We start from the raw sequence: 56,003 nt of genomic DNA, 5'->3' as shown, positions 1-56,003 counted from the left end.
CGATGGTGATGCCGAACGGCTTCAGCATTAGCCGAACCAAGTGCTCGATGGAGATCGCCGCCGGGCCCATGATGGCGACCGCGAAGGCTACCGGCCGGGCCATCAGCAGGGCCGCCTTGTCGGGCTTGGAGATGGCCAGCGTCTTCGGCAGCACCTCGGCGAAGACGATGACCAGCACCGACATGCCGACGGTCGCGTAGATCACGCCGTTCTTGCCGAACAGGGCGGTGAGCACGCTGGTAGTGAAGGCCGAGGCGCCGATCGCCACGATGTTGTAGCCGATCAGCATCGCGCCGATGAAGCGCTCCCGGATCGCCAGAATGCGGTTGACGATCGCCGCCCGCGGGTCGCCCGACTGTTCGAGGGCGTGCATCCGCGCCCGGGAGGCGGCCGTGAAAGCGGTCTCGGCGCCCGCGAAGAAGGCCGAGAGCAGCAGTGAGATCACCACGATGCTCGCGGCGAACCACAGGTCGATATGGGTGTCCATCGGTTCCAAGAGGCACGACTCGGGCGGCAGGAAGGCCGCCCATATAGCGTCTCGTTCGAGTTATTGCGCGCCGATCCGGCGCACCGTCCACGTCGCCCAGTAGACCGGCCGCCCGTACAGGGTGGAGGCATCGCGCCCTGAGGCCGTCGGTGCCAGCCGGTCGAGCCAAGTCAGGAACCCGGCCTTGCCCGGATAGATCGCCGGGGTGTCGAGATTGCCCTGCGCATCCGTCATCCAGAAATGCGCGCTGCGGTCGTAGCGGCCGGTGCCGTCGCCCCCTGAGCGGAGCCCGAGATAAGCCGGCGAGCGGCCGGCCGCCACCGGGTCAGCGTAGAGGGTGAGTGCCCCGATCCCGTCGAGGTTCATGTCGGGCGTGTATTGCAGGCAGATGTCGGCCACGGGCCCCCCCGGGGCGTTGGCCGGGCGTTGGCAGGTGTAGGACACCGCCCAGCGCTGCATGCCCTTGGCGCGCGCTACCCGGACGATGCTCCCGGGCGGCAGCGGCCCGGCGAGACTTTTCGCCGCCGACCAAACCTTCGCGGCCGAGAGGTCCTTCGAGGTGCGCAGGTAGAGCGCGGTGCGGCGCTTCTCGGGGGCGAGCCCGCAATCCTCGGGCAGTACGTCCGTGTAGACGTAGTGGTAGGTGCGGTCGACCACGCTAATCGAGCCCGCGAGCCCGTGGGTCTCGAAGGCCGGCGCCGGGCAGGACGAGGCGATCGGCTTGCCGGCCTCGTCGGCCACCGGGGCGGGGGTCGGCGGCGTGCCGCGACCGCCGGGGGTGAACGGCGTCCAGGCAAGCCCGTAGCCGTCCGGGCTGCGCGTGCGGATCTCGAAGGTCTGGAAGTCGAGGGTGCGGGCCGCGATCTGCACCCGTCGCCTGATGTCGGCCGGCTGGTCGGCGGCCTCGTCCCGCGCGGACTTGCGGCGCCCGCGCCGCCGGCCCGCCGACTCGGGTTCCGGGTCGCCGCCGACATTCACCCGCTCCTGCCCGAGCAGGAAGACGTAGCTGTAGGCCTCCCCGGCCCAATCGCGGCCCGAGACCGCGATCGGGTCGCGGGGGCCGATACCCTCGGCGGTCGGAAGCGGCTCGGACCAGCCGCGGCCCCGCGCACGCTCCTCGGGGAGATCGACCCAGAACCGGTCGGCCGAGGGCGGCAGCGTCGTGGCCAGCGCCTCCGGGCTGCGCCCGGTGCGAAAGGACCCACCGTCGCGGCTGTCGGTGGCGCGCCGCTCCGGGCAGGGCTCGTCCCGCCGGCGCGACGCCAGCGGGCTCTGGCCCTGAAAGATCATCTGCAGCGGCCCCGGCGTCTCCGCGCGCGGCAGCCGCAGGATCTGGACGCCGCGCACGAATGCGCAGGGCGCCGGCGCGATCAGCACGCCCTCTGCCTCGGTCCCGTCGCGGCAGATCTCCAGGCCGCCGCCCCCGGTTACGTAGCAGCTTGGCGCGCTGGCCTCGGCGGCCCGAGCCTCGGCCGGAGGCGGTGCTGCGACGAAGCCGAGCACCAGGGCACCGAGCAGCGCCGCGGTCCGCGACGGCAAACACCAGGGCTTGTCGTGGTTGTTAGACTGACAATCCACGGTATCGGCAGGCGTCGTCGCGGCGGCGTTCAAAGATGTCACGTCTATCGCCGCTGTCATTCGGGTTGTTGGAAAGGATCGGCAGCCTCTAGCCTATGGTCCGGCAAGCGGAAAGTGGCGTGGACCACGCATGCCGGGGCCGGCGTCGCACCTGTCGCGTTCGGCGAGGCGAACCCGGCGGCCACTCGCCCGTTGTCGCGGCTTGAGGGCGGAAACGTCCGACCCAGTCAGCGTCCGGAGACCAGCGCATGGATATCGCCGTCGAGACCGTCACCGACATCGTTCTGCGGCTGCGCGCCATCGAGGTGAAGGAGGGCAACACCGATCCGGATTCGGGCTCGAACCCGATCGATGACGGCTCCACCGACGTACTCATCTCGGGCACCGACGACGCAACGGAATCCGAGGTCCGCGGCGCCATCGCGGGCCTCGACGACGACGCCCGGGCCGAACTGCTCGCCCTCCTGTATGTCGGCCGCGGCGACATGGAGCCGGAGGAGTGGGGCGAGGCGGTCCGCTTCGCCCGCGAGCGCGAGGCCGCGGGCGAAGGCGCCGTGAAGGAATTGCTGGGAGCGCCCGATGCCGGCGACCTCCTGGAGGAGGGCCTCGACGCGATGGGGCTGACCCCCGAATTGCCGCAAGCCTGAGCCGCTCGACGGAGACTGGCCCCATGGCTTCACGGGTTCGCCGCGGCGCCACCAAGGCGCTGCGGGTCCTCACCCGCCCGGTCCGTCGCGCCCAGGGGCACGGCGGCGCCGGCCTCGGCGGGCTCGTGGTCGAGCCTTATCGCGGCTACGGCTCGCGCGATGAGATCTTCATGATCGGCCGGGTGTTCCGGCAATCGCCCGGCATCCCCGGAGAGGACCCGGATTCCTTCAGGGCCCAGTGGCGCGACCTGCGCCGCCGCATCGCTCGGCGCACGGTGGCGGGCGCTGCGATCACGGCCCGGTTCGGCGGGGACGCGACCCGGGTCGAGACCGACCGCGATGGCTATTTCCGCCTGCGTCTCCAACCGCGCGACCTGCCGGGGCAGCCTGGCGCATGGCATCCGGTGGACCTCGTCCTCGAAGATACGACACCGATCCCCGCCGAGGGCGCGGTGTTCATCCCGCCAGACGGCTGCCGCTGCGTGGTGATCAGCGACATCGACGACACGGTGATGCACACCGGCGTCGCCAACAAGCTGAAGATGCTCTGGCGGCTGTTTGTGGAGGATGCCGACAGCCGGGTTGCGTTCCCGGGTGTCGCCGCCCTGTACCGGGCCCTGCACGCGGGTGCCGGCGGAGCCGAGGGCAACCCGATGCTCTACGTCTCCCGTGCGCCCTGGGGCCTCTACGAGATGCTGTCGGAGTTCTTCCAGCGGCACGGCATCCCGGTTGGCCCGGTGCTGTTCCTGCGGGAATGGGGCCTGTCCTGGACGCACCCGCTGCCGCGCCGGGCCACCGACCACAAACAGGCGCTGATCCGGCACATGCTGTCGCTCTACCGCGACCTGCCTTTCGTGCTGATCGGCGACAGCGGCCAGCACGATCCGGAGGTCTATGCGCAGATCGTCGAGGAGCATCCCGGGCGGGTGCTGGCGGTCTACATCCGCAACGTCTCCAACGGTGCCACCCGGGTCGAGGAGATCGTCAGGCTGGCCGGCGCCGTGGCCCGGGCGGGCTCCAGCCTCGTGCTCGCCGCCGACAGCGTCGCCATGGCGGAGCACGCGGCCGGGATTGGGCTGATCACCGCGGACGCGGTCGCCCGGGTCGCCGACGAGCATGCCGGCGCCGACACCCCACCGCGCCGCGAGACCGCAAGGATCACCGCCGAGCCCGGCGGAACCACCACCGAGGCCGCGATCTCGCCCGACGCCGTGGCGGATGCCCTGGTCGGCGACGGAACCGTGCCGGCCACCGTCGTTGTGGAGCCGGAATGCCCGGCCTCCCTGCCCCGGGCGACGGTGTGATGATTTAGGGGAAGATGAGGGGATTTTTCCGGGCTTGCGGAAGCCTAGGCCGTCACCGCGGAATGCGTGCAGCCGGGATCGAGGCCGGTCTTCAGCGGATCGACGGCACGTTGCAAGCCCAGCACCTCACGGCCCCGGGTGCTCCGGAAGCCAAGACGATGATCGACGCGATGGCCCGGCTCCCGGACGCGCATCTGGCCCGCTGAGAGCCCGGGGCTCGGCACCTTGTGGTGAGCAACGCTCTCCCCATGTTGCAATGCAGCATTTCAGAGAACGCGCTTCTCGTTCCGAGCGGGCCTCCTAGGTTGGAGCGCTCGCGTGCCGGCCCCCACTCGTGTCGATCCCCGGAGCCCCTCCGTGCAAACCTATACCCTCGCGATTGCCGACGGCGTGCTGTTCGCCTGCCTGCCCGACGAGGCCGACATCTCGGCCGCGATCACCGAGGCCGCGGCGACCAATTACGGCTTCGGCCTGAACCTCGACATCGTCCGCGGTGCGACGCTCACGAACGCCAAGGCGCCGGAGGACGAGGTCGTCTGGCAGGAAGGCTCGGACAGCGAACTGCTCGATGAGCAGGGGCGCCGCTACCGCTACGCGGTTCGCCGTCACTCCTGATCGTCACTGCACCAGTACGGCCTGGCTGCAGAGGGTACCGTCCATCTCGACATCCGCGTAGCCGATCCGCACGCCGAGGCTGCGCAGGACCTGATCGAGCACCAGATCGAGGGGCGCAGCGGCGAGGCTGAGCGTCGTGGCCAGCGAGGTCTGGAGCAGCGGGGTCAGGCCGAAGCCGTTCAGGTTCAGGCTGAGATTGCTCAGCAGGCTGCCGGTCAGCGATTGCGCGATATTGCCGGACGACACGGTGCGTACGGTGTTGTTAGCGATATCAGCCTCCGTGAAGGTCAGCGTCTGAGTCGTCGCGCCGATATTGGTGACTGTCCGGCCGCCGATATTGATCAGCGGCAGCCCAATCAGCACGGCCGGCTGCGACAGGTCCGGGCTTGTGGTGCCCCCGTTGATCGAAGCCCGGTTCACCGCCGCGATCGCCAGGGTCGCGACGCCGGTCTGCACCTCGATGGTGGCCTGGCGTCCGCCGTTGGCTCCCGAGCAGGTGAGCGTGCGCAGCGTCCCCTGGGCGGACGCAACCTCGGCATAGACCGGCAGATAGACGGTTCCGAGACCGAGCGGGGCCGAGACCGTGGCCTCGATCAGCAGCCGGGTCTGGGCCGTCTTTACCGTGGCGTTCGGGCTTCCCGGCCGGACCCAGCCGGAGCTGCGGCGGCGTTCGCCGATCGCCAGGGTCAGCCGGGTCGAGAGCAGCCCCGGCACGGTGGCGCCGAGATCGATCGCCACCTGGTTCTGGCCGTTGGCCAGGGACGCGGTGGCGGCCAGGATGTCCATCACCTGCAAGGACGGGCCGGCCAAGCCGCGTCCGGGGGCGAGGGCCGCCACGTCGCCCAGCGCATCGACTTGGCCGAGCGGCACGAGGTTGCCGGCGTTCGGCAGCGCGTTGAGGATGCTCGAGAGGGCCGCAACGGTGGCAGAACTGCCCTGCGCGGCAACCCGGATCGCCATCAGGATCTGCCCGACGCTGGCGTTGGCCTTCACGATATCGGTGTAGTTGGCCGCCTGCAGGTTGAGGCTTGCCGCCAGTGCGTCGAGGACGCGCAGGCCGTCGACCTTGGCGCTGGCCAACGCGTTGTAATCGCTCACGCCCAGCGTCAGCTTGGCCCCGAGCAGGGCTCCGAGGACGGCGTTGGCGATCCCGCCGCTGAGGCCCACGGTGCCCGAGCCAATCGTGAAGGCCGCGAATTGCGCGCTGGCCGCCGTGCCGGTGACCCGGATCGGCACGCTGCCGGGCAGCCCGATCGCCCGGCCGAAGGTCACCGGGACCGTGGTCGCGAGCCCGACCCGCACGGCGTTGGCCGGGCTCACGCCGGGGTTGAACCGGCTGCCGGGAGCGACGTTGGGCGCGCTGGCGTCGTAACCGCCGGTCGCCACCGTCGCCTGCGCGGTGCCGTAGCCGTTATCGCCCAGCGAACGGCGCGCCACGGTGTCCGCCTTGGCCGGGTCCACGGCGGCGAGCATCGCGGCGATGTCGGCCGCGCCCTGCGCCTTGCGGCGGGCCTGGAACACCTGGCCGAGATCGATCCCGACGGCGCCGGCGCCCATCAGCAGGGAACTGCCGAGCGCCACAAGGATCACCACATTGCCACCCCGGGCCCGGCCGAAGCGCCGCGCCTGGTTGGCCACCGGCCATCGGCTCACAGGCCGCCCTTCCGGACGCTGATGCTGCTGCGCAGGACGCTGGGCAGCATCGGGATCAGCTTGGAGAAGACGTTGATCCCCAGTGCGTTGGCGTCCAGCGTGACGGTGACCGTGTAGAGCGTGGCATCGCTCGGATCGGGGCCGACCAGGACCTTGATGGTCTCAGGTCGGAACATCGCGCCGCCGCTGAGGCTGCGGTTCACCATGGTCTGCGCCAGGGTCGCGCGCTCGACGTCTGTGACGCCCGCGATGGAGGCGCGGGCCGCCTCGGCCGCAATCTGGCGCAGGTTGTGGATGGCGCCCAGACAAATGCCGAAGGCGGTAATGCCGGCAAACAGCATCAGCAGCAGCGGCGCGACGAGCGCGAACTCCACCGCCGAACTGCCGCTCCGGCAGGCCAGACCGGGCCGACCGCCACACCGAAGCCTCTGGACCCAGCCCATCGAAACGCCCTCCGGGTGCCGAGCCGCCGCGGCGGCTGCACAACCCATGGTGGCATCGATCCTCTAATCAAAGGTTGTGATCACCATCCGAATTCCAGTGTTTCCAGGCGAATACGGTCGATTAGATTTCTACCGTCGGTCGCAGCGTTCCAATTCCCGACTGGTCGAACGCTGCACTCTTGATCACGACGTGAACGGGGCGTCCGGGGGTTAACCCCAGTTCGCGGTATGCCGCCGCGGTGACCCGCGCGGCCACCAGTGCGCCGTTGCAATCGATCTCCACCGCGACCTCGGCGCCGCTCAGGGTCACGGTCGCGACCTGGCCGGGGAGGATATTGCGGGCGCTCAAGCCCCGGGGCCGCTCGGTCGCCACCAGCACGTCACGGGCCGGGATCCGCACGCGCAGCCGCGTTCCGGGCGGGCGCGGCGCCAGGCCCGGTACCAGCAGCTGACCGGCCGTGCCGGTCAGGCGGGTCAGCCCGGTCTCCGGATCAGTCCCCTCTACGACCATGTCGAGGAGCGCGCCGGCTTCCGCCTCGTGGACAGGCACCAGATCGGCCCGGCGCAGAATCGCCTCGGCGGGACCGGACGCGGCCACGCTCCCCTCCTCCAGCACGATCACCGTGGTCGCGAGCCGTGCCACCTCGGCCACCGCGTGGCTGACGTAGACGACCGGCACGCCGGCCTCGTCACGCAGGCGCTCGATATACGGGAGGATCTCGGCCTTCCGGGCCTCATCGAGGGCCGCCAGTGGTTCGTCCATCAGCAGCAAGCGCGGCTTGGCGAGCAGCGCCCGCCCGATCGCCACCCGCTGGCGCTCGCCCCCCGACAGGCCGGCGGGGCGGCGGTCGAGGAGGTGGCCGATCCCCAGCATCTCGGTCACCGCCGCGAAGCCGGCCGGGTCGGCGGGCCGGCGCCCGAACACGCGACCGTAGCCGAGATTGCTCCGCACGCTGAGATGCGGGAACAGCCGCGCGTCCTGGAACACCACACCGACCCGCCGCCGGTGGGGCGGCAGGAAGATGCCCGCCGCGGTATCGACCAGCGTCGCCCCGCCGGCGTCGATCCGGCCGCGATCCGGCCGGGCCAGCCCGGCGATCAGGTCGATCAGCGTCGTCTTCCCCGATCCCGAGCGCCCGAACAAAGCGGTCAGTCCCGGGCCCGCCGTGAACGCCGCGTCGAGCGCGAAGGCGCCGCGCCGGAGCTGGACGTCGACGGCGATGCTCATGGCGCATACCCCCCGTGGCACGGGCGGCGGCGCGGCGCGTTGGCACCCGCCACGGAGCCTCCACGATGATCACGGTCCACCACCTCGAGAACAGCCGTTCGCAGCGCGTGCTGTGGCTGCTGGAGGAACTCGCCCTCCCCTATACGGTGAAGCGGTACGATCGGGATCCGCAAACCATGCGGGCGCCCCCGGACCTCATCGCTATCCATCCCCTGGGCAAGGCGCCGATCATCACGGAGGACGAAACGGTGGTGGCCGAGACCGGCGCCATCGTCACCTACCTGACCGACCGGGCCGGCGGCGCCCTGGTGCCCGCTCCGGGAACGCCCGAGCGCGCGCGCTACACCTATTGGCTGCACTACGCCGAGGGCTCGGCCATGCCGCCGCTGCTGCTGAAGTTGGTCTTCGGTCGCTTGGCTCCGCAGAGTCCCTGGGCCTTGCGGCCCCTGGTCCGCGGGATCGCCGACACGGTGCTCAAGAGTTTCGTCGATCCGGATCTGCGGCGGCACGCGGCGTTCTGGGAGGGGGAGCTTGCCGACAGGCCGTTCTTCTGCGGCGCGGAGTTCACCGCGGCCGACATCATGATGAGCTTCCCGCTGGAGGCCTTCGCGGCCCGCGGAACCGGGACCGGGCCGCGGGTCACGGCCTGGCTCGCACGCATCCATGCCCGCCCGGCCTATGCCGCGGCGCTGGAGTGGGGCGGTCCCTATGCGTACGCCTGAGCGGCGGTCGCATCGGGCGACGGCGGGGCGTCCCGCCATCAGCCCGCCTGCAACCGGCGCGCGGCGCGGGACGCCAGGAACTCCGAAACCAGCAGGGCCGCCACCGACAGGGCGACCGAGATCAGGGTGAGGCGCAGCGCCGGCCCCTCCCCGCCCGGGACCTGGGTCAGCGTGTAGATCGCCGAGGGCAGGGTCTGGGTTTCCCCGGGGATGTTCGACACGAAGGTGATCGTCGCCCCGAACTCGCCCATCGCCTTGGCGAAGGCCAGCACGGCACCCGCGATGCAGCCCGGGAGGCTGAGGGGCAGCGTGACGGTGAGTAATACCGCGAGCGGGCTCGCCCCGAGGGTGCCGGCCGCCTGCTCGAGCCTGGGATCGACCGCCTCGATCGACAGCCGCATCGCCCGCACCATCAGGGGGAACCCCATCACCGCGCAGGCGAGCGCCGCCCCGGTCCAGCGGAAGGCGAAGACGATGCCGATCTCCGCAAGGGCGCTGCCGAGGAAGCCGCGCCGGCCGAGCGCCAGCAGCAGCAGGTATCCGGTCACCACCGGCGGCAGGATCAGCGGAAGGTGGACCAGACCGTCGAGCAGTGCACGCCCGGGGAACCGGCGTCGCGCCAGCAGCCACGCCACCGCGAGCCCCGGCAGCAGGCTCGCGAGGGTCGCCACGCTGGCCACCCGCAGGCTCAACGTGACGGCGTTCCAGGCGTCGGGGGGGAGGCCGAACACGGCCGCGGGCGCGGACGGCTACCGGCTTGCGCCAGGCTTGCCCACCACCCTGAAGCCCTGGCGCTCGAAGGAGGCCCTTGCCGCCGGGCCGCGCAGATACGCCAGCAGGGTGGCGGCATCGGGGTTGCGCGAATCCTTGATCAGTGCGGCCGGATAGACGATCGGCGGATGGCTGTCGGACGGGAAGGTCGCGACCACGTGGACGCCCGGCTCGGCGGCCGCGTCCGTGGCGTAGACGATGCCCAGCGGCGCCTCGCCGCGGGCCACTAGCAGCAGCGCCGCGCGCACGTTCTCGGCCTGGGCAACCTGCCCCTTCACGGCGTCCCAGGCCCCGAGCTTCTCGAGGGCGGCCTTGCCGTACTTGCCGGCCGGGACGGCGTCGATGGTCGCCATCGCCAGCTTGCCACCGTTGAGGATCCGGGTGAGCGTAGAACCGAGATCCGGCGCCAGGGCGACCTCCGGGTCGGACCCGCCCTCTTTCGGCCCGGACGCGATCAGCACGAGGGCGTTGCGCAGGAGATCGACGCGCGTGTCGGGCTTCAAGCTGCCGGCCTTCTCGGCGTAGTCCATCCAGGCCTGGTCGGCTGAAATGAACAGGTCGGCCGGCGCCCCCGCCTCGATCTGCTTGGCCAGGGCATTCGAGCCGGCATACGAGATCCGGGTGATCGTGCCGGTTTCCTTCGTCCAGCCTGCCGCCGCGTCGTCCAGCGCGTTCTTCAGGCTCGCCGCGGCGAAGACGACCACCGGATCGGCGGCCCTCGCCGTCCCGGCAACCGGGACGACGGCCAGCACGGCGATGAGCGTCAAGATCCGTCTTGTGGGTCGCATCAGCTCGGGAATCCCGTGGCGGGCCCCGTGAACCGGCCGCCTGCGCCCGGGACCTTAAGTGCGGTGCCCCGGCGGGCCAAGCGCCGTTCAGCCGCGCGGTGTGTCCCGGCGCTCCCGTGGCGCCGCCTCGGCCCGGTGCAGCCGGCTCAGCAGGACCAGGAGATGACCTGGAAGCGGGCCGTCCGGCGCCGGCCCGCCGAAGATCCGTTCACGGGGTGAGGGAGGGACAGCCCCATCGTTGACGATGGCGGGGCCGCGCGGTCCGGAACGCCTGGACTTGGTCACGCTGTACGCACCCTGCTTGGTCACGCGTCTGGCGAAAGCTGGCAAAAACGTCGGCACACGTCGCCAGTTCCGCGGGCGATCCATGGATTCTGTGGTTAACGCTTAGACACCGTGCCGCATTCCTGGGCGCGATCCGCTGCGAATCCAGCTGCGCGATCCGTCTCACCAGGTCCGAATGTCGCGCCGCTCGTGCTGCTCGCCCTCGGGCACCGGACCCATCCCGGCCGCGACCAGGATGGCCCACAGCGTGGCCACAAGGGTCGTCGCGAGCGTGACGGCGACGCTGACGAGCAGGGGTGAGTTCATGGCGACGCTGTCATCTGTCAAAACGGGCGCGCCGGCTCACGAAGCGCGGCGCGCCAGAGTTGAGGGTCTGGCCTTGGGAAAGCCGAGACTGTTGTAATCAGCGAAATCCTGCGCGGAAACTGATTTAAATCGATTTCTGTCCGGTGATTGTCAGATGTGTCGAAGCAGCAACAAATTGGCAATCCTGGTCTCCGACGCGATGAGATCGTGGCGTCGGATACGGTTTTTTCGCATCTGCCCCTGTAATGCGGCGCGCTCCGGGGCTACAGCCCGGCACCATGCTCGAAGGTCTGCCGCCCCACCGCCCGACTCACATCCTGCGCCTGACGACCGATGAGCGGTCGGCCCGGGCCATGACGGATCTGCTGGGCGAGATGTTCGATCCCACCGAGACCGCCGTGGCGGCGTTCGAGGATGCGGATGGCTTCACCTGGCGGCTCGAGGCCTACTTCGCCGACGCGCCGGACGAGGCGTACGTCCGCGACCTGATCCGCCCGGTGATCGGGGACGAGGCCGACGTCGCCGAGTTCCGCACCATCGAGCAGCAGGATTGGGTCCGCACCTCCCTGGAGGGGCTGAAGCCGGTCCGGGCCGGCCGCTTCCTCGTGCACGGCGCACATGACCGCGACGCGGTGCGCGGCAACGATCTGCCGATCGAGATCGAGGCGGCCCTGGCGTTCGGCACCGGCCATCACGGTACGACCCTCGGCTGCCTGCGGGCGCTGGTCTCGGAGTTGAAGCGACGGCGTCCGGCGCATGTGCTGGATGTGGGCACCGGAACCGGGATCCTGGCCTTCGCGGCCGCCAAGGTTTTGCGGCAGCCGGTTGTGGCGGGCGACCTCGACGGCGAGGCGGTCCGGACCGCCCGGGAGAACGCCCGCCTCAACGGCCTTGGGCCCTATCTCAAACTCTACGAGGGTCCCGGCGTACGCCACCGGCTCGCGGACCGGACGCGGCACTTCGACCTCGTCTTCGCCAACATCCTCGCGCGGCCCCTGCGCCGCCTCGCTCCGACCCTGTCGCGCGTGGTCGCGCCTGCGGGCGTGCTGGTCCTGTCAGGCCTGATCGAGCGTGACGTGGCGGGTGTGCTCTCAGCCTACCGCCACCAGGGCTTCCATCTCGTGAGAAGCGGCCTGATCGAGGGCTGGGTCGCCTTGGTGCTGGCCCGCGGCGGTGCGGCGAAGCGGCCCCGGCGCTGAACCGGGACCCGGGCCGCGCATTGCCCGGGCATGAGCCAGACGCCGCGCCCCAATCCGCCGTCCGATCCCATCACCGAGGGCGCGCAGGCCCGGGCCCAGGGCCGTCCCAAGGATTCCTGTCCCTATCCGGCCGACTCACCCGACCGCATCGCCTGGCTCGAGGGTTATGATGGCGTGCCATCCGGCAAAGCCCCGGATCTGCCGATCGCCGACGCCTGATTCCGTCGTACCGCCGGGAATCCCAAACCGTCCGTGCACTAACGCGCGGTCCGGAGCCGTCCAGGCCCCGTCGATCCTTCTGGCAACGCCTCGACGACCGGGCTTTCCGCATCGTCCGCGTGTGCGACCGGGGCGCCGAGCGCAGCCATCAGGACGCGCAGACCCTCGACCCACTCCTCCGCCTCGGCAAGCGAAGCGAAGCCGTCGCGCCGGATCACCGTATCCGGCTCGATCGTGGTGATGGCGTCGAAGAGACCGTCGGCTCTGTCGCTGATCCGGTAGAAGACGCGGCGTGGCATGACCTGGGAGATAGGGCAAAGATCTGGCGTGATAAGATTGCGCGCGACTCTAAACCATAGGTTACGCCCGCGAGCATCATCCGAAAGGTGGGTGGACGGCTCGAAAAACCGCGCTGCGCACGATCCACGCGTCGATTCCGCCCGGTTGCGACGAGGGACCGCCCGGCGATAGGGTCCGCGCATGACAGAGCCAAGTCCGCCCCGCCACCGGTTCCAAACCTTCGACGATCCGAGCCATCGCAAGGGCGTGGAGCGGATCGAGGCCTTGCGCGCGGCCCTGCGCGAGACCACCGTCGATGGTTTCGTGGTGCCCCGGGCCGACGAGCACCAGTCGGAATACGTGCCGGCCGACGCGGAGCGGCTGGCCTGGCTCACCGGCTTCACGGGCTCGGCCGGAACCGCCCTGATCCTGATCGAGTCGGCCGCCCTGGTCGTCGATGGGCGCTACACCCTGCAGGCGCCGGAGCAGGTCGATACCGGGATCGTCACCGTGGTGCCGCTGGCCGAATCGACCGCGGAGGCCTGGATCGCCGACAACCTCAAGCGCGATCAGGTTCTCGGCTACGATCCCTGGCTGCACACGCCGGACGGCGTCGCTCGCCTGGAACGGGCCGCCGTCAAGGCCGGCGGATCGCTACGGCCCGTGCCGAACCTCGTCGACGCCGTCTGGGCCGGCCGTCCGAAGCCGCCGGCCGGGCCGGTGGTTCCCCATCCCGAGGCGTTCGCGGGTGAGTCGGTCGCCGACAAGCTCACCCGTGTGCGCACGGCCCTGGCTGAGGGCGGCTGCGATGCCCTGGTGATCTCCGACCCGCACAATCTCGCCTGGGCGTTCAACCTGCGCGGCTCCGATGTCGGCCATACGCCGCTGGCGCTGGGCTACGCGATCCTGCCACGCGAAGGGCGGGCGCGGCTGTTCCTGGTCTCGCCCAAGGTCGATCCGGCCCTGCGCACGGCGCTGGCGCCGGTCGCCGAGATCCTGTCGCGAGCCGACCTCGATGACGGGCTCGGCTCGCTCAGCGGTGTGCGCGTGCGGGTCGATGCCGAGACGGGCGCCGTGGCCCTGAAGGAGAAGATCGAGGCCGCGGGCGGGACCGCCGATATCGGCAAGGACCCGATCACCGGCATGAAGGCGGTCAAGAACACCGCCGAGATCGCTGGCGCGCGCGCCGCTCACACCCGCGACGGCGCCAGCGTCGTGCGCTTCCTGGCTTGGCTCGACGGCGCCGCCGCCACGGGGGGCTTGAGCGAGATTGCCGCCGTGGAGGCCCTGGAGGATTTCCGCGCAGCCGGCGGCGACCTGCGCGACGTGTCGTTCCCGACAATCTCGGGCTCCGGCCCGAACGGGGCGATCGTGCATTACCGGGTTACGCGCACCAGCGACCGGACCGTGCGGGCCGGCGAGCTGTTCCTGATCGATTCCGGGGCTCAATATCCGGACGGCACCACCGACATCACCCGGACGGTTGCGGTCGGCGCGCCGACGGATGCGATGCGCGACCGCTTCACCCGGGTGCTGAAGGGACATATCGCCATCGCCCGGGCGGTGTTCCCAAAGGGCACGACCGGCGCCCAGATCGACGCGTTCGCCCGCGCTCCGCTGTGGCAGGCCGGGCTCGATTTCGACCACGGCACCGGTCATGGCGTCGGCGCCTTCCTGTCGGTGCATGAGGGTCCGCAGCGCATCGCTAAGACCGGGACCGTGGCGCTGGAGCCCGGCATGATCCTGTCGAACGAGCCGGGCTACTACGCCCCGGGCGCCTACGGCATCCGGATCGAAAACCTCGTCCTCGTCGAGCCCCGTGAGATCCCTGAAGGCGAACGCCCGATGCTCGGCTTCGAGACCCTGACGCTCGCACCCTACGATCGGCGGCTGATCCGCCCGGACCTGCTCGAGCCGGAAGAGCGGGCCTGGATCGACGCCTACCACACCCGGGTGCGCGACACACTGGCGCCGCTCGTCGATGCCGGAACCCGCGGCTGGTTGGACCGCGCCACTGCGCCTCTGGCGCTCTGATCCGGGCGCCTTCGAGTGCGCCCCGGTGCAGAACGTGCGCCTCGGCCACACGCAAGGATCGGATGGTGACGATGTCCGGCGGGTCCAGCTGATCGTCTCCGACGACGCCACCGGCCCGCTCGACGGTGACAAGCTGTGCGACGTCGGCTTGGCGATACGCAAAGCTCTTTAGACGGCCGGCGAAACGCTGCGCGTCATCGCCGAGCACGCCGAACAGCGCGAGCTCCACGAACTCAGTGAAGGGTCGTCCTCTCCCTCATGCTGTTCGAGCCCCGCTGAGCGCCTCAGCGGCGTCGTGGCCGATGGCTCATGGGCTGGAGCGCAGGACAGGGCCCGAACCGGCGCGCTATAAGGCCCGTCACGAGACGACCCGCCTGCGTCTCGGAGATGACGCGGGTGAAACCGCGGCCGACCCGCGCGCGAAGGGACAGCATGATCCGCCGCCTCGCATTCCTGGTCCTGGCCCTTACCGCAAGCCTGTCGGCCGCGTCGGCGCAAGGCTTCCGCACGCCAGCCGACTTGGTGCGGTCGAGCCTCGTGGCCGAGCCGATCGCGGTGGCCGGGGCGCAGCCGTTCACCCTGGCGGTGCGGATGCAGGTGAAGCCGGGCTGGCACGTCTACTGGCGCAACCCGGGCGATTCCGGTCTGCCCCCCGAAGTGACTTGGACCTTGCCGGCGGGCTTCAACGCCGGCGCGATCCGGTGGCCCGCCCCCGAGCGCATCGCGATCGCGACGCTGATGAACTACGGCTACGAGGGCGAGGTCACCCTGCTCGTGCCGGTCACGCCGCCGCCGAGCCTCGACCCGGCCGATCCGGTGCGGATCCAGGCCAAGCTGACCTACCTGGTCTGCGAGACCGAATGCGTCCCGGGCTCCGCCGACCTCGCCTTGACCCTGCCGGTGGGCGAGCCCCGGCCAGATGCCGGGCAGGCTGCCCTGTTCGAGCGGGCTCGCACCGCATTGCCCGCCCCTGCGCTCTGGCCGCTGCAACTCTCGAGTCAGGGCGACACGCTGCAACTCGACTTCGCCGCGGCCGGCCTAAAGCCCGAGTCTATCAAGGCCGCATCGTTCTTCCCCTATTCCGAGACCGCCATCGACAACGCCGCCGTCCAGGTGATGCGCGTCGATGCATCCGGCCTGCACCTCACCCTCGCGCGGAGCACCCCGACGGACCCGGCACCGGCCGCCCTGCCGGGCGTGCTCACCGTGGAGGAGACGACCGGCGCCGAAACGCATCGCCTGGCCTTCGCGTACGGGGACGAGCCGGTTGCACCGGTCCCAGTGGCTGCACCCGAGGCTTCCGCCGCAGCCCAACCGGTCGCCCCGGCCTTCGACGCGCTGACCCTGGCGACCGCGGCGGGCCTGGCCTTTCTGGGCGGGCTGATCCTCAACCTGATGCCCTGCGTTTTTCCCGTCCTGTCGATTAAGGTGCTCGGCCTCGTCCGGCATGCCGGCGAGAGCGCGGCGCGCGTGCGCCTGCACGGCCTCGCCTACACGGCTGGGGTGATGGCAAGCTTCCTAGGCCTTGCAGGCTTGCTGCTCGCCCTCAAGGGCGGCGGGGCCGCGATCGGCTGGGGCTTCCAGCTGCAATCGCCGGCCGTGGTGGCCGGGCTCGCCTATCTGCTGCTCGCCATGGGCCTGAGCCTGTCGGGGGTTGTCCATGTCGGCGGTCGGCTCACCGCCATCGGCGACGGGCTCGCCCGGCGCTCGGGTCTCAGCGGCTCATTCTTTACGGGCGTTCTCGCGACCCTGGTGGCAACCCCCTGCACGGCACCGTTCATGGGCTCGGCCGTGGGCTTCGCGCTGACCCAGAGCGCCGGAGTCGCGCTCGCGGTGTTCGCCAGCCTGGGCTTGGGCCTCGCCCTGCCCTTCCTGGCGCTGACCCTGTGGCCGCCGGCGCTGCGGGCGCTGCCGCGGCCGGGCGCCTGGATGGAAACCCTGAAGCAGGTTCTGGCTTTCCCGGTCTACGCAACGGTGGCGTGGTTGATCTGGGTCCTGGCCCAGCAGGTCGGCCCGCAGGGGCTTCTGGTGGGGCTGATCGGCCTCGTGCTGGTGGGCTTCGCGGCCTGGGCCTGGGAGCACGGGCGCGTCGCCGCTTCGCGGGTCGGACCCGTCGTCCAGGGCGTCGCGCTGCTGACGGTCGTCGCCGTCGGGGCACTGACCCTGACCCTCGATCGCGACCGGGCCGTGCCCGTCGCCCAGGCCGCCGCAGAGGGCGTCGAGCCCTTCACGCAGGCGCGTCTCGACGCCTTGGTGAACGCGCGGCGGCCGGTCTTCGTGAACATGACCGCCGCTTGGTGCATCACATGCGCGGTCAACGAGACGACCTCGCTGTCCACGAAGGTCGTGCGGGCCGCCATGAAGGATCGGGGTGTGACCTACCTGAAGGGCGACTGGACCAACCAGAACCCCGAGATCACCCGCCTGCTGGAGGCGCATGGGCGCAGCGGCGTCCCGCTGTACCTGCTCTACACGGGCACTGGGGAGGCACAGGTGCTGCCGCAGATCCTCACCGAGGGAACGGTGCTGGCGGCCTTGAAGGCGGTACCGGCCGCCCCCGGTAAGAGCGCAGCGCTGGCACGCTGACCGAGGAGGCAGGCGCGCCGTTCCGCCCCGACGGGCTGGAGGTCTTCAGGCTTCGAGGGAAAACGTCTCGTCGAAGGCGTATCCCGAGCCCCGCACGGTGCGGATCGGGTCGGCCTGCCGGGGGGCGTTGAGCGCCTTACGCAGCCGCCCGACATGCACGTCCACGGTGCGCTCGTCGATGTAGACGTCGTGGCCCCAGACCCCGTCGAGGAGCTGTTCACGGGAAAAAACCCGGCCTGGCGCCAGCATCAGGAATTCGAGCAGCCTGAATTCGGTTGGTCCGAGATGGAGTTCCTCGCCGGCGCGCCGGACCCGGTGGCCGGAGCGGTCGAGCTCGATGTCGCCTGCCGCCAGACGGTCGGCGACGTGGGCCGGCTTGGCCCGGCGCAGCAGCGCCCGAACGCGAGCCAGCAGTTCCGGCACCGAAAACGGCTTGACGATGTAGTCGTCGGCGCCGGTTCCGAGCCCGCGGACCCGGTCGCCTTCCTCGCCGCGCGCGGTGAGCATGATCACCGGCAGACGCTCGGTCTCGCGCCGGGCCCGGATGCGGCGGCACAACTCGATGCCCGAGAGGCCGGGCAGCATCCAGTCGAGCAGGACCAGATCGGGCGTGCGCTCGGCCAGGAGCAGTTCGGCGTCGTCACCGCGACTGGCCGAATCCACCAGGAATCCTTCGGCCTCCAGGTTGTAGCGCAGCAGGGTAGTCAGCGCCTCCTCGTCCTCAACGATCAGGACTTGCATGCTCACGTTCGATAACCTGTTCCGAATTCGGCACGCATCGAATCAACCGCGCCGGAGGGCCCGGACGCGCCGATGGTGCGGCAGGGGCCGCGATTCCTCAACCCACGCGCACTCCCACCGGGGCTTTGTCCCGCAGGTGGGAGTGCGCGCTGCGGAGGAACCGCGAACCGCATGTCACGGGGCCGTGGCGGCAGGCCCGACCGTCGCGTAGTTCGACGCGTCGTTCTTCGGCCGCTCGCCCGCCAGCGTCTCACCGGTGGCGAGGTAATGGATCGTCTCGGCGATATTGGTGGTGTGGTCGCCGATGCGTTCGACGTTCTTCGCGCAGAAGAGCAGATGCGTGCAGAACGAGATGTTGCGCGGATCCTCCATCATGTAGGTGAGGAGCTCGCGGAACAGCGAATTGTACAGGGCATCGATCTCGCCATCCCGCTCCCAGACATCGTAGGCCGCCTTGATGTCGCGGCTGGCATAGGCGTCGAGGATATCCTTGAGCTGAGCTTCCGCGAGGTCGCTCATGTGACGCACGCCGAGCACGATCTTCTGCGCAGGCGCCTGATCGGAGATCGCGACGACCCGCTTGGCGACGTTCTTGGCGAGGTCGCCGATCCGCTCCAGATCGCCGGACACGCGGATTGCCGAGATGGTCTCGCGCAGGTCGATCGCCAGCGGCTGACGCCGGGCGATGAGCAGCACTGCCCGCTCTTCGATGTCACGCTGGAGCGCATCGAGGCGCTTGTCGGCGAGGATCACCGCCTGGGCGAGCGTATCGTCCCGGCGGACGAGGGCATCGGTCGCCTCGGCGGCCATCTTCTCGGCGACGCCGCCCATCTCGGAAATCGAGCGACGCAGGTCATCCAGGTCGGTGTCGTAGGAACTGACGATATGGCCGGGCATGGTGGATCCTTCGATGGCGTCCCGCAAACCTTGATCCGCGAGGTCTGGCGGAAACCCGCCGCTGCGATCACGGATACCGTTGTACGTTTCCCGGTACCCAGTCCCTTGGATAGTTCACGTCATGATGCGAAGCGGAGCGGCTTTCGGTACGCGACAAAAACAACCGGAATAGGCCGATGTTCCCAGATCAACGCAACATGCCTCGGAGTAGCGCCCGGTCGAATTCCGGTCGGGCGCGGCTCCGCGTCTTGAGATCGACGCGCAAACATGTGCCGATTCGGTCATCAACTCTTCCGCGAAACTTCCGCGATTGGCTTAACCGAACCGCCCGGTGATGTAATCCTGGGTCCGCTGCTCCACAGGGTTCATGAACATGCGGTTGGTGGGGCCGAACTCGATCAATTCACCCAGGTACATGAAGGCGGTGAACTGCGAGATGCGGGCAGCCTGCTGCATGTTGTGCGTGACGATCACGATGGTGAACTCATCGCGCAGCTGCTCGATCAATTCCTCGATGCGGCCCGTGGAGATCGGGTCGAGCGCCGAGGTCGGCTCGTCGAACAGGATCACCTCCGGGCTCTGGGCCACGGTGCGGGCGATGCACAGGCGCTGCTGCTGGCCGCCGGAGAGCCCGGTGCCCGCCTGGCGCAGCTTGTCCTTCACCTCGTCCCAGAGGGCGGCCTTGCGCAGGGACTGCTCCACCCGTCCGTCGAGTTCGGATTTCGGCAGCTTCTCGTAGAGGCGCAGCCCGAAGGCCACGTTGTCGTAGATCGACATCGGGAACGGCGTGGGCTTCTGGAAGACCATGCCGATCCGCGAGCGCAGGTCGTTCAGGTCGACGGACGGGTCGAGGATGTTCTCGCCGTCGAGCATGATCTGACCTTCGGCCCGCTGCTCCGGGTAGAGGCTGTAGATCCGGTTGAAGCAGCGCAGCAGCGTGGACTTGCCGCAGCCGGACGGCCCGATCAGGGCCGTGACCTGGCGGTCGTGGAAGTTGATGTCGACGTTCTTCAGCCCGTGGAAGCTGCCGTAGTAGAAGTTCAGACCCTTCACGGCGATCCGGACCGCACCGCCCTCGTTGGCGTGGTTGCGGGTGAGATCGACCGTGGGGATCGCGGAAGCGGCGTTCATCGTCGTGTCCTCGAGAAGGGTCTTAGCGCGACATCTGCGGCTTGATGACGAGACGGGCGATGATCGACAGCACCAGGATCGTCGCGGTGATGAGGAGCGCCCCGGCCCAGGCGAGGCTCTGCCAGTTCGGATAGGGTGAGAGGGCGAACTGGTAGATCATGACCGGAAGGTTCGCGACGCCGCCCATGAGGTCGGGCGAGAACCACGAATTGTTGTTGAGCGCGGTGAACAGGAGCGGCGCGGTCTCGCCGGCGATGCGGGCCAGCGCCAGGATGATCCCCGTGACGATGCCGGCCGAGGCCGCCCGCCAGGTGACGCTGATGATCACCGTCGAGGGCGGGGCCCCGAGAGCGGCCCCGGCCTCGCGCAGGGTGCCGGGCACCAGGCGCATCATGTCCTCGGTGGTGCGTACGATCACCGGCACGGCGATGATGGCGAGCGCCACGCCGCCGGCCCAGCCCGAATAGGTCCCCATCGGCCGCACCATCAGGGTGTAGACGAACAGGCCGATCAGGATCGACGGCGCCGAGAGCAGGATGTCGTTGAGGAAGCGGATCAGCCCGGCGATCTTCGAGAACCGGCCGTACTCGGCCAGGTAGGTCCCGGCCATGACGCCGACTGGCGTCGCGATCGTGATCCCGATCCCGGTGAGCACCAGGCTACCCAGGATCGCGTTGGCGATGCCGCCGCCCTCGGAGCCGGGGCCCGGGGTCGGGTGCATGAACATGGCGGGCGTGAAGCCCTGCACGCCCTGGATGATCAGCATCAGCAGGATCGAGCCGAGCACCACGGCGCCCACGATCGTGGCGACCAGGCAGGCGGTGCGCAGCACGCGGTCGGCGATCCGCCGGCTGGGGCGGACCCGTCCGGAGCGGCGCGGCGCGGCGGTGTTGAAGGCCATGGGGTTGGACGCGTCCATCGAGAGCCCTCCTCAGGCAGCTTTGACGCGGCGCGTCAGCAGCCGGGCGATGATGAGCACCACGAAGGTGATGATGAAGAGGATGCAGCCCAGGGCCATCAGGGCGTTGAGCTGGAGACCGTCGGCCTCGTTGAACTCGTTGGCGATGCGCGATGCGATGGTCGAGCTCGGGTCGAAGATCGAGGCCGAGAGGCGGTTGGCGTTGCCGATCACGAAAGTCACCGCCATCGTCTCGCCGAGGGCGCGGCCGAGGCCGAGCATGATCGCGCCGATGATCGAGACGGAAGCCTGCGGCACCAGCACGTGGCGGACCACTTCCCAGGTCGTGCAGCCGATGCCGTAGGCGCTCTCGCGCAGAACGGTCGGGATCTGGTCGAGCATGTCGCGGGCGATCGAGGCGATGAACGGCACGATCATGATCGCCAGGATGATGCCGGCGGTGAACACGCCGACCCCGGACGGGACCCGGGCGTAGAACAGCGTGCCGACGATCGGCAGGCCCTCGACGATGTTCGATACCGGGATCTGGACGAAGCGCGCGAAGAGCGGCGCGAACACGAACAGGCCCCACATGCCGTAGATGATGCTCGGCACCGCGGCGAGCAGCTCGATGGTCATCGCCACTGGCTTGCGGGCCCAGCCTGGGCAGAGCTGCGTAAGGTAGACGGCGATCCCCAGGGAGACCGGGACGCCGATCAGGAGTGCCAGCGTGGCGGAGGCCACGGTCCCGATGACGGCGACCAGGGAGCCGTACTGCTCGGTCCCGACGTTCCAGGCGCTGGAGGTCAGGAAGGCGAACCCGAATTCCCGGAAGGCGGGCCAGCCGCCGTAGAGGATCGAGCCCAGGATTCCGGCGAGCACCACGAGCACGAACAGGGCCGCGCCGTAGGAGCAGACCCGGAACAGGGTGTCGAGGTTCCGGCTCGGTCCCTTGCGCGCGGCGGCGGCGCGAGGTCGGGCGAGGGCAATCGTCTCGGTCAAAGCGGACATCCGCGATTCTCTGCGAAGGGAGGCGTGGTAGCGCGGTGCGGGCCGCGATGCGAGGGAGGGGGCCGCGACCCCCTCCCCATCTCACTCACATGTTGAAGACGGGCTTACCGTCCTTGCCCTTCACGGTTTTCCACTCTTCGTGGATCAGAGCGACGACGTTATCCGGCAGCGGCACGTAATCGAGGTCTGAGGCGAGCTTATCGCCGTTCTTATAGGCCCAATCGAAGAACTTCAGCGTATCCGCGGCCTTGGCCGCATCGGCCGATTCCTTGTGGACCAGGATGAAGGTCGCCGCCGTGATCGGCCACGCATCGTCGTCCGGCTGGTTGGTCAGCGAGATACCGAAGCCCGGGGCCGACTTCCAATCGGCGCTGGCGGCGGCGGCCTGGAACGCCTTGTCGTCCGGCTGCGGATACTTGCCGGCCTTGTTCTGCAGCAGGGCGTAAGCGAGCTTGTTCTGCTTGGCGTAGGCGGATTCGACGTAGCCGATGGCGTTCGGCACCTGCTTGACGGTGGCGGTCACGCCCTCGTTACCCTTGCCGCCCTGCCCGACCGGCCAGGAGATCGTCGTGGCCGCGCCGTATTCCTTCTTCCAGGTCTCGGACGCCTGGGACAGGTAGGTGGTGAAGATGTTGGTCGTGCCCGAGGCGTCCGACCGGTAGACCGGGGTGATGGTGGCGTCCGGGAGTTTCACGCCGTCGTTGAGCTTCGCGATCCGCGGGTCGCTCCACTTGGAGATCTTGCCGGCGTAGATGTCCGCCAGGATGTCGCCGGTGAGCTTCAGCTTCCCGGGCTCGAGGCCGGCGATGTTCACCACCGGCACGACACCGCCCATCACGGTGGGGAACTGGACGAGGCCATCCTTGGCCAGCTGCTCGCCCTTGAGTGGCGCGTCGGTGGCGCCGAAATCAACGGTCTTGGCCTGAATCTGCTTGATGCCGCCGCCGGAGCCGATGGACTGGTAATTCAGTCCGGAGCCGGTCTCCTTGCGGTAGGCTTCGGCCCACTTCGAGTAGACCGGGAACGGGAAGGTGGCACCGGCTCCCGTGATGTCGGCAGCGAGTGCCGCGGACGCCAGCTGGACCGTGGCGAGGCCGACGGCGAGCGCGTAAGCAAAGGGTCTCAAGGGTATCTCCATTGCCGTCGGGCGAGAGCCTGCGCCTCTCCGCCGGCAAGCCCATGCCCGCGGCAGAGCTGTGCGGCCGGTCTTCCAAGAGACCCGGCGCCGGCCGCCCGATGGGCCGGGCGTTACGACAGGGAGATGACATCGGCATGACATCGCGCCGCAGAGACGAAGGCACGGTTTGGCGCGCTGGCGCGTTCAAGCCCGGTGGCGGCATCTCGGCGGTGCTGCCCGTGAGACCAGGAAGGCAGTCGGATCGTGGATGATCAGGGGACCGACGCACAGGAAGGTCCCGATGCGGCATGGCTTGCCCTGCACGCCGACCGCGAGGCCGTGGAGCGCGCGCTGACCCTGGCTCAGGCCCGTCAGCGCTACGGCACCGACGCCGAGGCGATCGCTCAGGCGCGCCACGAGGAGGTCGAACTTCTGGTGGATCTCGACAGGATTCTGACGCAGATCCGGGCGGCGGAGTACCGTCGGCGGCCCGGCTCGCGGCGCTGGTAGCGCCGGGCGAAAGCAATCTTGGTTCGGGCTAATACGGGTCCGGTCGGGGCGCGGCTTCAGCCGACCCGGCGCAGCTCCCGCTCCTTCTGACGCAAGCGCAGGAGCAGTTCCACGTGCGTGTCGGTGATCGGCTGCGTGTCGACGCTGCCTTCATAGACCGTGCGGAGCGTCAGCCCGAGCTGGTGCGTGTCGATCGCCTGCTTGAGGGCCCGACCTGAATGCCCGCGCCCCTCGGACGCGACGATGGACGGCTTCATGTTTTCCTCCCGCCCTTCAACCGCGTGCTCCTGAACCACGGTCCCGGGATGGGATCAGTCTCGCCAGGAATGGTTAACAAAACGTTACGCGCAACTAACGGTTAAGGTTGATGCGCGTTCATGCATCCGTCCCTTGCAGAAGCCTGGCCGCCGCAGCGCGGGCCTCGTCGGTCACCGTGGCGCCGGCCAGCATCCGCGCGATCTCCTCGCGGCGCTCCGCCACCGGTAGGCTCGCCACCCGGGTCGCGACCCGGCCGGCGCCCTTCACGGGGGCCTTGGCGATCAGGAAATGTGTGCTCGCGCGGGCCGCGACCTGGGGGGCGTGGGTCACGGCCACCACCTGGACGGTGGCGGCGAGCCGGGCGAGGCGCAGGCCGATCGCGTCGGCCACCGCGCCCCCGACCCCGGTGTCGATCTCGTCGAAGATCAGGGTCGGGGCGGAGCCCTTGTCGGCGAGCACGACTTTCAGGGCGAGCATGAAACGCGACAACTCGCCGCCGGAGGCGACCTTCATCATCGGGCCGGGTTTCGTGCCGGGGTTGGTCTGCGCCCAGAACTCGACCCGGTCGATGCCGGCGGGATCGCGTGCCTCCGGGTCGGTGACGATCTCGGTGATGAACCGGGCGCGTTCCAGCTTCAGCGGCGGCAACTCAGCCTTCACGGCCGCATCCAAGTGCTTGGCCGCCTTGCGGCGCCCGGCACTGAGCTTCTCGGCCGCCTCCGCGTATTGCGATTCGGCCTTCGCCCTTGCTTGCTCCAGGCCCTCCAGGGCCGCCTCACCGGCATCGAGGCTCGCAACCTCGCCGGCGTAGCGCTCCGCCAGGGCGGCGAGGTCGTCGGCTGGAACGTCGTATTTCCGAGAGGCGGCACGCAGCGCAAAGAGCCGCTCCTCCGCTCGCTCCAGGTCGCGCGGGTCGAACTCGGTTTCCGTGACAGCGGCGTCCAGGACCGCGCGTGCCTCGTCGAGGGCGACCATGGCGGCGTCTAGGGCGTTGACGCAGGGATCGATCAGGGCCGGGAGCTGTCCGGCCCGGCGCTCCAGCTTGCGCAGGGCGGCCGATATGTGCGGCACGCCGGAATGCGGTCCGCCGACGGCGTCGAGCGCCTCGTTCAGCTCGCGGGCGACCTTCTCCGATTGCTGCATGACGCTGCGGCGTTCGGCGAGCTGGGCCTCCTCGCCGTGCTGGGGCGCCAACGTGGCGAGTTCCTCCACGGCGTGGCGCAGGAAGTCGGCCTCCTTGCGGGCCGCCTCGATGCGAGCCCGGTGCTCGGCAAGTTCCGAGCGCGCCGTGCGCACGGCCTTGGCGGCCGTCGCAACCTTGCCAAGCTGGGATTGGAGGCCCCCGAAGGCATCGAGGATCGCCCGGTGGGAGGCCGGGTCGGCCAGCGCGCGGTCGTCGTGCTGGCCGTGGATTTCCACGAGCGCAGCGCCGATCGCCCGTAGAACCTGCACGCCCACCGGCTGGTCGTTGACGAAGGCACGGGTACGGCCGTCGGCCATCTGGGTCCGGCGCAGGATCAGGTCGCCCTCGGTGTCGATCTCGGCCTCGGCCGCGATCCGGCGGGCCGGATGATCAAGGGGGAGATCGAACACCGCGGTGACGCCGCCCTGCGGCTCCCCATGGCGCACGAGTCGACCGTCGCCGCGGCCGCCGAGGGCCAGGGCGAAGGCATCGAGCAGGATCGATTTGCCCGCACCCGTCTCCCCGGTCAGGACGCTGAGGCCTGTCCGGAAATTCAGTTCGAGCCTGTCGATCAGAACGATGTCGCGGATCGCGAGCTGCGCCAGCATGCGGCGGCGGGGATTCCTGAGGGCGGGACCGCAGACATAAGGCCGCCGCGGCGCGGATTCACCCCAAAAATGCGTCGCGCCCCAATTGCGATGCCGCGGGGCCGCGCCGACGAGAAAGGCCCGGAGCGGCGGCTCCGGGCCCTGGGGCGTCTTGAGGCAAGCCGAAGCCCGCCGGCGGCAGGCCGAAGCCTGCCGGATCGGTCACTCGGCCGAGGCGGTCTTGCCCGTCACGGTCCGGTAGATCTTGGACAGGAACGAGGTCTTCTCCTCGCGGGGCTCGAGGCCGCCCTTGGCCAGGAGCGCGTGCGCATCCTTGTACCAGGGGCTGTCCGGGAAGTTGTGCCCCAGCACCGCCGCGGAGTTCTGCGCCTCCTGGGTAATCCCGAGCGCCCAGTACGCCTCGGTCAGGCGCTCCAGCGCCTCTTCCGCATGGCGGGTGGTCTGGTACTTGGCAACGACGTCGCGGAACCGGTTGATCGCGGCCGGGAAGTTGCGCCGCTCCAGGTAATAACGGCCGACCTCCATCTCCTTGCCGGCGAGCTGGTCGCGGGTGATCTGGATCTTCGAGCGCGCATCTGTCGAGTACTCGGACGTCGGGTACTTCTGGACCAGCTCCTGCAGGGCGACCAGCGCCTTCTCGGAGCGGTCCTGGTCGCGGGTCACGTCCGGGATCTGCTTGTAGTTCGACATCGCCATCAGATACTGCGCGTAGGCAGCATCCTTACTGGCCGGGTGGCGCTGCAGGTACCGCTTCGCCGCGCTGATCGCGTCGTCGTACTTCTGGCCCTCGTAATTGGCGTAGGCCGTCATGAGCAGCGCCTTCCGGGACCACTCGGAATACTGGTACTGCTTGTCGAGACTGTCGAATTTCTTGACCGCGCCCTCGTAGTCGCTGTCCTCCAGCTTGGCCAAGCCTTCGCTGTAGAGCTTGTCCGCGGGGACATCCGGCACGACTTCGGGCTTGTACTTTTCGGCGAAGAGGTTGGTCGGGTCGAAGTCGCAGCCGCCGAGGCCCAGGCCGAGAACGGCCACGAAGGGCGCCATGAAGGCAGCCGCCCGGCGATGACGAATGGTGACAGGCATCTGGCGCTCTTTCCCGGGACCGGCGCACGTCCCGCGCCGTCGTGCCATCGCGTGAATGGATCCGGCCCGACCGGGCCGTGCCCGTCGTTCACGGACCGTTAAACCCTGACGCTTGATTCGGGCACGAAAGCGGCAAGGCCGCGGCAGACCGTATCGGTTGCCAGCTGTGTCCCGCAGGTCACAGACCTGGGCTCAGAGATCGCCCGCGAAGGCGGCGATGCCGAGGCCGACGCCGAGTTCCGACAGGACGGCTTCGCGGCGCGAGCCCTGCGCCTCGATGATGGCGTAGTTGGACCGGTCGGCGAAGAGGGCGGAGAGCACGCCGACATTCATCCGGTGGCCGCCGCAATAGGAGCGGTAGGCGCCCTGGATCGGCAGGCCGGCCAGCGCGAGGTCGCCGACCGCATCGAGGATCTTGTGGCGGACGAACTCGTCCGGAAAGCGCAGACCCTCGGGATTGACAACCGCCGTCTCGCCGACCGCGACGGTGTTCTCCAGCGACGCGCCCAGCGCGAACCCGGCCTTCCAGTAGCGCTCCACATCCTTCATCATCCCGAAGGTGCGGGCGCCGGCGATCTCCCGGCGGTAGGTGGCGGGAGACAGGTCCATCGCCTTGCGCGAGCGGCCGATCACCGGGCTGTCGAAATCGATCTCCACATCGAGGCGGAAGCCCCGGTCGATCGGACGCAGCTCGGCGAAGGCACGGCCGGTCTCGATGCGGACGTGGCGCAGGATCTTCAGCCAGCGGCGCGGGGTGCCGCAGGAGGCGATCCCAGCCGTGTCGATGGCCTGTACGAATTGGAGGGCTGAACCGTCGAGGATCGGCATCTCCGGCCCGTCGATCTCGACCAGGGCGTTGTCGACACCCAGTCCGTAGAGGGCCGACATCAGATGCTCGATGGTGGCGACGGCACCGGTCTCGACGTCACCGATGACGGTGCAGAGTTCGGTGGCGGAGACCAGGGCGTGATGGGCCTTGATCAGGCGGTCGTTGCCGTGGGTGGTGCTGGTCCGAAGAAACGCGATGCCGTGATTGGCCGGAGCTGGGCGGATGGTGATCTCGGCCGGGTTCCCGGAATGGACCCCGACTCCCGAGAGCGTTACCGGCCCCTTCAGGGTCGTCTGTTTATGCGTTCGCATTCATTAGCCCCCGGCCGCGATCAGGTCCGCCATCCCGACCAGGGATGGTGAGGAAACTGTCCGATCCGTCCGCTGCTTGAAGCCCCTACCCGCGCTATCAGGTTGTGTCCCGGAGCGCGTCTCATTGGTCTGGAAGTGTCTATAGCTGCACCGCACAGGGCAGCCAAATCACGGATTCTTACGCTCTGTTACAGACACGCTTGCTGTTGGGAGCGGCTAAAAACCTGACGGCACAAAGGCTTAAAGCTTGGTTAATGCGTGGCTAACCAGTGGCCGTTCTGTGGCGTGTATGCATCACGCGCCTGGGGATAGCGACTCAATCGTTAACCCCGCTGAGACCCCAGTCCTCGTTCTTCGCAACCAAGGGTTGCTTCGCTGCAGCGCGAAGGGCCAGCGGTTTCCCGCCGGCCCCTCTTTCGTCATCGCGTGCTTCGCGCGTTCAGTTCGCCTGACGGCGGAGGAAGGCCGGAATCTCGAGCTGATCGTCGTCCATCATCCGGGACTGGGGCGCAACGCGTCCCTGGGCATCGAGGCCGCCCTGCGCCGGCCGGTATTGCGGCGCCGCCGGAAGCGGAGCGCGCGGGGCCGCCGGCACGTGGGGCTGGTTCAGCTGGGGCTGGTTCAGCTGGGGCTGCGCCAGCTGGGGCTGGGCCATATGCTGCTGACCCTGGTGGGGCTGCGGCGCCACCGGGCCGGCGGCCCGGGGAGCAGGCACGCCGTCCATGTCTTCGCGCCGTCCGCCGAAGCCGACGGTGGCGAGGCGGCGCAGCAGCGAGGTCCGCTTGGATTCCGGTGCGGCTTCCTCGGCGGCCCGGTTCGCCAGGATCTGGTTCTGGGCGATCGGCGGCAGCTCGTGGATCTGCGGCATGCGCGGGGCGCGGGCGAGCGGCGCGGCCGCGGGGGCGGCCGGACGCGGCGGGACGAACGGGCCGGCCTGGAACTGCGGAGCCGGCTCGGCCTGCTGCTGGGCGGGGGCCGGGACGAACGGCGCGGCGGCCCGCGGCTGGGACGGGGCGAGGACGACCTCGTCGCGGGCGACCGGAGCGGGAGCCTCGAAGCGGGTCTCGGCGCGCATCTCGGGAGCCGGCTGCGGGGCGGCCGGCGCCTGATGCTGTACGGGGGCCTGGGCGATCGAGTCCGTGCGGATGCTCGGAATCGGCGAGGTCGCGCGGGCACGGGCCTCGGCCCGCAGGCGCTCGGCGACTTCGGCGATACGCTGCTCGGTCTCGGCGATCGCCGGGTTGTTCGGCGAGTTGGCCGAGATCAGCAGCGGCTCGATGCCGGTGGCGACGACAGACACCCGGATAATGCCGTCGAGGCTCTCGTCGAAGGTGGCGCCCAGGATGATGTTGGCGTCCTGATCGACCTCCTCGCGGATGCGGGTGGCGGCCTCGTCGAGCTCGTACAGGGTCAGGTCGGAGCCGCCGGTGATCGAGATCAGCAGGCCGCGGGCGCCCTTCATGGAGACGTCGTCGAGGAGCGGGTTGGCGATGGCCGCCTCGGCGGCGCGGTTGGCGCGCTTCTCGCCCGACGCCTCGCCGGTGCCCATCATGGCCTTGCCCATGCCGCGCATGATCGCCCGGACGTCGGCGAAGTCGAGGTTGATCAGGCCTTCCTTGACCATCAGGTCGGTGATGCAGGCGACGCCCGAGTAGAGCACCTGGTCGGCCATCGCGAAGGCGTCGGCGAAGGTGGTCTTCTCGTTGGCGACCCGGAACAGGTTCTGGTTCGGGATCACGATCAGGGTGTCGACCGCGGCCTGCAACTCCTGGATGCCGCTCTCCGCGGTGCGCATGCGGCGCACGCCCTCGAACTGGAACGGCTTGGTGACAACACCGACCGTGAGGATGCCCATGTCGCGGGCAGTCCGGGCGATGACCGGCGCGGCGCCGGTTCCGGTGCCGCCGCCCATGCCGGCGGTGATGAAGCACATGTGGGCGCCCGAGAGCTGGTCCCGGATCTCGTCGATCACCTCGTCGGCGGCGGCCGAGCCGACCTCCGGGTGTGAGCCGGCGCCGAGGCCCTGGGTCACGCCCAGGCCCATCTGGATCACCCGCTCCGCCTTCGAGGAGGTGAGCGCCTGCGCGTCGGTGTTGGCGACCACGAACTCGCAGCCGAGCAGCCCCGATTCGATCATGTTGTTGACTGCGTTGCCGCCTGCGCCGCCGACACCGAAGACGGTGATGCGGGGCTTGAGTTCCCGGATGTCCGGCGCCTGGAGGGTAATGGCCATGGTGTCGAGCCTCTCGCTTACTCTGCTTTCCGTGCGGCGCTGCGGCGCCGATATTTTTTCGATCCCCCGCCCGTGAAGGCGGCGGTGAAACTCTAGAAGCTCTCTCGGAGCCAGCGCCCGACCCGGCTGATGTACCGGTCCGATCCCGTGGCCGCGAAGGCGCCGTGCCCCCGCGGCTCGAAGTGCTCGGCGTGCGCCACCTGCGGGTAGACCAGCAGGCCGACGGCGGCCGAGAAGGCCGGTCCCTTGGCCGCCTCGGGCAGGCCGCGGATCCCCAGCGGCCGGCCGATGCGGACCTGACCCTGGAGGACGCGCCGGGCGACCTCCGGCAGGCCGACGAGCTGGCTGGCGCCCCCCGTCAGCACCACCCGGCGTCCGGCCTGGGCCGCAAAGCCGGCATCCCGCAGGCGGTCGCGGACCAGTTCGACCACCTCCTCGACCCGCGGCTTGATGATCCGCACCAGCTGCGAGCGCGGGATGTGGGCCGGGGCCTCGCCCTCGTCCTCGCCGACCCCGTGCACGGCGATCATGTCGCGATCGTCGGACGGGGTGGAGAGGGCCGAGCCGTAGAGGGTCTTCAGCCGCTCGGCCGCGGCCATGCGGGTGGAGAGCCCCCGGGCGATATCCATGGTGACGTGGTGCCCGCCGACCGCCACCGCGTCCACGTGGACGAGGTGGCCGCCCGAGAACACTCCGACGCTGGTCGTGCCGCCGCCCATGTCGACGACGCACACGCCCATCTCCGCCTCGTCGTCCACCAGGGCCGAGAGCCCGGCGGCGTAGGGCGTCGCGATCACCGCCTCGACCCCGAGATGGCAATGCTCGACCGCCAGCATGACGTTGCGGGCGGCGGCGAGCTCGCTCGTCACGACATGCAGGTCGACCCCGAGGGCCTCCCCGATCATGCCCGACGGATCGATCACTGCGCCCTGCCCGTCCAGTGCGTAGCCGGTGGGCAGCGCATGAAGCACGGCCCGGCCGGGGCTGACGCCGTGGGCGCTCGCCGTCTCCAGCACCCGCTCGACATCGCTGCCGGTGACGGTGCCGGAGCGGGTGTTCACCCGGGCCTGGAAATGCTGCGAGGCGAGCCGGCCGCCCGACATGTTGACGATGACCGACTGGACCTCGACTTTGGCCATCCGCTCGGCGGCGTGGACCGCCTGGCGGATCGCACCCTCGGCGGCGGCGAGATCGACGATCGCCCCACCCTTCAGCCCCAGCGAGCGCTGGTGGCCGATGCCGATGATGCGGGCGAGGTGCGTCCGGCCGCGCAGGGTCGAGAGCGCCTCGGCCGGCTGCAGCTCGGCGATGAGGCAGACGACCTTGCTGGTGCCGATATCGAGCACCGACAGGGTGGTCGAGCGCCGGGCGGAGAGCGGCTTCAGGCGCGGCGTGAGGCCGTGTTGGCTGTGCATTGACACTACCGGACGCAGAAGGCGGGACGGGCGGAGATCGCGGTTGAGGGCATCAGCTGGCTGCGCCCTTCTTCTTCGCCTTCTGGGCTTCCGCACGGGCGGCGGCGGCCTCCTCGGTCAGGCGCACCACCAGGCGGTCGGGCATGCGCAGATCCACCGCGATGATGTCCTTTTCGAGCAGGCCGGCCTCGCGCTCGAACCGGACGAGGCGGGCGAGCGCCGCGGCCGGGTCGATCTCGGGCAGGCGCACGTCCACGCCGTCGAGCTTGAGAGTCCAGCGCCGGCCCGAGACGTAGGTCCCGGCCTTGATCCGCTCGGAGAGCGGACCGGCGGCGGCGATGAGGGCGAGATATTCGGGCAGCTTGTTGTTGGCGTCGTCGCCGACCACGAGCGGCAGGCTGGCGTAGCGGTCGTCCCGCATCGCGTCGATCACGGTCCCGTCGGCGGCGATCACGTTGATCTCGCCGTTCTTCTGCCAGAGGGCAGCGGGCTCGCGCTCGACCTGGGTGATCGCGATCTCGTTCGGATAGATCTTGCGGACCGAAGCCTGGGCGATCAGCGGCACGGCGAGCAGCTTCTCGCGCACCGCCACGACGTCCAGGAACGGGACCGAGGAGCGCCAGTCGATGCCGGCCGCCGATAGCACCTCGCGCTCGTACATCCGGGAGATGCCCGAGATGGTCACGCGCTCGACGCCGAAGCCGAGGACCCGTGCGGCGATGTCCAGGGGGCGGCCCTGCTCGGCAACGAAGGACTCGTAGCGCCCGCTCGCCACGAAGCCGGCGAAGGCCACGGCAGCGAGGGACACGGAGACGCCCACGGTACCGACGCCGCGGGGCAAGCGCTCACTCAGGAGCTGGCCCTTGCGGGACCGGCGCACCGAGAGAGAGCGGTTGGGAGCGCGTCCGGTGAGCCGGTCCAACGCGGCGCCGACGAGGCGCGCGGGAAGGCTTCGACCGGCCGCGTCACCGCCGCTCAGCGATTCAGAGAAGCGTCCTCCACCATCCATCGGACGAGCTCACCGAAACCAAGACCCGCATGGGCCGCCATCTCCGGCACAAGGCTCGTCTGGGTCATGCCGGGTTGCGTGTTGACCTCCAGCACGACGAGCAAACCGGTTCCACCCGGTGTGTCGTCGTAGCGAAGGTCGGCACGGCTGACGCCCCGGCAGCCCAGTGCTTGATGCGCCGTTAACGACAACTCTTGGACACGCTGGTAAACATTTGGTTTAAGTTCGGCCGGCAGCACGTGCACCGAGCCCCCCGGAGCGTACTTCGCGTCGTAGTCGTACCAGTCCCCCGTGGCGGCCTTCACCTCGATCACCCCGAGTGCCTTGTCGCCCATCACCCCGCAGGTGAGTTCGCGACCCGCTATGTAAGGTTCTGCAAGGACTTGCTCGCCGAAGGTCCAGTCCTCGGAGGCGAGGATCTGAGGCGGGTGCGACCGGCCGTCGCGGACGATGATGACCCCCACGGACGAGCCCTCCGCGATCGGCTTGACCACGTAGGGCGGCGGAAGGGGATGGTTTTTCGCAGCCTCGAAGCGGTTAACGATCCGACCCGCCGGCACGTCCACGCCGGCGGCGTGCAGCACCGTTTTCGCCCGCTCCTTGTTCATGGCGAGCGCCGAGGCAAGCACGCCCGAATGGGTGTACGGAATCTTCAGGATCTCCAGCAGGCCCTGGATCGTGCCGTCCTCCCCGTCTGGGCCGTGCAGGGCGTTGAAGGCCACGTCCGGCCGCAACTCGGTGAGCACCGAAGCGATGTCCGGCCCGACATCGACCCGGGTGACCCGGTACCCCTCCCCTTCGAGCGCTGTGGCGCAGGCCGCGCCGGAGCTAAGCGAGACCTCGCGCTCGGCGGAGGTGCCGCCCAGGAGGACGGCGACGTGCTTGGACATGGTGGGCTCCGGGGAAGTCTGGGTCGAGGATCGGGTCACGCTGGGCCGACCCAGTCATGGATCGCGGCAAAGGCCGCCTCCGCGGTGACCGGTGGCAGAGCGCCGATGCCGCGAAGGACGCTGCCGGGTTCGATGCGGGCGATCTTGAAGGGGCGGACCGTGGAGGCGACGCCGAGCCCGGCCGCACCGAGATCCGCGATCGGGATGTCGCCGGCCATGCCGGCGTTTCGGGCGCTCGTGATCATTGTGATCCAAACATAACCGGCCCGCGCCACCGCGGCTCCAGAGACGACGACGGCAGGGTGCCGCTTCTCGGCCAGCCGGTCCGAAGAGGGGAACGGGACAACCACGACCGAACCGGCGGGGAAATCCAAGGCGTTAGCGGTCGGCATAATCTTCGTCGTCGATGGCGCTGCCCCATTGTGTGAACGCCACGAACGGATCCTCGCCCGCCGGGGGAGCCTTGTCGATCTGGATACCCTCCGGCGTGATCCGGTAGCGCACCCAATCACCGGGCCCGAGGGCGAGGCGCTCGCGCACCTCTGCGGGCAGCACGGTCTGACTCGTCACCGACATCTTCGAGTAGGCGGTGCGGGCGCTCGTGTCCGGCATCGCATCGGTTCCTCGCCGCGACTTACAGCTTACTGGCTTACCGGCTCAGAGGCCACGCCGATCCGCCGGATCTCCCAGCGCAGAGCGACACCGCTGGTCTCCCGCACCCGACGCCGGACCTCCTCGCCCAGCCCCTCGATATCGGCAGCGGTGGCGCCACCGGTGTTGATCAGGAAGTTGCAATGCATCGGCGAGACCTGGGCACCGCCCCGCGTCAGGCCGCGGCAGCCGGCGGCATCGACGAGTTGCCAGGCCTTCATCGTCGGATCCTTGCCGCCCTCCGGATTGGCGAAGGTCGAGCCGCCGGTGCGCTCGCGGATCGGTTGCGCGGCCTCGCGGGCCGCGGTGACCCGCTTCATCTCGGCCTCGATCGCGGCGCGGTCCCCGGGTGTTCCGCGCAACAACGCACGAGTAAAAACGACGTCCTCGGGCGCGTCGGAATGCCGGTAGGAAAAACCCATCTCAGCGTGGCTGAAGCGGCGCAGCGCTCCGCTCCTGTCGACGCCGTGCGCCTCGACCAGGACGTCCGTGGTCTCGCCGCCATGGGCACCCGCATTCATCCGCAGGGCGCCCCCGATCGAGCCCGGAATGCCCCGGTAGAACGCGAGCCCGTCGAGCCCGGCCTCGGCCGCCGCCTTCGCGAGGCGCATGTCCGGAACGGCGGTACCGACCTGCAGGGCGTCGCCGTCGATCGCGATCCCGCCGAACGCCTTGCCGCCGAGCCGGATGACCACGCCCGGCACCCCGCCGTCGCGGACGATCAGGTTGGAGCCGAGGCCGATCACCGTGACCGGCACGTCGGGCTCCAGGGCTGCGAGGAGGTGCGCGAGATCCTCCTCGTCCGCCGGGGTGAACAGCACCTCCGCCGGGCCACCGACGCGGAACCAGGTGAGGTCGGCCAGCGGCTGGTCGGCCAGCAGGCGCCCGCGCAGGGCCGGCGCGGCGGCGCGGATTCGATCGTGGAGCGATGCGGTCATGGGGTGATCTCCCCTCTCCCCGTACGCGGGGAGCGGGATGCGACGACCTCGTCGTCGTCGCATCGAGGCGGCAGCAGAGGGTGAGGGGGCGGCTCCGATAAAGGCTCGTCCGGAGCCGCCCCCTCACCTTCGCCTTTCGGGCTCGCCGCGCCGACGACGAGGTCGTCGCAGCTCTCTCCTCGCCTGCGGGAAGAGAGGGGAAGCGCGGCCAGGATCGTGTCCTGAATCACTATTGTATTGTCGGCGACTTCGGCATTCCAGACGCCGAGGATGCGGTAGCCCCGTGTGGCCAGCCATTCGTCCCGGACCCGATCGTGCGCATCGTCCGTGTGCTGGCTGCCGTCGATCTCCACGATCAGGCGCGCCTCGCGACAGCGATAATCCGCGACGCAGCGCCCGATCGGTTCCTGACGGACGAACTTGAAGCCTGCGAGACGTCGATCCCCCGGGCTGTTCCCAAGTCGGCGCTTCGCTTCCGCTAGAGCGACGCGAAGGTGGCGCCGAAACCGCGTTCGGTCCGGCTCGGCCGATCTCATCCCGCTCACTTCCCCCGCGCGGCGAGTTCGCCCGGCAGCGCGTAGGCCCATTGCGTGATGGTGCCGGCGCCGAGGCACACGACGTAGTCGGTGGGCTTGGCCAGTTCGCCTACGATGCCGGCCAGCTCCTCGGGCCGCTCCAGGGGGCGGGCGTCGCGGTGGCCGCGAGAGCGCAGGCCCGCGACGAGCGCGTCCCGGTCGGCGCCTTCGATCGGCGACTCGCCGGCCGTGTAGACCGGGGCGACGATCACGGTGTCGGCGTCGTTGAAGCAGGTGCAGAAATCGTCGAACAGCGAGGCGAGGCGGGTGTAGCGGTGCGGCTGCACCACCGCGATGACGTTGCCGTCGGTCGAGGCACGGGCCGCCTTGAGCACCGCCTTGATCTCCACTGGATGGTGCCCGTAATCGTCGAAGATCGTGGCGCCGTTCCACTCGCCGGTGCGGGTGAAGCGACGCTTGACCCCGCCGAAGCCCGCCAGCGCCCGACGGATGGCGTCGTGCGAGACGCCGAGCTCGTTGGCGACGGCGAGCGCCGCGGTGGCGTTCAGCGCGTTGTGCTTGCCCGGCATCGGCAGGACGAGATCTTCCATCTCCATGCGGAAGCCCGGACGCCGGTCTCGGATCATCACGCGGAAGCGGCTCTGGCCGCCCTTCAGATCCACATCCAGCAGGCGCACGTCGGCCTGGGGATTCTCGCCGTACGTGATGATGCGCCGGTCCTCGATATGGCCGACCATGTCCTGCACCACCGGATGATCGGTGCACATCACCGCGAAGCCGTAGAACGGGATGTTGTCGATGAAGCGCCGGAACGCGTCCTTCACCGCCTCGAACGAACCGAAATGGTCGAGATGCTCAGGGTCGATGTTGGTGACGATGGCGACATCGGCGGGCAGCTTGAGGAAGGTCCCGTCGGACTCGTCGGCCTCCACCACCATCCAGTCGCCCTCGCCCATGCGGGCGTTGGTCCCGTAGGCGTTGATGATGCCGCCGTTGATCACGGTCGGGTCCAGGCTGCCGGCGTCGAGCAGAGTCGCGACCAGCGAGGTCGTGGTGGTCTTGCCGTGGGTGCCCGCGATGGCGACGCAGGACTTGAAGCGCATCAGCTCGGCCAGCATCTCGGCGCGCCGGACCACGGGCAGCCGGCGCTCGCGGGCGGCCTGCAGCTCCGGGTTGTCCCGGCGGATCGCGGTCGAGACCACCACCAGGGCGGCCGCGTCCACGTTCTCGGCCTGGTGGCCGACGAAGGTGCGGATTCCCTTCTCGGCCAGCCGGCGGACGTTGGCGTTGTCCGAGGCGTCGGAGCCCTGGACCGTGTAGCCGAGGTTGCTCATCACCTCGGCGATGCCGGACATGCCGATGCCGCCGATGCCGATGAAGTGGATGGGGCCGAGCTTGTCGGGCAGCTTCATCTGTTTCGTGCCTTCCGTAACGTCATGGTTTCAAAAGGTCTGGGACCTTTTGCGGGTGCAGGGTGGAGCCCTGCCGTCGGGCTTCGCCCCGATACCCCGCCAGAGGGCTGAGCCCTTCGGAAACCCCATTGCTACCCACGGTTGGCCGTCTCGATGACGACCTCGGCCAACCGCTCGGCGGCATCGTGAATGCCGGCGCTTCTGGCCGCATCGGCCGCCGCGGTCAATTTTGCCGGCGTCTCGAAGCAGGCGACCAGCTCGGCCGCGAGGCGATCCGGGGTGAACGCGGTCTGCTTCAGGGCGAGCGCCGCGCCGATCGCGTCGAGGGTCGCGGCGTTGGCGGCCTGGTCCTGATCGAGGGAGCCGGGCAGCGGCACCAGGATCGAGGGCCGGCCGATCGCCGCGAGCTCCGACACGGTGGAGGCGCCCGATCGCGAGACCACGAGGTGGCTCGCCGCCATCCGGGCCGGCAGATCCTTGAAGAACGGAGCGGCCTCGAGCCCGGCGAGTCCGAGGGCGAGGTAGCGGTTCTGCACCGCGGTCAAGTCCTCTGGCCGGACCTGCTGGACGAGGTGCAGGCGGCCGCGCAGGTCGGCGGGCAGGCGCTCGATCGCCTCGGGCACGACCTCGCCCATGACCCGGGCGCCCTGGCTGCCGCCGAACACCAGGAGCCGGAGGGCATCGCGGTCGCCGAGCGGCGGGTATGGAACCTTGGCCGCCTCGATCACTGCCGGGCGGAGCGGGTTGCCGGTGTGGATGCGGGGGGCGCGCGCCTTGTCGGGCACGCCGCGGACATCCTTGAAGCCGGTGGCGATGGTCCGCGCGCCCCGCGCCAGGAAGGCGTTGGCCCGGCCCATCACGGCGTTCTGCTCGTGCAGCACCGTCGGCACCCGCAGGATCTGGCCGGCGAGGACCGGCGGTACGGTCGGGTAGCCGCCGAAGCCGACGATTGCGGCCGGGTTGATCCGCCGGATCTCCCGGGCGGCGACGCCGAAGCCGCGGCCGAGCGTCAGCACGGCACCGGCCCGCTTCAGGGGCGAGCGGCCCGAGGGCGTCGCCGAGGCGATCGTGATCACCTCCGAGGCCGGGAACTCGCCCGAGATCGCGTCGACCCGGGCGTCTGTGGCGAGCGCCACTCGGATGCCGCGGGCGCGCAGGGCGTGGGCGAGGCTCTCGGCCGGGAACAGGTGGCCGCCGGTGCCGCCCGCGCAGAGCAGGATCGTGGGTGTGAAGACCGTCATCGCATCACTCCGGCGACAGTGGCCGACGCGGTGCCGGGTGGCTTCTGGCTGAGCAGGACGGTGCGTGGGCGTTTGCGGGTCAGCGCAACCAGAAAGCCCGTGCCGAGCGCCAGGGAGATCATCGACGAGCCGCCGAAGGAGACGAACGGCAGGGTCATGCCCTTGGCCGGCATCAGCTGGGTGTTCACCGCCATGTTGATGCAGGCCTGGAGCCCGAACAGGGTGGTCAGCCCGGTGATCGCAAGGCGCGAGAAGGTGTCGTCTGTGCGCCGGGCGAGCTTGAGGCCGCGCAGCACGATGAAAGCGAACAGGCCGACGAGGCACAGGCAGACGATCACGCCGAATTCCTCGCCCGTTACGGAGAAGATGAAGTCGGTATGTGCGTCCGGTAGGTGCCGCTTGGCCACCCCCTCCCCCGGGCCGGTGCCGAACCAGCCGCCCGAGCGGAACGATTCCCGCGACCAGAAATCCTGGAAGCCGCCACCGGAATCGCGGTCGAGGAACTTGTTGAAGCGCTCGCGGACGTGATGGAAGAACAGGTAGGCCGCGAACACGCCGCCGAGCCCGAGCACGCCGAGCAGCGCGACCCAGATCAGGTGCAGGCCGGCGACGAAGAACAGCGCGCACCACACCATGGTGATCAGCATGGTCTGGCCGAAATCGGGCTGCAGCAGCAGCGGCACGATGGTGATCGGCAGGAGCAGCATCGCCAGGAAGCCGCCCGGCATGTCGCGGCGTTGCGCGCCCTCCGAGAAGGCCCAGGCCGCCACGACCACGAAGGCCGGCTTGACGAATTCCGACGGCTGCAGGCCGATCGGTCCGAACTGGATCCAGCGATGCGCGCCCTTGATCTCCGGGCCGAACTTGCCGGCGAGCAGGCAGAGCGCGACGCCGCAGATCCAGGTGACCAGCGCCAACCGCCGGACCCCGCGCAGGGACAGGAATGACACGGCGCAGATCAGCAGGATGGTCGGCGCAAGGTATAGCGCCTGCCGGTTGAGGAAGTAGAAGGTCGGCAGGCCGATGCGCTCGGCGACCGGTGGGCCGCCGCCCATCAGGAAGACTAGGCCGGCCACCATCAGCGCGAACAGCGCCGCGAGCAGCCCGCGGTCCACCGTCCACCACCAGTCGGTGAGGGGTGTGCGTTCCGCGCGTGAGATCATGCCGGGCAACGACTCCAGGCCGCGCGGAGGCCGGTCCGCGTCGGTCGAGTCGATCCTGTGGGGGAATGGTAAACGGAGCCTTATGGCCGGCTGAGCCTGGCGCGGCCCGGGATTCCCCAGCGCGGAAGAAGTACCGTATTCGTCCGAGGTATGCTGTGGACGATGTCATCGAATGTTAATTCTCGTTGTGCAACTTGGAGGTGTATCCCCACCAGGATCGGAGACCGGCGTGTTGCATGCGCCGCTTTGCCAGGCCCGATCCGCACAGCAGAAGTCGGTTCGAGATGTTCGCTGCTCTGAAGGTCCGTGAAGCGCAGGCCAAGCTGGCGGCCCTCGACCGCGTCCAGGGGCTGATCGAATTCGATCTCGACGGCCGCATCCTGTCGGCGAACGGCAATTTCCTCGACGCGGTCGGCTACACCCTGCCGGAGGTGGTCGGGCAGCATCACAGCCTGTTCGTGGACCCGGAATATCGTGATTCGGCGGATTACCGGGCGTTCTGGGAGCGCCTGCGCGGCGGCGGGTTCGAATCCGGCCAGTTCCGTCGGGTCGGCCGCGGCGGGCGGCCGATCTGGATCCAGGCGTCCTACAACCCGATGCTCGACGCCCGTGGCCGGCCCTACAAGGTGGTGAAGTTCGCCACCGACATCACCCGGCAGCGCACCGAGGAGGCCGACCGCGCCGGTCAGATCGCCGCGATCCACAAGGTCCAGGCGGTGATCGCCTTCGACCTCGATGGCATGGTCCTCGAAGCCAACGACAACTTCCTTACCGCGATGGGCTACGGCCGCGACGAGGTGGTCGGGCAGCACCACAGCCTGTTCGTCGAGGCGGGCTACCGGGACAGCGAGGCTTACCGGGCGTTCTGGGCGGCTTTGCGCAACGGTACCTATCAGGCCGCGCAGTTCCGCCGCCTCGGCAAGGACGGTCGGGAGATCTGGATTCAGGCGTCCTACAACCCGATCCTCGACGCCGGGGGGCGACCCTACAAGGTGGTGAAGTTCGCCACCGACATCACCGATCAGGTCCGCCTGCTGGCCGACCTTCGCAGGCTGATCGACACCAATTTCGGCGCAATCGAGCACGCGGTCCTGCATTCCACGGATGCCGCCCGCCTGGCCTCCTCGGCGGCGGACTCGACCTCCGGCAATGTCCAGACCGTGGCAGCGGCGGCCGAGGAGCTCGCCGCCTCCGTCGCCGAGATGTCCCAGAGCATCGTGCGCTCTCAGGGCGCCACCGATACCGCCTATGCTTGCGTGCGCGAGGCGGACGGCCACACCAAGCGGCTCGCCGACAGCGCGACTGCGATGTCCAGCATCGTCGGCCTGATCCAGAGCATCGCCGGCCAGATCAACCTGCTGGCGCTCAACGCCACCATCGAGGCAGCGCGGGCCGGCGAGGCCGGCCGCGGCTTCGCAGTGGTGGCAAGCGAGGTGAAGGCGCTCGCCGACCAGGCGGCCCGCGCCACCGGGCAGATCAACAGTGAGATCGCCAGCGTCCAGCAGGTCTCGCAGGAGGTCGTCGTCGCGCTCGGCTCGATCGGGGCCTCGGTCTCGGTGATGCGCGAGACCGTGGTGTCCACCGCAGCGGCCATTGAAGAGCAGAGCGCGGTAACCCGCGACCTCGCCGAGAGCATGCAGAGTGCCGCCGGCGCGGTCACGGCGATAACCGGCAATATCGGGGCGATCGCGCAAGCCGTGGCCGAGGTCTCAGAGGCGGTGGCGACCACGCGGGACGCCGCCAGGGTGCTGGCGCGCTGACCGACCCGGACCGGGTTTCCAAAGGGCTCATCCCTTCGGTGGGGCTCCGCACTTGCAAACGGTACCCGACCTTTCGAAACCCTGCCGATCGATGCCCTTAGGGCAGCGCCTGCACCAACGCCCGGAACCTGTCACCGCGGATCTCGAAGTTGCGGAACTGGTCGTAGGAGGCGCAGGCTGGCGAGAGCAGCACCACCGGCTCCGGGGCGCCCGAAGCGGCGGCGTTCTCGGCGGCCCTGGGGACCGCGACGTCGAGGGTCTCGCAGCGCGTGTAGGGCACGACCCCTTCCAGGGTAGCCGCGAAGGCGTCCGAGGCCGCGCCGATCAGGTAGGCATGGGCGACCCGCTGGAAATACGGCACCAGCGGGAAGATGCCGCCCTCCTTGGCCTTGCCGCCGAGGATCCAGTGGATGTCCCGGAAAGCGGTCAGCGCCTTCTCGGTGGAATCCGCGTTGGTCGCCTTGGAATCGTTGACGAACAGCACGGCGCCGCGCCGCCCGACCTCCTCCATCCGGTGCGGCAGCCCCGGGAACGAGGACAGGCCGGCCTGGATCGCCTCGGGCGTCAGCCCGAGCGCCCGGGCCACCGCCACCGCCACCGCCGCGTTCTGCCAGTTGTGGGCGCCGCGCAGCGACCCGATGCCGTTGATGTCGGCCAAAGCCGTCCCGTCCGGATCGCGGACGATGCCGTCGCGCACCGTCACGGCGTCGGCGCAGAGCGCGTCGCCGGCGGGTACGTGGACGCGCACGAGGTCACCGGCGCGCCGCTCGGCGATCGCCCGGCTCGGGCCGTCGTCGATCCCGACCACCGCCAGCCCGGCGCCGGCGATCAGGCGCTCCTTGATGGCGGCGTACTGCTCCATGGTACCGTGGCGGTCGAGATGGTCCGGCGTGATGTTCATCAGCACCCCGACCGTGGGGTCGAGACCCGGGGTCAGGTCGATCTGGAACGACGACATCTCGATCACGTGGACGCGGCCGGCATCCGGCGGCGCCAGCGACAGGATCGCGGTGCCGATGTTGCCGCCCATCTGCACGTCGCGCCCGGCTTGCGCGAGCACGTGGGCGATCAGCGCCGTGGTGGTCGACTTGCCGTTGGTGCCGGTAATCGCCACCAACGGCGCCTCGGGCGACTGCGCCCGGCGCTCCCGGCAGAACAGCTCGATATCACCGATGATCTCGACCCCGGCCTCGTGGGCGAGCCGGACGGTCCAGTGTGGCTCCGGATGGGTCAGCGGCACGCCGGGGCTGAGCACCAGGGCCATGAAGCCGGACCAGTCGGCCTCGCGCAGATACTGTGTGCCCAGGCCCGCATCCTGCGCGCGCGCCACGCTGTCGGCGTTGTCGTCCCAGGCGATCACCTCGGCGCCGCCGGCCTTCAGCGCGTTGGCCGTGGCCAGCCCCGAGCCGCCGAGCCCGAACAGAGCGACCTTCTGGCCCGCGAAGACGGTGACGGGTGTCATGGGAAACTCAATTCAACGTGGAAACATCGCCGATCCCACCCAACCACCCTCATCCTGAGGTGCCTGCGCCAGCGGGCCTCGAAGGAGCCCTCCAGGGGTCACGCGGCCGGCTGGAGGGCTCCTTCGAGGCGCCCGCTTCGCGGCCGCACCTCAGGATGAGGGCCCGATTGGGATCGGCCGTAGTGGTACATAGTCTAGCACAATTTCTCAGCGCAGCTTCAGGGTCGCGAGGCCCGCGAGCGCCAGGATGACCGCGATGATCCAGAACCGGATCACGACCTGCGGCTCTTTCCAGCCCTTCTGCTCGAAATGGTGGTGGATCGGCGCCATCCGGAAGACGCGCTTGCCGGTGAGCTTGAACGACGCGACCTGGATGATCACCGACATCATTTCCAGGACGAACAGGCCGCCGACGATGGCCAGGACGATCTCGTGCTTGGTCGCCACCGCGATGGTGCCGAGAAGGCCGCCCAGCGCCAGCGAGCCGGTGTCGCCCATGAAGATCTGGGCGGGCGGCGCGTTGAACCAGAGGAAGCCGAGGCCGGCGCCGATCACCGCGCCGCAGACGACTGCGAGTTCGCCGCTGTCGCGGACATAGTTCACCTGGAGATAGCTCGCGGTGAACGAGTTGCCGACGAGATACGCGATGATTCCGAAGGTGCCGCACGCAATCATCACCGGCACGATCGCCAGGCCGTCGAGGCCATCGGTCATGTTCACGGCGTTGCCGGCGCCGACGATCACGAAGGCGCCGAACAGGGCGTAGAACCAGCCGAGATTCAGCAGCGCGTCCTTGAACACGGGAAAGGCGAGCTGGTTCTGCAGGGCGGCCGGCGAATAGACGGAGACGATCGTGCACGCCGCGATGGCGATCATCGCTTCCAGCGACAGCCGGAACTTGCCGGAAAAGCCCTTGTGCGACTGCTTCGTCACCTTGAGGTAGTCGTCATAGAAGCCGATCGCCCCGAAGCCGAGGGTGACGGTCAGGGTCACCCACACGTAGTGATTGCGCGGGTTGGCCCAGAGCAGGATCGCCACGACGGCGCCAGCCAGGATCATCAGCCCGCCCATGGTCGGCGTGCCGCGCTTGGTCAGCAGGTGCGTCTGCGGCCCGTCCTCCCGGATCGGCTGGCCCTTGCCCTGGCGCAGGCGCAGAAGGGAGATGATCCAAGGCCCGAACCAGAACACGAACAGGCCCGCCGTGAACAGCGCGCCGCCGGTGCGGAAGGTGATGTAGCGGAAGACGTTGAGCGGCGAGAACGTGCCGCTCAGTTCCGAGAGAAGGTACAGCATCCGGGCGCTCGGCCCCTTTGTTCAGGCGCGGGTTTCGGGGAGCGGCACCGATCGTCGCGAACGCTCGGGCGTGTCGATCATGGGGCGGATCACGGACGGATCACGGGGCGGCGGCCATTCCGCGCCGCGCCGGGTCGACCGCGTAGCGGGCTTTCAGCACATCGACAATCCGCCCCATGCGGCTGCCGTTCGATCCCTTGACCATCACGGCATCGCCGGACCGGAGGTTGCGGGTCAGCGGCTCGATCAAGTCGGCTGCGGTGTCGGCGACGCCGCCGCGGCGGCTCACCGGCAGCGCTTCGAACAGGTGGCGCATCAGCGGCCCGGAGGCGAAGACCAGGTCGATCCGGGCGGCCTCGATCGCATCGGCGAGGCCGCGATGCAGGTCGTGGGAGGTCGCGCCGAGTTCCAGCATGTCGCCCAGCACCGCGATGCGGCGGCCGCGCGGGCCGGTCTCGATGCCGGCGAGCGTCGCGATCGCGGCTCGGACCGAAGCCGGGTTGGCGTTGTAGCTCTCATCGACCAGGTAGGCGGTGCCGCCGTCGATCTCGAGGGCGGTGCGCTCGCCGCGCCCAACTGGCGGACTCAACCCGGCGAGCGCCAGGGCCGCCTCTGCGAGATCGGCGCCGAGCGCGTGGACCACCGCCATCACGCCCAGCGAGTTCAGCGCCGCATGCCGCCCGGCGGTTCCGAGCTTGTAGGTGACGGGCTGCCCCATCACGACGGCGTCGACCACCGACAGGTCGGGGCGCAGCACGATGGTCTGGGCGCGCACGTCCGCGTCCGGATGCTCGCCGAAGCTGACGACCCGGCCCGCGCGCGACGCCCGCGCATGGGCGATCAAGCGGTCGTAATGCTCGCCGTCGCGATTGATGATCGCCACGCCGCCGGGTTCGATGCCGGAGAAGATCTCGCCCTTGGCGTCCGCGATGGCTGCGACCGAGGCGAAATGCTCGATATGCACCGGCTCGACCGTGGTGATCAAAGCGATGTCGGGCCGGACCTGGGCGGTCAGCGGCACGATCTCGGCCGGGTGGTTCATGCCGATCTCGAACACGCCGTAGCGGGTGGCACGCGGCATCCGGGCGAGCGTAAGGGGCACGCCCCAATGGTTGTTGTAGGAGGCTGCCGAGGCGTGGGTCTCGCCCTGCCCCGCCAGCACGTGGCGAAGGGCCTCCTTGGTCCCGGTCTTGCCGACTGAGCCGGTCACCGCCACGACCTTTGCGTCTGTGCGCGCCCGGGCGGCTTCGCCCAGACGGGTCATGGCGGTCAGGACCGGGTCCGCCCCCGATTCCGGGACCGCCAGCACCGGGCCGTGGGCGGCCAGATCCGTGGCGCGGGCCTCGCTGACCACGGCGGCGCCGGCGCCGCGCCCGAGGGCGCTCGCGACGAAGTCGTGGCCGTCGCGCGCTTCGCCTCTGATGGCGAAGAACAGGTCGCCCGGCTGCAGCGTGCGGGTGTCGATCGACGCGCCGCCGATCGGGCGCCCTTCGCCGAGCAAGCGCCCGCCTGTGGCGGTTTCGAGTTCGTCGCGGGTCCAGAGTGCAGTCATGTCAGCCCCCGGTCACCATCTGGCCGCGCCATCAGCGTGCGGCCTCGGCGATGGCGGCGCGCAGGACCTCGTGGTCCGAGAACGGCAGCGTCCGATCTCCCACGATCTGGCCGGTTTCATGGCCTTTGCCGGCGACGACCAGCACGTCGCCGGGTCCGAGCCGCCGCACGGCCGAGCCAATCGCCTCGGCCCGGTCGCCGATTTCGTCCGCATTGGGCGCCGCCGCCAGGATTGCCCGCCGGATCGCGTGGGGTTCCTCCGTGCGGGGATTGTCGTCGGTGACGATCACGACATCCGCCAGGCGCTCTGCGATCGCCCCCATCAGCGGGCGCTTGCCCCGGTCGCGGTCGCCGCCGCAGCCGAACACCACCATGAGCCGGCCGGACGCGAACGGCCGCAACGCGGTCAGCACGCTCTCTAGTGCCTCGGGCTTGTGGGCATAGTCGACCAGGCACAGGCCGCCCCCCGCCTCGCCGATCCGCTCCATCCGGCCGGGTACGCCGGTGAGGTGGCTGAGGGCCGCGAACACGCCGTCCGGGTCGGCGGCGCCGGCCGGGGTCGCGAGTGCCAGGCCGGCCGCCACCAGGGCGTTCTCGACTTGGAAGTCGCCGACGAGAGGAAGGCGCACCGTGCGGGTCACACCCCCACGCAGAAGCGTGATCGCCTGGGTGAAGCCCTCGGTCCCCGTGGAGACGAGGCGGATATCCGTTCCCGCCCGTCCGACCGTGCGGACCGACCGCCCTGCGCCCTCAGCCGCCGCGATCACCCGCTCGGCATAGGCGCCGTCAGCGTTGACGATCGCCGGGCAGCCTTGCGGCAGCAAGTCGGTGAACAGGTGCAGCTTGGCCGCCAGGTACTCCTCGATGCTGGCGTGATAATCGAGGTGGTCGCGGCCGAGATTGGTGAAGCCGGCTGCCGCGAGACGCACGCCGTCGAGGCGGCGTTGCTCGATCCCATGGGAGGACGCTTCCATGGCGAGGTCCGTGACGCCCTCGCGAGCGAGCCTGGCCAGGGTCTGGTGCAGCGTCACCGGGTCGGGGGTCGTCAGCGAGCCGTATTCCGCACCGCGATCGGTGACGATCCCGACGGTGCCGAGGCTCGCGGCGTCGCGGCCGAGCCGGGACAGGATCTGACGGACGAAGTCGGCAACCGAACTTTTCCCCGCGGTGCCGGTGACCGCCAGGACGGTGGCGGGCTGTGCACCCGCAAGTCGCGCGGCGGCGAGCGCCAGCGCGCGGCGGGCATCCGCCACGGCGATCCAGGCGACCGCCTCGGGCAGGTCCGCGGGGCGGTCCCCCTCCCCGGCCACCGCGACGGCGCCGCGTGCGGCGGCCTGCGCGGCGAACAGGCGGCCGTCGGCCTTCGTGCCGGGCACCGCGACGAACACGACGCCCGGCGCGACCTGCCGGCTGTCGGCGGTCAACGCCGACACGGTCTGGTCGGCGGATGGGCCGGCGATCTCCGGGAAAAGGTCCGCAAGCCGGGCGATCATCGCAGCACCATCATGGGCCGCCCAACTGGTTGATGTGGTAGGCATTGAGCTTGACCATCTGGGGGAACGGTCGCACCGGCGGCTCGAATTGCGGCGGCAACCCCAGGATCGGGGCGACCCGCTCGATCACCTTGCCGGTGACGACGCCCGAGTTCCACGCCGCCGTGGCGTAGCCGCCCGATTCCGGCAGGCCCTGTGGCTCGTCCATGATGGTGATGAAGAGGTATTTCGGGTCGTTCATCGGCGCCGCCGCCATGAAGGTGGTGAAGAGGCGGTTGTGGATGTACCGCCCGCCGATCACCTTCTCGGCCGTGCCGGTCTTGCCGCCGACGAAGTAGTACGGGACCGCCGCCTTCTTGGCAGAGCCCTCGGCCGCGTTGAGGCGCATGATGTAGCGCATCGCCTCGGAGGTCTGGCCGGAGAGGACGTGCGTGGCGCGGGCCTTGTCTTCGGGCGCCGCCTTCAGGAAGGTCGGGGTGATCAGGTCGCCACCGTTGGCGATGGCCGCGACCGCGGCCGCGGCCTGGATCGGTGCCACCGCGATGCCGTGGCCGAATGCGATCGTGATCGTGTTGATCTCGGTCCAGCGGGATGGGACGATCGGGGCGGCGCTCTCGGGCAGCTCGGTGCGGAGCCGGTCGAGCAGGCCCATCTTCTTCAGGAAGGCCTTGTGGCCGGGTACGCCGACGCCGAGCGCCATCTTGGCCGAGCCGATGTTCGACGAGTGCGTGAACACCTCCGGCATGGTGATGACGCGGTTGGTGCCGTGATACTCGTGGATCTTCTGCCGGCCCCAGTTCAGCACGCCGCCGCGGGTGTCGAAGGTCGAGTTGACGTTGTACTTGCCGGAATCGAGGGCCATGGCCAGCGTCATCGCCTTGAAGGTCGAGCCCATCTCGTAGACGCCGACATTCATGCGGTTGATGCGGTCGGGCGAGAGCGCGTCCTTCGGGTCGTTCGGGTCAAAGTCCGGCATCGAGACCAACGCGATGACCTCGCCGGTCTTTACGTCGAGGATCATCGAGGCACCGGCCTTGGCCTTGAAGTGGTCGATGCCCCAGGCCAGCTCGTCGCGCACGGCGAACTGGGCGCGCAGATCGATGGACAGCTGCACCGGCTTCAGGTCGGCCTGCTTGCTGACCAGCCCGAAGCTGTTGAGCGCCTGGAGGCCGGTCGAGTCGATGTACTTCTCCATGCCGGCGATGCCGACGCCGTCGAGATTGGTCGCGCCCAGGATGTGGGCGGCGGCGACACCGTTCGGGTAGACCCGCTTGTGGTCCGGCAGAAAGCCGATGCCGGGGATGCCCAGGCGGTGGACCTCGGCTTGTTGCTTCGGAGTGAGCTCGCGCTTCACCCAGACGAAGCCCGCGCCCTTCTTGTCCTTGCGCGAGGACAGCTTGGCGCGCAGCTCGGAGGCGTTGAGTTCCGGCAGGACCGCGGTCAGCAGCTCCACCGCCTCGTCCTTGTCGTAGATGTTTCCGGGCTCGGCGAAGACCGAGACGGTGCGGATGTCGGTGGCCAGGATCTCGCCGTTGCGGTCGACGATGTCGGGCCGGAACGCCGTCGAGGACGCGGCCGCGACCCGGTGCTCCTGGCTCGGCGGATCGCCGAACACGGCCATCATCAGCAGCTTGGCCGAAATCGTCCCGAACACCCCGACGAACACCAGCCCGACTAAAGCGACGCGCATGTGCGAGCGCTCGATGGCGAGCCGGAACATGCTCCGCACGAACGCCTTGGCGCGGACGGCACGCATGTCCGGGTGCAGCGCCCGGGCGGCGGCCTCGAGCGCCGACGCATCCTGCTCCGACACGGCGTAGTGCGCCGCCTCGTGGGCCGGTGCGTCGGTCTCCCGCACAGCGTGCTCCGAGATCTGCGCCTCGGCAGCCGCGTCTCTGATCTGGTCGGCGTCTTCGGACACGGGTGATTACCTCGAAGCGGTATTCGGGGTGCGGGTCGTGGTGACGGTGCGGGTGATCGAGCCGGTGGTGCGCGGCTCGATCCCGCCCTTGTCCTTGGGTGTCGCGGTCGCGGCGAGCAGCCGGCCGATCTCGTCGCCGCGCTCCGGGCGGGCGGGCAGGTCCGACAGGCGGGCCAGGTGGCTGGTCCCGATCGGCTCCAGCGCGAGGTGCTTGTCCACCGCGGCCTGCAGCCGGTCCGGCCGGGTCAGGAGCTGCCACTCGGCGCGCAGCACCGCGATCGCCTGCCGCTCCTTGTGCAGGGCGGTCTGCAGCTTCGAGACCTGACCGCCCTGGTAGAGCGTGTCGTACTTGATCGAGTAGGCGTAGATCGCCGAGGCCACGAGGCCGGCGACCGCCAGGAGGTTCAGCAGGCGGATCATCGGCGATGGCCCCCGCGGGCGGCGTCTGGCAGGCTCGCGAGCGCGTGGAGCGCCGCGAGCGGTTCGGGCAGATCGGATTCGGTGCGCTCCGCGGCCCGGAGCTTGGCCGAGCGGGCGCGCGGGTTGCGGGCGATCTCGGCCTCGCCCGGCAGGACCGGACCCTTGGTGACGAGGCGGAAGCTGCGGATCGTCTCCGCTTGGCCGACCGGCAGGTGCCGCGAGCCCTGGGCGGCCCGGCCGCTGCGGGCGGCGAAGAACTGCTTGACGATCCGATCCTCGAGAGAATGGAACGTCACAACCGCGAGCCGCCCGCCCGGGGCCAGGACCCGCTCGGCGGCGTGGAGCGCCCGCACCAACTCGCCGAGTTCGTCGTTCACGGCGATCCGGAGGCCCTGGAAGGTCCGGGTCGCGGGATGGATGTGGCTGCCGGGCTCGACCCACACCACGCTGGCGACCAGCTCGGCGAGCTGGGCGGTGGTCTCGATCCGGCCGCGGCGGCGGGCCTCGTGGATGGTCCGGGCCACGGCCCGCGAGCGCCGCTCCTCACCGTAATGATAAATGATGTCGGCCAGCACGGTCTCGTCGGCCTCGTTCACGAGGTCCGCGGCGCTAAGGCCGTCATTGCCCATCCGCATGTCGAGGGGGCCGTCGTTGCGGAACGAGAAGCCCCGCTCCGGGACGTCGAGCTGCATCGACGAGACGCCGATATCGAGCACGACTTGGTCGACGTGGCTTTCGCCGACCTCGGTGAGCAACGCGTCGAGATCCCCGAACCGGCCCGGCACGAGGCGCAAGCGCCCGCCGGCCTCGCAGACCAGGGCCTGCCCGCCGGCGATCGCCAGCGGGTCGCGGTCGATGCCGATCACCTTGAGCGTCGAATCGGCCGCCAGCAGCGCGCGGGTGTAGCCGCCGGCTCCGAAGGTGCCGTCGACGGCGAGGCCGCCCTCGAGCTTGAGCGACTCGACGACTTCGCCAAGCAGAACCGGCACGTGAGGCTGGGCGGATGAGGCAGGCCCGTCGCGGTGCGCGGACGCCGTCTCGGCCGGGGGGCGGCGCCGAATCATGCGCGCCTCGCCGGGCCGGTGCGGGGACAATCGGGGGTTCGGCGCGATCCGGGGATTCCGGCGCGGATGCGGCTCGTGCGTCTCATGGTGCCCTGTGCCGGGCCGCGCGAGCGCGGCGCGCGTGACGGGAACGGCACCGGATGCGGAGCGCGCGAAACGCCGCGCACGGACGGGACCTGCACCTGTGCAGGTTACGTCCGGCGATCCGATACACGCCGTTGACGGGAGGATGCCGGGTATCATGGGCCTCGGAGGATCGTCAACGCGCGAGCCTGGCGCTGGCGAGCCGACCGATCTGACCCCGGTACGGTTAACCGAAGGTTTTTGCCGGGCGCGAATCTGGCACCTCGCGGAGCTTGTAGAGCTCGTCCGCGATCGCCGCGCCGGAGGGGTCCGGGGGTGGTTGGATCAGCCGGCCTATAAGCCGGGTTCTGTAAGGCCGGAACGCTCGCGCGCGCCGACGTGGCGGCCATTCCTCTGGGACGGTCGTTGCCGACCGCCTCGAGCAACCAACCCGGGCGACTGGCCTGGAGAGCGGGCCTGCCCTTCTCGCGAAGGGCGCGCCGCCCCTATTCGGTCTTGCTCCCGGTGGGGTTTGCCGTGCCGTCCGCGTTGCCGCGTCCGCGGTGCGCTCTTACCGCACCCTTTCACCCTGACCCCGGACGCGTCCGGGGCGGTCTGCTCTCTGTGGCACTGTCCCTGGGGTCGCCCCCGCCGGACGTTATCCGGCACCGTCTCTCCATGGAGCCCGGACTTTCCTCCCCGGACGCTGATGCACCCGGAGCGGCCGCCCGGCCGGCTGATCCGCGGGCAGATGCGCCCGCGCCGCCGTCCGGGTCAAGAGTCGCAGATGGATTACCAGCTGCCGGTGTTCTCCATCGACGTCCAGGGCTCCTGCGGCTCCTTGGCGGCGCCCTTCTGCAGGATCTCGATCGAGATGCCGTCCGGCGACTTCACGAAGGCCATGTAGCCGTCGCGGGGCGGGCGATTGATGGTCACGCCCTTGTCCTGGAGCTGGGTGCAGAAGGCGTAGATGTCGTCGACCTGGTAGGCGAGGTGCCCGAAGTTGCGGCCGCCCGAATAGGTCTCCGGGTCCCAATTGTAGGTCAGCTCGACCAGCGGCGACTTGGTCGCCTGTGCCCGCTCGACATCGCCTGGGGCGGCCAGGAAGACCAGGGTGAAGCGGCCCTTCTCGTTCTCGACGCGGCGGACTTCCTTAAGCCCGAACGCGCCGACGTAGAAGGCGAGCGCCCGGTCGAGATCGGCCACCCGGACCATGGTGTGCAGAAATTCCATAGGGAAGCTATCCTATTGATATCAGCAGGGTTTTTATGGTCCCTGGCAAGAAACTGACACGAGCTTGGTTGCGGGGCGTCCGCCCGCGTCAGCCGGTTGATCGCCGCGATAGCTAGCGTTGAATGAGCCGGTGAGTAGGCCGCATCTGAGCTGCTATCGGCCCGAGGTCATTGAGGGGTTCCGGTATCTTCCACGAGGCTCGAATTGGACGGTTGGGTCGGTACGCTGGCGATCGGCGCAACGACGTGATGGTGTAAACTTCTGATTTTAAACAGCTCTGCGGGAAGGCGGATGATCGAGTTCGCGAAGGGGAAGCAGAGCAGTATCGCTATTATGCCGCTATCCGCACCCTGAGCTGTCGTTCGAGCTCACCTTCCGCGGCTCCCCTTCGCTACTCCAGATCGCCCGATCCATCCCTGGTCGGAAATTTACCCCGCCTGATCGCTGGCCCGAATCAGCCTGTTTGGCTCTTCGGTCTCAGCCTCAGGATCGAGCTCCCTCCCCCCTGATCCTCCTCGCCACTCCAGCATGCTCAGCGCATGCCTCAGGATCAGCTATGACCTGACACTTCGTGCGGGATGTAAGGTGCTTCCAGCGCCAAGCATTCTTCGTCAGTCAGCTCGAGCGTCAACGCAGCAACAGCGTCGGTCAGGTGATTCGGCTTAGACGCACCGATGATCGGTGTGACCTGTTTGCCCTTCCTGAGAAGCCATGCCAGCGCGATTTGAGCGCGAGGTACGCCTCTCTGCTCAGCGACCTCGCCAAGCGCATCGACAACCTTGCGATCCGCGTCCTCGGTCTTACCGTAGAATCGGTGAAGCGCATCATCCGTTCGTAGCCGATCGGTCGTCTCGTCCCAGGGACGCGTGAGCCACCCTCTTGCCAGTGGGCTCCACGGCATCACCGCCACCCCCTCCTCGGCACATAGAGGCAGCATCTCCCGTTCCTCCTCCCGGTAGAGGAGGTTCACGTGGTTCTGCATGCTGACGAACTCCGTCCAGCCGTGCAGACGTGAGACATACCGCGCCTTGGCAAAGCGCCAGGCCGGCATCGAGGAGGCGCCGATGTAACGCGCCTTGCCCGCCTTCACGACGTCGTGGAGCGCCTCTAAAGTTTCCTCAATGGGTGTGTCGTGGTCGAAGCGGTGGATCTGGTAGAGGTCGACATAGTCTGTTCCAAGTCGCTTCAGACTGGCGTCGATCTCCCGCATGATCGCCTTGCGCGACAAGCCCATCCCATTCGGGCCGGGTCGCATGCGGTTGTAGACCTTGGTGGCGAGGATGATGTCGTCGCGATTGGCAAATTCCTTGAGGAGCCTGCCCGTGATCTCCTCCGACGAGCCGTCGGAGTACACATTGGCTGTATCGAAGAAGGTGATCCCGTGCTCGATGGCCTGTCGGATGACGGGCCGACTCTTCTCTTCATCGAGCGTCCAGGGATGGGCGCCCCTCTCGGGATCACCAAAGGTCATGCAGCCGAGGCAGAGGCGAGAGACCTTGATCCCTGTCGAACCGAACTTCACGTACTCCATGCGGCTTTCCTCGCGGTGAGTTTAATTGTCGATGGGTGCAGCGTCGATCGGTTGGAGTTCGGCGCAGAAGGTAGGCTCACTCAGCCCTCGCCCACCGTTGGCGTGCGGCCTTCCGAACTCGGTCTTTCTGCGCTTAGTCGACGACCGGCAGGCCTGAGAAACCTCTTTTATCGAAGTAAGGCTGCAGGGTCTTAGGCTGGTAGATCGCAGACGAACACGTTCCACTCCCGTCGTCGGTGCACAGCTGAGCGGGCTTGCCGTAGCGGTTGATCACGCTCCGGTGCACCGCCTGGTTGATCGCTTGAATCGGCCGTCCGTTCTCGTCCTGGGCGATATACAGGCTCTCGTTGAACGCTGCATCACACGGACGTTCACCGATCCGACGTAGCGTTGGGCGGAAGTGGTCGAGGGCAAACAGCCCTGATGACGAGTCGTGGGCGGGCGCCCCCGCGTCCAGCTGTCCCTTGGGCAAACAATCCCAATCGATCGCGAGACCGGCCGCCTCGGCTTTCCTCGCCATCCAGACCAGCGGAATGTCGGCGAGCGTTCGGTTGTTGTAGCCGCCTCCGACATCGGCATGCGCGCCTGCGAACCACACCTGCTGGACCGAAGAGCCGGCCGGCGCGGTGCCCGTCCAGTAGGTCGGGATAAAGTTGTGGCGATGTTCGTCGATGGCCAGGGCTTGGACGGCCGTCTTCACGATGGAGCAAGGGCTTGTATCGTGGAAGGCGAAGGCCTTCTTGTTGGCATCAGCAAGGAGGGTGCCGGGGATGCCGAGGCTGCCTACCGTGTCCCACACGCTTAAAAATTCGATCGTCACGCCGTCGTGGACTTGGGCTTTGGATCTGACAGCGAAATCCTTCGGCGAATGGGGCTTGGAGGAGCGGTAGTACGCCCAAGCGTCCGGCAGCGATGCCAGAGATTGCCGCTTCAGGACCCCGCAAGCGGACATCAAGCCGACTAGGCTACGGGCAGTGAAAGCGCCTCGCGAGAATCCGAACAGGAAAATCTCGTCACCGGGAACGTAGTTCTGAGCGATGAACTGGTACCCTGACCTTATGTTATCGTCGATGCCGAATCCGGTCGCGCCCTCGATGAACGTCTCCAACGTCAAGCCGGTTGTCCCGACGCCTCGAAGGTAGAGCACGATTTGGAACGAGGCCTCGCCTGTCTCGACCGACCCGTGGATCGAGCGGGCGATCTGCGCAACGTTTGTGTCGTCGGTTTGGAGGTCGTCATTGTTCCAGGTGCCGTCGCAGCAAACCACGATCCGTTTCATCGGGACCTCCCCCGCGATCGCCGCTAAATGACCGCCGGTAATGATTTAGGACTGTTTGAAACTAATCTCTATGTGGGCCGTCACAAGTTTGGTGACTGCCCCTGAATGACGGTCGGTCTCGGACTCATATCTACCCTACCGGTGATCTTCGGCCGTCCGCCAAGACGTAGGCGCGGAAAGGCGGAGGCAACAGGCCGACGCTTGATGCTGTCGTAGGCCAAATAGAGGCGTTACCCGGGTTGGCTACAATCCTCCACGACTGCATGCGGGGCCGTACCCTACCGCGATGCCAGCATCGGTCGACCGCTGATGCTCCGGATCGAATTCGACAGTTAGTCGAGCGCATGACTAGATATTTACGTTGGGTTTTCCGAGTAAAGCCCTGATCAATAAGGTATTTTTTAGCTTTTGGAGACATAAAAGGGTCGTATGAAGTGTTAGTAGTATCGTTAATATGCCCAGATCCCACTCCGCCACGCTCCGGTTAATTTGCTCGGTTCCCCCTCCTAGTCCTTGTTCGCAACCTCAATCGAATACACGCCGTCACTAGAACATCTATCTAAGCTTGCTGGCATATTCGGCTGCTCGTTCAGTAAGCACTTGTATCGCGCCATTGGCCGTTCCCATAGTGGCAAACGTAGCCTTTATGGGATGTCCTAAAGCGACACTCTCAGCTCAGCCTGAACGTCCGGGTTTGGCCGACAGCGGCCGGTCCGCTTCGGGGAAAAAGCACTGGAGAAGCGGACAGCTTTTTGATGACCCAATCCAGCTGTTCGGACGGCTGTCGGCGCTCCCCCAAGGCGGCCGTCCGTTAGCCAACTTGAAATTTCGGAAGAGGTGGACATATGAAGTTGAGTCGTTACTCGAAAGCCGACAACATACTAACGCTGTACCAGCTAACGACTGCGATCTGGCCACGAAAGTTCGGATTTTTATGTAAAATTTCTAGACGCATCCGAAAACAATAAGTTGATTCTAAAGAGATTACTTTTGCTGGAACATCAGCAAATCGATGTAGACCGTCTGACGCCTGGCTCGTCGAATCGGCACCGAAAGCCTTGCGATCTCATTGGAGCTATTCTAAAAAGGTAATTACCCACCCCCTTGCGCGGGTTGGGTTTCGCTGATTTCCTCCTGGGATAAGCCGAAGTGATCTTGAGCGGCTGAGCCGTGAGAGTAATTACCCACGCCATTGATGGCTGGTTTCAGGCGCCGATGGTCTTGAGAATGGTGCCGAAGGGACTGCGGCCTGCGAGGCGCGCGGTATCGACGACGGTGCGGATGTCGGCCTCGCCCTCGGCGGCCCACATCGCGCGGTAGCCGTTGGTCATCTTCCGCTGGATCACGGCCGGGCGCAGCAGCCGCTCGGAGCCGTTGTTGGTCGGCTCGACCGGACCGGGATGGGCGAGGAACACCAAGAGCTGATCGCGAGCCCGTCTGATCTTGGCCTGGAGGGCTCGGGTCAGGTCGCAGCCGCTCGGTGTGGCGAGGATGGCGCCGAGCTGTCGATCCAGGCTCCGGCGCTTGGCGGCCAGCGTCGAGGTGGCCAAGTCGGTGACGTGCTCGGCTAGGGTGAACACGGAGTGCAGCCAGAGTTGCAGCCGCCAGGGCACGGGGTCGTCGCTCACCTCGACGACATAGGCGACGTCCCGGGCGAGATGGGCGAGGCAAGTCTGGTGCGCAGCCGCGTGGCCCTGCTGTGCGGTGTAGCGATCCGAGATCCA

53 protein-coding genes and 1 other RNA gene (1 of these 54 running past the window's edge) are annotated in these 56,003 nt (G+C 68.8%); 12 read left to right on the top strand and 42 right to left on the bottom strand.

Going from position 1 to position 56,003, the window contains the following annotated elements; all coding sequences use genetic code 11:
* On the bottom strand, window positions 1-487 hold the 5' end (the start) of the coding sequence (locus tag FV242_RS05115; RefSeq protein ID WP_147910089.1) for an HlyC/CorC family transporter. Its footprint begins 836 nt before the window's first position; 487 of the gene's 1,323 nt are visible here — the first part of the coding sequence; its start codon is at window positions 485-487; its stop codon lies off the left edge, out of view.
* Window positions 488-547: 60 nt separating this feature from the next.
* Entirely contained in the window at window positions 548-2,125 is a 1,578-nt protein-coding gene (locus FV242_RS05110) for a hypothetical protein (protein ID WP_246692601.1), read from the bottom strand.
* Between the two features lie 188 nt (window positions 2,126-2,313).
* Here FV242_RS05110 and FV242_RS05105 point away from each other — a divergent pair, with 188 nt between their 5' ends.
* The 4 genes from FV242_RS05105 (at window position 2,314) to FV242_RS05095 (ending at window position 4,631) form a co-directional block, all read left to right on the top strand.
* Complete coding sequence (locus tag FV242_RS05105) at window positions 2,314-2,712, top strand: DUF3775 domain-containing protein (protein WP_147910087.1); 399 nt, start codon at window positions 2,314-2,316, stop codon at window positions 2,710-2,712.
* A 23-nt stretch (window positions 2,713-2,735) separates the two neighbouring features.
* The gene (locus tag FV242_RS05100) at window positions 2,736-4,016 is read left to right on the top strand and encodes an App1 family protein (protein ID WP_147938153.1); all 1,281 of its coding nucleotides are present in this window, start codon (window positions 2,736-2,738) and stop codon (window positions 4,014-4,016) included.
* A 62-nt stretch (window positions 4,017-4,078) separates the two neighbouring features.
* Entirely contained in the window at window positions 4,079-4,222 is a 144-nt protein-coding gene (locus FV242_RS34335) for a hypothetical protein (protein ID WP_187278331.1), read from the top strand.
* 151 nt (window positions 4,223-4,373) lie between these two features.
* Window positions 4,374-4,631, top strand: a complete 258-nt coding sequence (locus FV242_RS05095) for a hypothetical protein (protein ID WP_147910085.1) — start codon at window positions 4,374-4,376, stop codon at window positions 4,629-4,631.
* Between the two features lie 3 nt (window positions 4,632-4,634).
* On the opposite strand, the gene FV242_RS05090 is transcribed toward FV242_RS05095, so the two are convergent.
* The 3 genes from FV242_RS05090 to modC form a co-directional block, all read right to left on the bottom strand.
* Entirely contained in the window at window positions 4,635-6,284 is a 1,650-nt protein-coding gene (locus FV242_RS05090; RefSeq protein ID WP_246692600.1) for a TadG family pilus assembly protein, read from the bottom strand.
* Complete coding sequence (locus FV242_RS05085) at window positions 6,281-6,775, bottom strand: TadE family protein (protein WP_246692381.1); 495 nt, start codon at window positions 6,773-6,775, stop codon at window positions 6,281-6,283. Before FV242_RS05085 ends, FV242_RS05090 begins: the two co-directional genes overlap by 4 nt.
* A gap of 73 nt (window positions 6,776-6,848) precedes the next feature.
* Window positions 6,849-7,955 (bottom strand): molybdenum ABC transporter ATP-binding protein, encoded by a 1,107-nt coding sequence (gene modC / locus FV242_RS05080; protein ID WP_147938152.1) that lies wholly within the window; start codon window positions 7,953-7,955, stop codon window positions 6,849-6,851.
* Window positions 7,956-8,020: 65 nt separating this feature from the next.
* Here modC and FV242_RS05075 point away from each other — a divergent pair, with 65 nt between their 5' ends.
* Window positions 8,021-8,677, top strand: coding sequence for a glutathione S-transferase (locus FV242_RS05075; RefSeq protein ID WP_147938151.1), 657 nt, complete (start codon window positions 8,021-8,023; stop codon window positions 8,675-8,677).
* 38 nt (window positions 8,678-8,715) lie between these two features.
* Here the strand turns inward: FV242_RS05075 and modB are convergent, their stop codons facing one another.
* The 3 genes from modB to FV242_RS34330 all read right to left on the bottom strand — a co-directional run bounded on the left by modB (window position 8,716) and on the right by FV242_RS34330 (window position 10,827).
* A complete protein-coding gene (modB, locus tag FV242_RS05070; RefSeq protein WP_147938150.1) occupies window positions 8,716-9,408 on the bottom strand; it encodes a molybdate ABC transporter permease subunit in 693 nt (230 codons plus the stop codon).
* Between the two features lie 18 nt (window positions 9,409-9,426).
* Window positions 9,427-10,236 carry a molybdate ABC transporter substrate-binding protein gene (gene modA, locus FV242_RS05065; RefSeq protein WP_147938149.1) on the bottom strand — a complete coding sequence of 270 codons (810 nt, stop codon included), beginning with the start codon at window positions 10,234-10,236 and terminating at the stop codon, window positions 9,427-9,429.
* A 447-nt stretch (window positions 10,237-10,683) separates the two neighbouring features.
* Complete coding sequence (locus FV242_RS34330) at window positions 10,684-10,827, bottom strand: hypothetical protein (RefSeq protein WP_187193654.1); 144 nt, start codon at window positions 10,825-10,827, stop codon at window positions 10,684-10,686.
* A 278-nt stretch (window positions 10,828-11,105) separates the two neighbouring features.
* On the opposite strand from FV242_RS34330, the gene FV242_RS05055 reads away from it, so the two are divergent.
* Entirely contained in the window at window positions 11,106-12,026 is a 921-nt protein-coding gene (locus tag FV242_RS05055) for a 50S ribosomal protein L11 methyltransferase (RefSeq protein ID WP_147938200.1), read from the top strand.
* 30 nt (window positions 12,027-12,056) lie between these two features.
* Entirely contained in the window at window positions 12,057-12,245 is a 189-nt protein-coding gene (locus FV242_RS05050; RefSeq protein WP_147938147.1) for an Rmf/CrpP family protein, read from the top strand.
* 38 nt (window positions 12,246-12,283) lie between these two features.
* On the opposite strand, the gene FV242_RS05045 is transcribed toward FV242_RS05050, so the two are convergent.
* Window positions 12,284-12,544, bottom strand: a complete 261-nt coding sequence (locus FV242_RS05045; RefSeq protein ID WP_147910075.1) for a hypothetical protein — start codon at window positions 12,542-12,544, stop codon at window positions 12,284-12,286.
* 181 nt (window positions 12,545-12,725) lie between these two features.
* Between FV242_RS05045 and FV242_RS05040 the strand changes: the two genes are divergently transcribed.
* From FV242_RS05040 to FV242_RS05035, 3 genes are all read left to right on the top strand, one after another.
* Window positions 12,726-14,558, top strand: a complete 1,833-nt coding sequence (locus FV242_RS05040) for an aminopeptidase P family protein (protein WP_147938146.1) — start codon at window positions 12,726-12,728, stop codon at window positions 14,556-14,558.
* Between the two features lie 25 nt (window positions 14,559-14,583).
* Window positions 14,584-14,730, top strand: coding sequence for a hypothetical protein (locus FV242_RS34325; protein WP_187278330.1), 147 nt, complete (start codon window positions 14,584-14,586; stop codon window positions 14,728-14,730).
* A gap of 260 nt (window positions 14,731-14,990) precedes the next feature.
* On the top strand, window positions 14,991-17,144 hold the full coding sequence (locus FV242_RS05035) for a protein-disulfide reductase DsbD (protein ID WP_187278329.1): 2,154 nt from the start codon (window positions 14,991-14,993) through the stop codon (window positions 17,142-17,144).
* Between the two features lie 45 nt (window positions 17,145-17,189).
* Here the strand turns inward: FV242_RS05035 and phoB are convergent, their stop codons facing one another.
* From phoB to pstS, 6 genes are all read right to left on the bottom strand, one after another.
* A complete protein-coding gene (gene phoB / locus FV242_RS05030) occupies window positions 17,190-17,885 on the bottom strand; it encodes a phosphate regulon transcriptional regulator PhoB (protein WP_147854464.1) in 696 nt (231 codons plus the stop codon).
* A gap of 174 nt (window positions 17,886-18,059) precedes the next feature.
* Window positions 18,060-18,782, bottom strand: coding sequence for a phosphate signaling complex protein PhoU (gene phoU / locus FV242_RS05025; RefSeq protein ID WP_147910073.1), 723 nt, complete (start codon window positions 18,780-18,782; stop codon window positions 18,060-18,062).
* A gap of 315 nt (window positions 18,783-19,097) precedes the next feature.
* Complete coding sequence (pstB, locus tag FV242_RS05020; protein ID WP_147910072.1) at window positions 19,098-19,913, bottom strand: phosphate ABC transporter ATP-binding protein PstB; 816 nt, start codon at window positions 19,911-19,913, stop codon at window positions 19,098-19,100.
* Between the two features lie 22 nt (window positions 19,914-19,935).
* Window positions 19,936-20,832: a phosphate ABC transporter permease PstA gene (gene pstA, locus FV242_RS05015; protein ID WP_147910071.1), complete on the bottom strand. Its 897-nt coding sequence runs from the start codon at window positions 20,830-20,832 to the stop codon at window positions 19,936-19,938.
* A gap of 12 nt (window positions 20,833-20,844) precedes the next feature.
* Window positions 20,845-21,822, bottom strand: a complete 978-nt coding sequence (pstC, locus tag FV242_RS05010) for a phosphate ABC transporter permease subunit PstC (protein WP_147910070.1) — start codon at window positions 21,820-21,822, stop codon at window positions 20,845-20,847.
* Window positions 21,823-21,907: 85 nt separating this feature from the next.
* The gene (gene pstS / locus FV242_RS05005; RefSeq protein WP_147938145.1) at window positions 21,908-22,948 is read right to left on the bottom strand and encodes a phosphate ABC transporter substrate-binding protein PstS; all 1,041 of its coding nucleotides are present in this window, start codon (window positions 22,946-22,948) and stop codon (window positions 21,908-21,910) included.
* Window positions 22,949-23,203: 255 nt separating this feature from the next.
* On the opposite strand from pstS, the gene FV242_RS05000 reads away from it, so the two are divergent.
* Window positions 23,204-23,449, top strand: a complete 246-nt coding sequence (locus FV242_RS05000) for a hypothetical protein (protein WP_147910068.1) — start codon at window positions 23,204-23,206, stop codon at window positions 23,447-23,449.
* A 56-nt stretch (window positions 23,450-23,505) separates the two neighbouring features.
* Here FV242_RS05000 and FV242_RS04995 read toward each other — a convergent pair whose 3' ends face one another.
* The 15 genes from FV242_RS04995 to FV242_RS04925 all read right to left on the bottom strand — a co-directional run bounded on the left by FV242_RS04995 (window position 23,506) and on the right by FV242_RS04925 (window position 39,209).
* The gene (locus FV242_RS04995; protein WP_147910067.1) at window positions 23,506-23,706 is read right to left on the bottom strand and encodes a hypothetical protein; all 201 of its coding nucleotides are present in this window, start codon (window positions 23,704-23,706) and stop codon (window positions 23,506-23,508) included.
* A gap of 118 nt (window positions 23,707-23,824) precedes the next feature.
* Entirely contained in the window at window positions 23,825-25,498 is a 1,674-nt protein-coding gene (gene recN, locus FV242_RS04990; RefSeq protein ID WP_147938144.1) for a DNA repair protein RecN, read from the bottom strand.
* A gap of 201 nt (window positions 25,499-25,699) precedes the next feature.
* Window positions 25,700-26,581 carry an outer membrane protein assembly factor BamD gene (locus FV242_RS04985; RefSeq protein ID WP_147910065.1) on the bottom strand — a complete coding sequence of 294 codons (882 nt, stop codon included), beginning with the start codon at window positions 26,579-26,581 and terminating at the stop codon, window positions 25,700-25,702.
* A 192-nt stretch (window positions 26,582-26,773) separates the two neighbouring features.
* Window positions 26,774-27,721 carry a UDP-3-O-acyl-N-acetylglucosamine deacetylase gene (lpxC, locus tag FV242_RS04980; protein ID WP_147854463.1) on the bottom strand — a complete coding sequence of 316 codons (948 nt, stop codon included), beginning with the start codon at window positions 27,719-27,721 and terminating at the stop codon, window positions 26,774-26,776.
* A 439-nt stretch (window positions 27,722-28,160) separates the two neighbouring features.
* A complete protein-coding gene (gene ftsZ, locus FV242_RS04975) occupies window positions 28,161-29,954 on the bottom strand; it encodes a cell division protein FtsZ (protein WP_147938143.1) in 1,794 nt (597 codons plus the stop codon).
* 92 nt (window positions 29,955-30,046) lie between these two features.
* The gene (gene ftsA / locus FV242_RS04970; RefSeq protein WP_147897292.1) at window positions 30,047-31,369 is read right to left on the bottom strand and encodes a cell division protein FtsA; all 1,323 of its coding nucleotides are present in this window, start codon (window positions 31,367-31,369) and stop codon (window positions 30,047-30,049) included.
* A 52-nt stretch (window positions 31,370-31,421) separates the two neighbouring features.
* Window positions 31,422-32,378, bottom strand: a complete 957-nt coding sequence (locus FV242_RS04965) for a cell division protein FtsQ/DivIB (protein ID WP_147907432.1) — start codon at window positions 32,376-32,378, stop codon at window positions 31,422-31,424.
* Entirely contained in the window at window positions 32,345-33,268 is a 924-nt protein-coding gene (locus tag FV242_RS04960; protein WP_147938142.1) for a D-alanine--D-alanine ligase, read from the bottom strand. Before FV242_RS04960 ends, FV242_RS04965 begins: the two co-directional genes overlap by 34 nt.
* Before the next feature lie 35 nt (window positions 33,269-33,303).
* Complete coding sequence (locus FV242_RS04955; protein WP_147938141.1) at window positions 33,304-33,660, bottom strand: type II toxin-antitoxin system PemK/MazF family toxin; 357 nt, start codon at window positions 33,658-33,660, stop codon at window positions 33,304-33,306.
* Window positions 33,647-33,880 carry an AbrB family transcriptional regulator gene (locus FV242_RS04950; RefSeq protein WP_147938140.1) on the bottom strand — a complete coding sequence of 78 codons (234 nt, stop codon included), beginning with the start codon at window positions 33,878-33,880 and terminating at the stop codon, window positions 33,647-33,649. Before FV242_RS04950 ends, FV242_RS04955 begins: the two co-directional genes overlap by 14 nt.
* 29 nt (window positions 33,881-33,909) lie before the next feature.
* Window positions 33,910-34,857: a UDP-N-acetylmuramate dehydrogenase gene (gene murB, locus FV242_RS04945; RefSeq protein ID WP_147938139.1), complete on the bottom strand. Its 948-nt coding sequence runs from the start codon at window positions 34,855-34,857 to the stop codon at window positions 33,910-33,912.
* Window positions 34,854-35,393: an endonuclease domain-containing protein gene (locus tag FV242_RS04940; protein WP_147938138.1), complete on the bottom strand. Its 540-nt coding sequence runs from the start codon at window positions 35,391-35,393 to the stop codon at window positions 34,854-34,856. Before FV242_RS04940 ends, murB begins: the two co-directional genes overlap by 4 nt.
* A 5-nt stretch (window positions 35,394-35,398) precedes the next feature.
* The gene (gene murC / locus FV242_RS04935) at window positions 35,399-36,805 is read right to left on the bottom strand and encodes a UDP-N-acetylmuramate--L-alanine ligase (RefSeq protein WP_147938137.1); all 1,407 of its coding nucleotides are present in this window, start codon (window positions 36,803-36,805) and stop codon (window positions 35,399-35,401) included.
* A gap of 131 nt (window positions 36,806-36,936) precedes the next feature.
* Complete coding sequence (gene murG / locus FV242_RS04930) at window positions 36,937-38,046, bottom strand: undecaprenyldiphospho-muramoylpentapeptide beta-N-acetylglucosaminyltransferase (protein ID WP_147938136.1); 1,110 nt, start codon at window positions 38,044-38,046, stop codon at window positions 36,937-36,939.
* Window positions 38,043-39,209, bottom strand: a complete 1,167-nt coding sequence (locus FV242_RS04925) for an FtsW/RodA/SpoVE family cell cycle protein (protein WP_147907439.1) — start codon at window positions 39,207-39,209, stop codon at window positions 38,043-38,045. The genes murG and FV242_RS04925 overlap by 4 nt, the downstream gene beginning before the upstream one ends.
* A gap of 284 nt (window positions 39,210-39,493) precedes the next feature.
* On the opposite strand from FV242_RS04925, the gene FV242_RS04920 reads away from it, so the two are divergent.
* Entirely contained in the window at window positions 39,494-40,969 is a 1,476-nt protein-coding gene (locus FV242_RS04920; RefSeq protein WP_147938135.1) for a PAS domain-containing methyl-accepting chemotaxis protein, read from the top strand.
* Window positions 40,970-41,066: 97 nt separating this feature from the next.
* Here the strand turns inward: FV242_RS04920 and murD are convergent, their stop codons facing one another.
* The 12 genes from murD to FV242_RS04860 form a co-directional block, all read right to left on the bottom strand.
* Window positions 41,067-42,431 (bottom strand): UDP-N-acetylmuramoyl-L-alanine--D-glutamate ligase, encoded by a 1,365-nt coding sequence (gene murD, locus FV242_RS04915; RefSeq protein WP_147938134.1) that lies wholly within the window; start codon window positions 42,429-42,431, stop codon window positions 41,067-41,069.
* Between the two features lie 207 nt (window positions 42,432-42,638).
* Window positions 42,639-43,724: a phospho-N-acetylmuramoyl-pentapeptide-transferase gene (gene mraY, locus FV242_RS04910; RefSeq protein ID WP_147938133.1), complete on the bottom strand. Its 1,086-nt coding sequence runs from the start codon at window positions 43,722-43,724 to the stop codon at window positions 42,639-42,641.
* 100 nt (window positions 43,725-43,824) lie between these two features.
* The gene (locus FV242_RS04905; protein ID WP_147938132.1) at window positions 43,825-45,276 is read right to left on the bottom strand and encodes a UDP-N-acetylmuramoylalanyl-D-glutamyl-2,6-diaminopimelate--D-alanyl-D-alanine ligase; all 1,452 of its coding nucleotides are present in this window, start codon (window positions 45,274-45,276) and stop codon (window positions 43,825-43,827) included.
* A gap of 31 nt (window positions 45,277-45,307) precedes the next feature.
* Window positions 45,308-46,768, bottom strand: a complete 1,461-nt coding sequence (locus tag FV242_RS04900; RefSeq protein WP_147938131.1) for a UDP-N-acetylmuramoyl-L-alanyl-D-glutamate--2,6-diaminopimelate ligase — start codon at window positions 46,766-46,768, stop codon at window positions 45,308-45,310.
* A 10-nt stretch (window positions 46,769-46,778) separates the two neighbouring features.
* Window positions 46,779-48,689 (bottom strand): penicillin-binding protein 2, encoded by a 1,911-nt coding sequence (locus tag FV242_RS04895; protein WP_147938130.1) that lies wholly within the window; start codon window positions 48,687-48,689, stop codon window positions 46,779-46,781.
* 6 nt (window positions 48,690-48,695) lie between these two features.
* A complete protein-coding gene (locus tag FV242_RS04890; RefSeq protein ID WP_147856841.1) occupies window positions 48,696-49,109 on the bottom strand; it encodes a hypothetical protein in 414 nt (137 codons plus the stop codon).
* Window positions 49,106-50,173, bottom strand: coding sequence for a 16S rRNA (cytosine(1402)-N(4))-methyltransferase RsmH (rsmH, locus tag FV242_RS04885; RefSeq protein WP_246692599.1), 1,068 nt, complete (start codon window positions 50,171-50,173; stop codon window positions 49,106-49,108). Before rsmH ends, FV242_RS04890 begins: the two co-directional genes overlap by 4 nt.
* 404 nt (window positions 50,174-50,577) lie before the next feature.
* Window positions 50,578-50,976, bottom strand: an RNA gene (rnpB, locus tag FV242_RS04880) — RNase P RNA component class A.
* A gap of 52 nt (window positions 50,977-51,028) precedes the next feature.
* On the bottom strand, window positions 51,029-51,469 hold the full coding sequence (locus tag FV242_RS04875; protein ID WP_147938129.1) for a VOC family protein: 441 nt from the start codon (window positions 51,467-51,469) through the stop codon (window positions 51,029-51,031).
* Between the two features lie 550 nt (window positions 51,470-52,019).
* Window positions 52,020-53,000 carry an aldo/keto reductase gene (locus tag FV242_RS04870; RefSeq protein WP_147938128.1) on the bottom strand — a complete coding sequence of 327 codons (981 nt, stop codon included), beginning with the start codon at window positions 52,998-53,000 and terminating at the stop codon, window positions 52,020-52,022.
* A 133-nt stretch (window positions 53,001-53,133) separates the two neighbouring features.
* Window positions 53,134-54,279: a DUF2235 domain-containing protein gene (locus FV242_RS04865; RefSeq protein WP_147938127.1), complete on the bottom strand. Its 1,146-nt coding sequence runs from the start codon at window positions 54,277-54,279 to the stop codon at window positions 53,134-53,136.
* Between the two features lie 1,205 nt (window positions 54,280-55,484).
* A partial coding sequence (locus tag FV242_RS04860; RefSeq protein WP_147938126.1) for a transposase occupies window positions 55,485-56,003 on the bottom strand: 519 nt, incomplete at its 5' end.

The sequence above is a fragment of the Methylobacterium sp. WL64 genome (assembly GCF_008039945.1).
Taxonomy (GTDB): domain Bacteria; phylum Pseudomonadota; class Alphaproteobacteria; order Rhizobiales; family Beijerinckiaceae; genus Methylobacterium.
Note: the sequence above shows the minus strand (reverse complement) of the source record. Positions and strands in the feature narration are given on the sequence as shown.

What these genes read in the sequence shown, in the direction of transcription:
- FV242_RS04950 (WP_147938140.1), bottom strand. Translation starts at nt 33,880, where the DNA reads ATGCCGGACACGAGCGCCCGCACCGCCTACTCGAAGATGTCGGTGACG.
- murG (WP_147938136.1), bottom strand. Translation starts at nt 38,046, where the DNA reads ATGACGGTCTTCACACCCACGATCCTGCTCTGCGCGGGCGGCACCGGC.
- murD (WP_147938134.1), bottom strand. Translation starts at nt 42,431, where the DNA reads ATGACACCCGTCACCGTCTTCGCGGGCCAGAAGGTCGCTCTGTTCGGG.
- recN (WP_147938144.1), bottom strand. Translation starts at nt 25,498, where the DNA reads ATGCTGGCGCAGCTCGCGATCCGCGACATCGTTCTGATCGACAGGCTC.
- FV242_RS34335 (WP_187278331.1), top strand. Translation starts at nt 4,079, where the DNA reads ATGCGTGCAGCCGGGATCGAGGCCGGTCTTCAGCGGATCGACGGCACG.
- phoB (WP_147854464.1), bottom strand. Translation starts at nt 17,885, where the DNA reads ATGCAAGTCCTGATCGTTGAGGACGAGGAGGCGCTGACTACCCTGCTG.
- FV242_RS05075 (WP_147938151.1), top strand. Translation starts at nt 8,021, where the DNA reads ATGATCACGGTCCACCACCTCGAGAACAGCCGTTCGCAGCGCGTGCTG.
- mraY (WP_147938133.1), bottom strand. Translation starts at nt 43,724, where the DNA reads ATGCTGTACCTTCTCTCGGAACTGAGCGGCACGTTCTCGCCGCTCAAC.
- FV242_RS04940 (WP_147938138.1), bottom strand. Translation starts at nt 35,393, where the DNA reads ATGAGATCGGCCGAGCCGGACCGAACGCGGTTTCGGCGCCACCTTCGC.
- FV242_RS04920 (WP_147938135.1), top strand. Translation starts at nt 39,494, where the DNA reads ATGTTCGCTGCTCTGAAGGTCCGTGAAGCGCAGGCCAAGCTGGCGGCC.
- FV242_RS05085 (WP_246692381.1), bottom strand. Translation starts at nt 6,775, where the DNA reads ATGGGTTGTGCAGCCGCCGCGGCGGCTCGGCACCCGGAGGGCGTTTCG.
- FV242_RS04905 (WP_147938132.1), bottom strand. Translation starts at nt 45,276, where the DNA reads ATGACTGCACTCTGGACCCGCGACGAACTCGAAACCGCCACAGGCGGG.
- modC (WP_147938152.1), bottom strand. Translation starts at nt 7,955, where the DNA reads ATGAGCATCGCCGTCGACGTCCAGCTCCGGCGCGGCGCCTTCGCGCTC.
- FV242_RS05055 (WP_147938200.1), top strand. Translation starts at nt 11,106, where the DNA reads ATGCTCGAAGGTCTGCCGCCCCACCGCCCGACTCACATCCTGCGCCTG.
- FV242_RS04955 (WP_147938141.1), bottom strand. Translation starts at nt 33,660, where the DNA reads ATGCCGACCGCTAACGCCTTGGATTTCCCCGCCGGTTCGGTCGTGGTT.
- FV242_RS05100 (WP_147938153.1), top strand. Translation starts at nt 2,736, where the DNA reads ATGGCTTCACGGGTTCGCCGCGGCGCCACCAAGGCGCTGCGGGTCCTC.
- FV242_RS04960 (WP_147938142.1), bottom strand. Translation starts at nt 33,268, where the DNA reads ATGTCCAAGCACGTCGCCGTCCTCCTGGGCGGCACCTCCGCCGAGCGC.
- FV242_RS04875 (WP_147938129.1), bottom strand. Translation starts at nt 51,469, where the DNA reads ATGGAATTTCTGCACACCATGGTCCGGGTGGCCGATCTCGACCGGGCG.
- FV242_RS04865 (WP_147938127.1), bottom strand. Translation starts at nt 54,279, where the DNA reads ATGAAACGGATCGTGGTTTGCTGCGACGGCACCTGGAACAATGACGAC.
- FV242_RS04870 (WP_147938128.1), bottom strand. Translation starts at nt 53,000, where the DNA reads ATGGAGTACGTGAAGTTCGGTTCGACAGGGATCAAGGTCTCTCGCCTC.
- murB (WP_147938139.1), bottom strand. Translation starts at nt 34,857, where the DNA reads ATGACCGCATCGCTCCACGATCGAATCCGCGCCGCCGCGCCGGCCCTG.
- phoU (WP_147910073.1), bottom strand. Translation starts at nt 18,782, where the DNA reads ATGCCCGGCCATATCGTCAGTTCCTACGACACCGACCTGGATGACCTG.
- ftsZ (WP_147938143.1), bottom strand. Translation starts at nt 29,954, where the DNA reads ATGGCCATTACCCTCCAGGCGCCGGACATCCGGGAACTCAAGCCCCGC.
- FV242_RS34330 (WP_187193654.1), bottom strand. Translation starts at nt 10,827, where the DNA reads ATGAACTCACCCCTGCTCGTCAGCGTCGCCGTCACGCTCGCGACGACC.
- pstB (WP_147910072.1), bottom strand. Translation starts at nt 19,913, where the DNA reads ATGAACGCCGCTTCCGCGATCCCCACGGTCGATCTCACCCGCAACCAC.
- FV242_RS05040 (WP_147938146.1), top strand. Translation starts at nt 12,726, where the DNA reads ATGACAGAGCCAAGTCCGCCCCGCCACCGGTTCCAAACCTTCGACGAT.
- FV242_RS04995 (WP_147910067.1), bottom strand. Translation starts at nt 23,706, where the DNA reads ATGAAGCCGTCCATCGTCGCGTCCGAGGGGCGCGGGCATTCAGGTCGG.
- FV242_RS05045 (WP_147910075.1), bottom strand. Translation starts at nt 12,544, where the DNA reads ATGCCACGCCGCGTCTTCTACCGGATCAGCGACAGAGCCGACGGTCTC.
- lpxC (WP_147854463.1), bottom strand. Translation starts at nt 27,721, where the DNA reads ATGCGAACGCATAAACAGACGACCCTGAAGGGGCCGGTAACGCTCTCG.
- FV242_RS04965 (WP_147907432.1), bottom strand. Translation starts at nt 32,378, where the DNA reads ATGGATGGTGGAGGACGCTTCTCTGAATCGCTGAGCGGCGGTGACGCG.
- FV242_RS04900 (WP_147938131.1), bottom strand. Translation starts at nt 46,768, where the DNA reads ATGATCGCCCGGCTTGCGGACCTTTTCCCGGAGATCGCCGGCCCATCC.
- ftsA (WP_147897292.1), bottom strand. Translation starts at nt 31,369, where the DNA reads ATGCACAGCCAACACGGCCTCACGCCGCGCCTGAAGCCGCTCTCCGCC.
- FV242_RS05105 (WP_147910087.1), top strand. Translation starts at nt 2,314, where the DNA reads ATGGATATCGCCGTCGAGACCGTCACCGACATCGTTCTGCGGCTGCGC.
- rsmH (WP_246692599.1), bottom strand. Translation starts at nt 50,173, where the DNA reads ATGATTCGGCGCCGCCCCCCGGCCGAGACGGCGTCCGCGCACCGCGAC.
- FV242_RS05050 (WP_147938147.1), top strand. Translation starts at nt 12,057, where the DNA reads ATGAGCCAGACGCCGCGCCCCAATCCGCCGTCCGATCCCATCACCGAG.
- murC (WP_147938137.1), bottom strand. Translation starts at nt 36,805, where the DNA reads ATGAAGCTGCCCGACAAGCTCGGCCCCATCCACTTCATCGGCATCGGC.
- FV242_RS05035 (WP_187278329.1), top strand. Translation starts at nt 14,991, where the DNA reads ATGATCCGCCGCCTCGCATTCCTGGTCCTGGCCCTTACCGCAAGCCTG.
- FV242_RS05110 (WP_246692601.1), bottom strand. Translation starts at nt 2,125, where the DNA reads ATGACAGCGGCGATAGACGTGACATCTTTGAACGCCGCCGCGACGACG.
- FV242_RS04890 (WP_147856841.1), bottom strand. Translation starts at nt 49,109, where the DNA reads ATGATCCGCCTGCTGAACCTCCTGGCGGTCGCCGGCCTCGTGGCCTCG.
- modA (WP_147938149.1), bottom strand. Translation starts at nt 10,236, where the DNA reads ATGCGACCCACAAGACGGATCTTGACGCTCATCGCCGTGCTGGCCGTC.
- FV242_RS04925 (WP_147907439.1), bottom strand. Translation starts at nt 39,209, where the DNA reads ATGATCTCACGCGCGGAACGCACACCCCTCACCGACTGGTGGTGGACG.
- pstA (WP_147910071.1), bottom strand. Translation starts at nt 20,832, where the DNA reads ATGGACGCGTCCAACCCCATGGCCTTCAACACCGCCGCGCCGCGCCGC.
- pstC (WP_147910070.1), bottom strand. Translation starts at nt 21,822, where the DNA reads ATGTCCGCTTTGACCGAGACGATTGCCCTCGCCCGACCTCGCGCCGCC.
- FV242_RS04985 (WP_147910065.1), bottom strand. Translation starts at nt 26,581, where the DNA reads ATGCCTGTCACCATTCGTCATCGCCGGGCGGCTGCCTTCATGGCGCCC.